The sequence below is a fragment of the Geobacter sp. SVR genome, assembly GCF_016865365.1.
Lineage (GTDB): Bacteria > Desulfobacterota > Desulfuromonadia > Geobacterales > Pseudopelobacteraceae > Pelotalea.
Genome location: NZ_AP024469.1, coordinates 1,194,038 through 1,251,708 on the forward strand (window position 1 = coordinate 1,194,038; position 57,671 = coordinate 1,251,708).

Genomic DNA, 57,671 nt, shown 5'->3' on the forward strand with positions numbered 1-57,671 from the left:
GATACGGAGCAGCACCTTCACTGAAAAAGATGGCGGAACCTGGATATACACCTACGACACAACCACCGGCACCCTGACCAGTAAAACCGACCCGCTCGGAAACAGTGCCAGCTTCACCTACGACAGCAACGGAAACATGCTCACCAGGATCGAGCCAGGTGTGGGCACCACAAGTTACAACTACGACAGTCAGGGTAATGCGACTTCAGTGACCAATCCACTCAATCAGACAGTCACCTATACCTATAACGCCCTCGGCCAGGTACTGACCGAGACCGGAGCGCAGGGGACGACCACCAACACCTACGACGCCAAGGGCAACCTTCTGACCTCCACCGATCCTGCAGGGGCGACCACCACATACGAATACGACACCAAAGGGAATCGGACCAAAATCACCAATGCCAAAAATCAAGTTACAATTATGACTTACAATACAGCCGGGCTCCTTGCCTCGACAACTGACCAGACCGGCGCCGTTACCAGCTATGCATATAACGCAATGGGAAACATGCTGACCAACACCGATGCAGCAGGCAGGACAACTACCTTCACCTATGACGGCATGAACCGACTGGGCAGCGTCACCGACCCGCTCGGCAACGTCACGACATACGCCTATGACAAGCTAGGCAGACGAGTTTCCCAGACCGACGCCAACGGTAACACAACAACATACAAATACAACTATAAGGGCCAGATGATCGAGGCCAAGGATGCACTGGGCAACACGACCACTTACACCTACGGCGCCACCGGTTGCCCTTCCTGCGGCGGCGGAGTTGACAAGTTGACGAGCCTGACCGACGCCAAGGGACAGGCGACCAGTTATCAATACGACCTGCTGGGCCGCATGACAAAAGATACCGACCCCCTGAATAAAACTATCAATTTCGCCTATGATGCGGCCGGAAACCCGCAAACTAAAACCGATGCCGACGGTTCAACAATCTCCTACAGCTATGATGCTTTGAAACGGCTCACCGGCAAGACCTACCCCGACTCGACCACGGAGAGTTATACCTACAACGCCGCCGGAAGGTTGCAGAGCGTCTCAAACCCGAACATAACCTACACCTACACCTACGACGCGGCAGGCAGGATAACAAGTGCGATCGACAGCCGGGGCTATTCGCTTGCCTATGAATACGACGTATTAGGCAACCGCACGAAAACCACCCTTCAACCTGGGGGGCCGGACCAGCGCGTTACCAGCTATGGCTACGACAATGCCAACAGAATGACCACCATCACCACTCCAGCCGGGACGTTTACCTACGGCTACGACACCCTCGGCCGCAGAACCGGCCTTGCCTATCCCAATCAGATTGCTACCAACTACACCTACGACAACGGCGACCGCCTCACTGGAATCAGTCACACCGCAGGTGCGACAACCATCGCAGTCACCACCTACCCAAGCTTCGACAACACAAGTAACCGGAAGAGCAAAACCACCGACAACGGCACCGAACAGTATAGCTACGACGCCATCTACCGCTTGACCCAGGCGATTACGTCCAAAGGGACGGAGAGATTCACCTACGACGTCGTGGGCAACCGGCTTACCGGACCTGGTGCCAAGGACACCGGTTACCTATACAACGCGGGAAACCAGATGACCAAAGGCAGGCAGTTCAGCTACGCCTACGACAACAACGGAAGCCAGGTAGAACGGTCGATACCCGCCGCCACGGACAAAAGCTGGAACCTCTCGTGGGATTTTGAGAATCGGTTGACGAAGATGGAGAAGACAAAAGGAACTACGGAAAAGCACACCGTCACCTTCAAATACGACCCTTTGGGCAGAAGGATCGAGAAGAAGCTGACGACAGCCTTGGACGGCGTAATGAAGACCAGTACATGGATATACGTCTACGACAATGATAACGTTGCCCAGGAGATCTACACCGACCCGTCAGGAACAGCCACAAAGACTTGGTATACTCACGGCGCGGGGACGGACGAACATCTAGCACTCGAAAGAAACGGCAGTTATTACTACTATCATTCCGACGGATTGGGGAGTATAACCGCCATTACCGATGCCAGCTGGAATGTGTTGCAAAGTTACACGTATGATTCGTTCGGGATGGTGAAGCCGTCAACAAGCTTCCGCAACAGCTACACGTACACCAGCAGAGAGTGGGATAAGGAGACCGGGCTGTATTATTACCGGGCCAGGTACTACGATCCCATGGAGGGACGGTTCCTGTCAGTTGACCCCGTTCCTTTCAAAAATCGTACTCGAGATCAGTTGAACTCATATGCCTATACTGCAAACAATCCGATTAATTTCACAGATCCGAGTGGTGAAAACATTTACGGTAATTGGTGCGGTCCCGGTGGTAGTGGCCCAGTAAAAGACGGCGTGGATGCTATTTGCAAAAACCACGATGATTGCTTTGATAAAGGTGGTGTTACTTGGAAAAACAATGTTTTTGGTACAGGAGACAAAGATAAGAAGCAATGTATAAGTGATTGCAACAAAGAGTTATGTAGTGATCTAATGAAGTATAATTTCAAGACATTTGGCGAATATATGGGTGTTTTAGCCATTATGTCATACTTTAATTGCAAATAATTAGGATTAAGTTTATGTATATAATAAAATATATCTACTATGTGTCAGGTTTAATTATTGGTTTGTGGCATTTTTACTTAGGAACTTTATCAATATTTATGTTTCGTCAAAATGAGCCATTAACGTCTTGGTTAATAATCATATTAGGTCCGCTTTTTACACTGCCGATGGTTTTTGTCGGGATCAAGAGGCCCCGTATATCCTCTTGGTGTTTATTTTGTGGCGCTAGTCTATCGTTATTTTTAATTTCAATAAGCAAAGACTTAAGTGGTGACCGTGTGCCAGTGCTTAATTTTGCCTCAATGGTAAGCGTCCCAATGTATTTACTGGCTATCATGTGCTTTCTTCGGGAAAATTTTAGAAAACGACCTTGCTAAAACCGCCATGAATTCGGATTTAATCCGGCCTCACGGCGTTTTTTTTAACTGCCTTTTGTCTTTGAGGGCTTGGCGGTTGTACGAAATCAGGCAGCATTATGGCAAATTCCGAAAAGCAAAAGCCGTGACGGGGTGGAGTTTCCCGGCACGGCTTTTTGCTTTGGATGATGACATAGTGCGGATTATGGGATGATCCGCCAAGGCCGGCGGACAAGGTTCTATGGGGGTTCGGCTTTCATCAACTTCCGTGCCTGATGCCGCAGAACCAGGCCATCAGGCACCACTCTTTGTATTCCGGGGACAGTATATTTAACCTTTGACATCCTTTCTCCCTTTACTACCTTTCACACATGGCCAGAATTGCCCGTGTTATAGCTCCGGAGTCTCCTCAAAGGGGGCATCGTCGCCAGAGTCGGTGAAGAAGTAAATCGGAACTGCACGGCCTCCGGACCGGCTGCATGCACCTCGAACCGCGGCATCGTACGACTGACAGGACGACGAAAAATTATGCTTGATTTTTTTGGCCGCGATAGAGTAGGTTTGATCCCACGTAAAGGGGAGTAGCTACCGGCCGCATACAAGGCCGGCCCCGTGCCCGTCAAGACGGTACACCACCCGGGCCGGGGGCGAATCACTCGTCAGCAAGACCTTTACCCAAGGCATTCAATGCCGGGGGTAAAGGTCTTTTTTATTTCCTCCGGCGATAATTTCCATCGTTCGGAGGTATCGATGAACCGCATCAAGACATTCTTCCTGCTTTCTCTGCTTACCGTCCTCATGGTTCTCATGGGGAACGCCATCGGCGGCAAATCCGGCATGATGCTGGCCTTTCTCATGGCCTCGGCCATGAACTTCTTCTCCTACTGGTTTTCCGACAAGATCGTGCTGAAAATGTACGGTGCCCGTGAGGTTTCGGCCGACGACGCCCCCCTGTTTCATGGAATGATTGCACGCCTGGCAGAGCGGGCCGGCCTGCCCATGCCCCGGGTTTATATCATCCCCGACCCGTCCCCCAATGCCTTTGCCACCGGGCGCAACCCGCACCACGCCGCCGTGGCCGCCACCGAAGGCATCCTGCGCATTCTCTCTCCGGAAGAGCTGGAAGGGGTCATGGCCCACGAACTGGCTCACGTACGGAACCGGGACATCCTGGTGGGAACCATTGCCGCCACCTTTGCCGGCGCCATATCCATGCTCGGCAACATGCTGCAGTGGGGCGCCATGCTCGGAGCGGGACGCAACGATGACGAGGACAAAGGAGTCGGCAGCATGGTCGGTTCCCTGGCCATGGCCATCATCGCCCCCCTTGCCGCCATGCTGATCCAGATGGCGGTCTCCCGCTCCCGCGAGTACCTGGCCGACGCTTCCGGCGCCGCCATCTGCGGCAATCCCCGGGCCCTTGCCAATGCCCTGCGCAAATTGCACAGTACTTCCCTCCTGCTGCCCATGGCCGATGCCCGTCCGGCAACTGCCCATCTGTTCATCGTCAATCCCCTGACCGGTGGCAGCCTGCTGTCGCTTTTCTCCACCCATCCCCCCATGGAAGACCGCATTGCCCGCCTGGAGGCGATGGGGCTCTGACCTGCAGATATACAAGGCCGTGACTATCAATCCCAAAAAGGAGGAACACCATGCGCTACATCGGGAAACAACTGAAGCAGGAGACCAGAAAGCGGCGTCTGCCGGAAAAGACCCTCGACAACGTGATTTCATTGCGCATCAGCGATCAGGAGAAGCGGAAGCTGGAGCGGGTCGTAAAGAAAACCTCGAAAAACATGTCCGACATCATGCGGGAGGCCATAAACCTCTGGATCAACAAGAGGGACAGACTCTGCCTGGATTGATCCGTCACTGACGACGTGAAAAGGGACGGCCATTCGATGGTGTGCGGGAGGCGAATCATGCAGGGATATGTCGCTATAAGTTATCTGTTGGCCATAGCCGCCGTTGTACTCGTTCTCAAGTTCCACCTGTTGCCGGCGGTGATTGCGGGGCTTGCCGTGTATGTGCTGACATTGAAGCTCGCCCGTTACCTTCCGCGGAACATGAACCGTTTCGCTCACAAGGTCGCCCTGGCGGTCGTGGCGCTCGCCGTCATAACCGGCCTGACCGGAGCCGGCACCGCCATCTGGTCTCTGATCGGCAGCAGCCACGGTATTGCCGCACTGTTGACCAAGGTGGTAGACACCCTCGGCAGCCTGCGCCCAACCCTGCCGGAGTCGGTTGCCGAAGTACTACCGACCTCCATCGAGGGGCTCCGGCAGCAACTGATGGAGATGATCGGCATGCATGCCCGCAAAATATCGGCAGTGGGCATGGAGAGCTTCAAGGTCGTGGCTCATGTGCTCCTGGGCATGGTAGTGGGGGGGATGACCGCCGTGCACCATTTCAGGGAGCATACCTCGGCTCCCCCCTTTCTCGGAGCCTTGCGCGCCCGGCTCAGGAGGCTGACCACCGCCTTTGACAAGGTGGTCTTCGCCCAGGTGAAGATATCGGGGTTCAACACCGCCCTGACCGCCCTTTACCTGCTGGTTGTGCTGCCGCTATTCGACATCCATCTTCCCATGGCCATGCTGCTGGTGTTGCTTACCTTTGCCGTGGGGCTGCTTCCCGTGCTGGGCAATCTCGTGTCCAATACCGTCATCTTCATCATCAGCCTGGGCGTGTCCCCCATGGTGGCGGTGTCCTCACTGCTGTTTCTGATAATGATCCACAAGGCGGAATATTTCATGAACGCCCGGATTGTCGGACATGAGGTGCAGGCAACCGCGTGGGAACTCCTGATCGCCATGCTGCTCATGGAGGCGATGTTCGGCATCGGCGGTCTGATCGCGGCGCCGGTGATATATGCCTGGACAAAGGCGGAGGTCAAGGAGCAAGGGCTCATATGAGCAGCGCCGGATTCCGGCAGTGAACGCTGCGAAGAGTTGAATCCATCAAATACTAAACACACAGGAGAGTACAATCATGAAATGTCCCGTCTGTAGCACTGCCAATCTCGTCATGTCGGAGCGCCAGGGGATCGAGATCGACTACTGCCCCGAATGCCGGGGAGTATGGCTCGACCGCGGAGAACTGGACAAGATCATCGAGCGTTCCATCAATCCGCAGGAAGCGCCTGCACACCGGACAGCGCCGGTACAACAACCTTATTATCAGCAACCGGAACACCTTCATGGCCACTATCACGGAAACAAGCCTTACCGGAAGAAGTCATTTCTGGAAGAGCTGTTCGACTGAGCTCATACCCAAGAGATTGTTGACTGCCGGGGAAAAATTCTTTTTCGGCGGAGAACAGGGAAATGCTCAGATCGACGTGGCTGTTTCCCGTGTGGCGGACGAAAGCAGACGCTCAACCCGAATGAGCTGCACTTACACACACGCTGGGGGAATAATTATTCCCCCAGCGAAGAAGTAATGAGAAACGCGGAAACAGACGGCAGCCGGCCTCTTGTGGGGGCTTGGGTGGGTGACGCCTGGCACGCCAGCATGGTATGCCGGATGTCACGCCTTGTGCAGAACAGCAGGGGGTACGTGAAGGATCAGGCGTGCCGGTGCCGTGGCCTCGGCCGGGACGAGCGTAAAGGATGCCTCTTCCAGTGCTTCCAGAACGACCGACTCCGCAGGGGCAATGGAAAAACGGTTGGCCCGCCTCAGAATGTAGTCCCGAGAATCCCCTGACCTGGTGAGCCAGATCTCCCCTGCAACCACCTGAATGGTCTGATTGCCGGCAGATGCAGCCACGCTGATGACTTCCCCTTTTCCGAGCACATATTCCATATCAAAACCTTTCCCGGTATTCAGCGGGTCCGATACCGAAATTTCGATGAAAGGCGCGGCGCAACTGCTCCGTCGAAGCGAAGCCGCATTCCGCAGCGATGACCGCCAACGGCTGAGTCGTGTCTTCCAGCAGGCGAACAGCATGTTCCAGCCGGAGCTGTTCGATATATCGTGCCGGCGTCGTATGGGTTTCACGGAGAAACGTACGGGCAAAATTCCGAGGACTCATGCATGCCCGTTCCGCGAGATCCACGACGCTGATTTTGCGCCGGAAATTGCTCTCCAGCCAGGTGAGGGCGGCGGATAAGGAACCACCGTTGACCATCTGATTGCGGAGATGGGTGCTGAACTGGGTTTGACCACCCGGCCGTTTGAGATACATGACCAGCCGGCGGGCAACGGCAAGGGCGAGTCGTTTGCCGAAATCCTCTTCGACCAGGGCAAGTGCAAGATCGAGTCCGGCGGTCACGCCCGCCGAGGTGGCAATGGAGCCGTCCCGCACGAATATGGCGTCCGGCTCCACCCGAATCGACGGATATTCTTGTGCCAGGCGTTCCGCATCCATCCAGTGGGTGGTGGCGCGGCGGCCGTCGAGCATGCCCGCTTCGGCAAGAATGAATGCCCCGGCGCACACGGATACCAGCCGGCGCACCCGCGGGCCGAAGTCCCTGAGGTAGCCGACCAGGGTTTCGTTTGCCACGGCACGATACAGGGGCTCATCCGGACTTCCGGCAACGATCAGGGTGTCGATTCCGTCTGCGGAGCCGAAGCGGTGGTCAGCCACCAGGCGCACCCCCGAAGAGGTGGCAACGTGGCCGGCCTGTTCCGCAACCAGCACCATCCGGTACCCCGCTGGTGCGCCCTGATCGGACAGGATACGGTTGGCCATTTCGAACACTTCCACCGGTGCGGTTGCATCGAGGATCTCGCAGCCGTCATAGATGACGATCGCGATGGTCCGTGCCGTATCGTCAACGGCTCTGTCGGTATTGTGTGCTTTCATGATGATAATATTTCCATGAACGGTGGAATTACACAATGACAACCAACAAGCAATTTCTGCCAAATTGAATGTGGTGTCGGGAATGGGCGGAAGCGCCTTTGCCGGCGAGAACTGATGGCAGGTTCCGGAGTGGCCGCATGGTCAGCCCTTTTTGGCATTCGGAGGAGTGAATTCTCATAATAGGCTTTATATGTAACGGCTCATGTGGTACAGGTTTCGTGGTTTCAGCAGCGTTCTGAGGCTTCCTCAGCCGTGCGCTCACGATTCGGGAGGAAAACGATGACGATTGTCCGGACCGTACTGGGTGAGGCAGCGCGTCGATAAATATCCCGGGCAAAGAGATCCCTACAGGATTGCGGCCCCTGAAACTTACAGTATTGAAACTTGCAAGGAGAATGTATGAAGCGATTTGAAACTCTGATTCTTGTCATGTGCCTTTCGTTATGTGCTTTTTCAGCGTATGCAGCCGAGCAGACGCCACTTCAATTGTCCCTTGTAAATCCGGTTCAGCTGTTTCAGGAGGAAACAACGGTCAAGGGCCTGCGGGTAAACCTGATATATGGCGTCAATAAAGAGGTGCAAGGCGTGGACTACGGTCTGATCAACAGGACAACGGGCACGACCCAGGGTGCACAGCTGGGAGTTTTCCCCTTCGGTGGGGTCAACCTGACAGAAAACCTCTACGGTGTGCAGTTCGGCGGTGTGTTCGGCGGCGTCAACATTGCCGGTGAAGAAGTGAAGGGAGTGCAGTTTTCAGGCATATTCGGGGGTGTCAATACGGCGGGAAATGTCAGCGGAGCACAGCTTGCCGGTATCATCGGCGGAATAAACAGAGCCAAGGATGTGACCGGCGTGCAGATTGCCGGGACGTATCTGGGCATCAATCTGGCGAACAACGTGACCGGCGTTCAGGTGGGGACGGTATATAACCAGGCGGCAACAGTTGAGGGGCTTCAGCTGGGGCTGGTGAACGTGTGTGATAAGATGCGCGGCATTCAGATCGGGCTGGTTAACGTCATAAAGGATGGTCCGCTGCCGTTTTTCCCGGTGGTCAATGGAAGTTTTTAGCCGATAATGATGTGCATTTGGCGGCGGGAGATAGGTACGACATGCCGGTTCCGCCGGTGAAGAAGTGAAATCTGAAAGTGTATTGAATTCTCAAGGGGGTGGCTGATAGCCAGCCCCTTTTTTTGTCCATTTTACCTTCTTTCTCTTCTCGGAATTGGTTTCCTTCAGCTTTCGGAGAGCGCGCATTAAAATGATCTTTATAGGGAAAGACTAATGTGGTACAGGTTTCCGTGGCTTTAAGAAACATGTGGTCTTTAATGTGCACAGTCCCGCCTGTCCATCTTCTCATCTCGATCCATCACTTTTGGAATGAAGAAAGGACAACCAGATCATGCAGATAGTGAGTGACTACTTCAAGCGTCATGAGGAACAGGCCTTTATAGCCAAGGCGTTCCTGATGATCCTGCTGATTATCCTGGTGCGCGAATACTTGAGCGGCCTGCTGTCCCTGCTCTTCATCCTCTTTCCGGTCGTATTCCTCGTCTACATCCGTTTCCAGGCAGCCGCTGAAGGGATCAGCCCCTATGACCTGCTCAAGGAGCACATCACTTTCATCCCGATTATGCGTGCCGAAGGAGACCGCAAGACAGAGGTCGTACCCTGGGTCACCTACGGCATCATCCTGGTCAATGTCCTGATCTTCTATCTGTACGAGGCCGCACCGTGGGGCGATATCGAGTTCATCGTCAACAACCTGATCTTTCTCCCCCGCGAACCGAACCTCTGGAACTGCGTGGTCAGCGCCTTCTCTTCCATGTTCCTGCACGCCCGCAGCGGCCATCTCTGGGGCAACATGATTTTTCTCTGGATGCTGGGGACTGCGGTGGAGCGACGCATCGGGTACAGCCATTTCGCCCTGCTCTACCTGATCACCGGGCTGTTCGGCGGTGTGGCCTTTGTGCTGTCCGCCTTCATCGCCACGGGCGAAGCCGGGCACGCCATGGGCGCCTCCGGCGCCATAGCGGGCATCATGGGGATATTCGCGGTGCGCTGCTACTTCAAGAGCATGATCTTCCCCATCCCGATCCTGGGGATATTCTCTTTGATCCTTCCCATCAGCCTCAAGGTCCGACTCAATTCGCTGGTGATCATCGGCCTGTTCTTCCTGGCCGACCTGTCGGGCGGCATTGGCCAGCTGAGCGGAGAGAGCGCCTCGATGGTCGGACACTGGGCCCATCTGGGGGGCATGATCTCGGGCATGATTCTGGCGGGATTTCTCAAGCTGGGGGAGGGCGCCGTGGAGGAACGGCACCTGGAGATCGGCATCAAGGCCGCCAGCTCGAAGATCGGGTTTGGCAGTGGAGAACAATCGCTCCGCCAGGTGCTGGAACATAACCCGGATAACGTCGAGGCGCTGCTTGCTCTGGCACGCATCAAATCGAAGTTCGGCACCAGCAATGAGGGGGGCGAATTGTACGCCAAGGCCATCGGTCTGATGGCAGCCGTCAATCCGGACGAGGCGGCAACCATCTACAGCGAATACCGGAAGGTTTACCAGAAGGCACTGCCCCCGGACATCCTGATGTCCTTGGCCGGCGTTTTTCAGCGCCGTATGGAACTGGATAACGCCAGCCGGTGCCTGGAGTCGGTCATCGCCACCCAGCCGATAGCACCGGAATTACGCCTGAAGGCCTTGGCCCAGCATGCAATTCTGCTCGACAAGCAGGGTTTTGAGGATGGTGCCCGCAGACAATACGAAACCCTGATCAGAGAGTTTCCCCATTCAGAACTTGCACTGAGGGCATATGCCCGCCTGGGGTTGAAGCCTCCCGCCCACACTGCGGAGCCTCGCCCGGAAGCACAGTCCGTTCCGACGGTACGAGCGGGAGATGGTAAACTATCTTCCAGTGCTGCCGTGACCTGTCCGGCATGCAGTTCGACCATGCAGAAACGGCGCGCAAACAGCGGTGCCCACTCCGGAAAGCTTTTCTGGGTGTGCGTGGGGTACCCGCAATGCCGAGGGGTCGTGCCGGTGAATGAGACGGCATCGCCAATTTTTTAAAATGGACTAAAATAAATCTATCCCGGATCCCTCTGCAAATCCCTTAAAAGGATTACCATGCACTCCATTCACCATTCGGTAATCACATGCATATTTTTAATTGCTGCGTGCGTTACCGCCCAGGCGGCTCAGTTTGCCGGAGTAAGCGACAAAAAGGCAGTCAATCTGGCGGATGTCGTGAGCAACGTAGCATCGGCCGACGTCATCTTTATCGGAGAGGTGCATAACAATACCCAGCATCACCAGGCACAGCTCGATGTTCTTCGCAGCCTGCAGGCGAAGAAATTGCCCCTGGCAATAGGGCTGGAAATGTTCACCCCGGAGGACCAGCAAAAACTTGATGACTGGACCGGGGGCACACTGGACGAGGAAAGTTTTATGGCAGTCTTCTCCAGGAACTGGTCCTACGGATGGCCACTGTACCGGGATCTGTTTGTTTTCGCCCGCGACAACCGTATTCCACTGATCGCACTCAATACGCCCAAGCCTGTAATTTCAAGACTTATTGCACAGGGGAGGGCGACGCTGCAGGAAAGCGAGATCCCGCCGAAAATCTCCTGGACGCTGAACAAATCTCAGTCGGATTACATGAGCACCATTGCCAGGCAGGTTTTTGGCGACAAAGCCCCGGATACATTCGCAGCCCGCCTGTGTGAGTCCCAGGCCTTACGGAACAGTGGGATGGCATGGAATATTGCCAGGTACAAGCGAAAGCATGCAGCGGATAAAGTCGTGGTGCTTGCGGGGACGTGGCATGCGGTGAAGAACGGGGTTCCCGAACAGCTCTCCGCCTACGGCAAGCTCACCTATAAGGTGATCCTGCCGGAGTTGAATGAGTTCAATCGGGAAAATGCCAGTGACAGAGAAGCGGATTATTTGATCCTGAAATAGACGGTATGCCGCAGGTGGCGCGGTATCGGCACACCCCTTTGAAGCGTTAATGTTCCTTTCCCCGTGCAGTATCGTGCGGAGGTTTGAATGAAAAAGACATTTTCAATTATGTGCACCTTCATTGTCATCTCTGTGTGCCTGTACGCCACCCCAACCCTGGCCTGGCACGATGCCACCCACATGGCGGTGGTCAGGGCGGCCGGGCTGGAGAATCTGGCCTATCTGGCGGTGGGGGCGGATATGGCCAAGGAGAAGGCGGCCGGGGAGTCGGCCAACCATTACTGCAACATGCCCAAGGGAGTGGAGGTCACCCCGGAGATGGTGCTGGCGCAGGTGGGGGATTACAACGAAAACGGAGATGCGGACGGACATCTGTACGGTGCCATCATCGCCGCCATCGACGATTACCTGCTCCGGTCGTCCGGCGGCAAGTACGGCCTGTACCCGCTCGGCTACGCTGCCCATTATATCGGCGATCTGTCCATGCCGCTCCATAACGTGGCCTACGACGCCTTCAACAAGGCCAATCACAGCGCTAATGACGGTATCGTCGAACGCACCGGCCCGCCGGGGGAGACCACCGATGCCAAGGTCGCCCGGCTGGCGGAGGAAATCCGGAAACGGATGGCGAAACTGCCCCCCATCTGGATCAACAATGATGTCCGGCAGTTCCACCGGGACCTGGCCACCCGGATCGCCGCCATTGCCAATCGGGCTGCCGCACTCGGCTACACACTGCAGGAGACGCAGCGGACGCGGATGACCGAGGAGGAAGCGTATATGCAACTGGCGCAGAGCGCCCAACTGCTGCAGGCAGTGTATGCAGCAGTAACGCCGTGAACGGGCGGGAGACTATCGAGCCACTCTCAGGAAAAAGCATGAGGAGGTTGTCAATGTATATAGCCCGGGACAAGAATAACGATCTGTATCTGTTTGCCGATCTCCCCACGCGCGGCCGCGATTGCTGGTGGTCACAGTCGGGTGTGGACGGCACTTACCTGCGCCTGGACAAGTCTCTGTACCCAGCACTGACGTGGGACTCTGAACCGATGCGGGTTTCCCTCGTTGTCGCCTCGGGCGATGAATCATGATCCTCCCGGTGCGGGACCAATACGGCACATTGCAACGCCTCCCACACTGACCGTTTTACGCACCTTCGGCCATACTCCGCAACTTGGCGGTGTTCTGCTCGCGGACCCGGTTCTGAACCGTCTCGCCCCGATGCTGTTGCCGTGCGTAGGCTCCCAAAGCCCAGACCGGGAAAAACAGGCTATACCCGTGGTACCGCAGATAGAACACCCGCGGGAATCCGGTTCCGGTGAAATGCTGCTCATCCCAGCCATTGTCATAGGTCTGAACTAGGTATCCGATCCCTGATTGCACCGCGGAGTGACCGGCTTCGCCGGCCGCCATGAGCGCCAACAAGGCCCAGGCGGTCTGCGAGGCGGTGCTGGCGCCGCTTCCCGCAAGCGAGGGATTGTCGTAACTGGCGCAGGTCTCGCCCCATCCGCCGTCGCTGTTTTGGCATGAGAGCAGCCAGTCCACGGCTTTCCTGACATAGGGGCTGCCCATGTCCTCCCCGGCCTGATGCAGCCCGGACAGCACCGACCAGGTACCGTAGATATAGTTCACTCCCCAGCGCCCGAACCAGCCGCCAAACTCCTCCTGCTCCTTCTTCAGGTAAGCGATGCCCCGGGCTATCGGCGGATAATCGGGGCCATGCCCCAGCATTCCCAACATCTCGATGCACCTGCCGGTCAGGTCGGCCGTGCTCGGATCGAGCAGCGCGCCGTGATCGGCAAACGGTATGTCGTTGAGATAGAGATGGTTGTTATCCACATCAAAGGCGCCCCATCCGCCGTCCGCACTCTGCATGCCCAGCACCCATCGCACCGCCCTGGCAATCTTCTCCCCGTATTCCGGCCGTTCCAGCGCTCCGGCCCGGAACAGGCTCATCAGCACCTTGGAGGTGTCGTCCACATCGGGATACAGGGCGTTCTCATACTGGAAGGCCCAACCTCCGCACTCCAATCCGGGACATTTGCGGGACCAGTCGCCCGGCGTGGTGATTTGCTGGCTGAACAGCCACTCAATGGCTGCTTCCGCTGAACAGGCATCGCCGGCATGGCCCGCTTCGGCCAGTGCCGAAAGGCTCAGACACGTATCCCAGACCGGAGAATTGCATGGTTGGCAGAAGCTGAACTCCAGATTCCCCGCTGTCTGCAGGTGCGCGGCGGGATACAGCTCGGGCGCTGCGGACGATGCATCGAAGCCGGCAAAGGGAGCGTCGGCATCATTTGCGGGCAGACTGACAACAGCGGGGTTTCTGTGGATCATCAGGTTGTCGATGGCTTCAATACCGCGCAGATAATCCGGGTCCGTATCGCTGCACCCCAGGGTTTTCAGCGCCATGACGGCATTGGCCATGGCGGGATAAATGGCACCGATGCCGCCATCCCCCTTCATCCTGGCCCGGGTCCAGTGCTCCGCTTCACCCAGGGCGCGCCTTCGGACAGGTGCGGGCATCAGATGCATGGTGCGTTTGAGAAACCTGTCCAGCACGATGAAGGCGTTCTTGCGCCAGATCCGGTGCTTGAATCTGTCCAGATGGCCGAGCATATCCGGCGGCGTAGTGAACAGTTCCGCGATACCCTCGCTGTGGTTCAGCCGGCAGACCGGCTTCTTGGTGTACAGGATCAGTAACGGCACGATCACCGTCCGGGACCAGTAGGCGATTTTGCTCAAATGGAAGAAGAACCATTTCGGCAGCAATACGATCTCGATCGGCATGGCGGGCGGCGTGTGCCAGGGAACCTGGCCGAAGAGCGCCAGGGTGATCCTGGTGAAGACATTGCAGGTTGCAGCCCCTCCCAAGGCCAGGATCATCTGGCGTGCCTTCACCATGTGGGGGGCATGCTTGTCGTGTCCGAGCAGTTTGAGGGCGAAATATGCCTTTACGCTGGCGCTGATGTTGGCATCGCCGTCAACGGCATACAGCGGCCAGCCGCCGTCCGGCAACTGCCGTTCCAGCAGGTAGGCGGACAGCCGTGAAGCAGTTTCGGAATCCAGGTCCCGGCCGATGAAGCGCTGCAGCATCACATATTCCGCCGGTATGGTCGCATCCGCTTCCAGATCGAACACCCAGTGCCCATCCTCCTTTTGCCGTGAGGCAAGCAGCAGTGCCGCGCTCTTTGTGACGCTTTCCCGGCGGGCATCGTCGGGGCCGCCGCCCGAGGTGTCGCTTGTATGGTTTTTGCCGCCACGTATGACGCTGAACATGGCTTTGGACGTTTTTTCATTTCATGCCCTCGTAACGATCTTCATTGATGTTAACAGTGTTAATAAAATGAGCTGCAATCGAGCGGCCGAGGAGCGGCTTACCTCTTACCTCCCCGTCCGTATCAGCGCCGGTAGCCCCTGAACAATCCGTCAAGCAGCATGTCCGTCAGCATCTCCGGGTCCGGCATGGGGAAATCCTTGGTAAAGATCAGGCCGGAGATCAGGCCGTGTATGGCGCTCCAGAACACAATGGCAAGGGTATGGCTGTCCATCTTCCGGAACACGCCGCTCGCCATGCAGTCATCCAGGATCTCGCAGATGTTCCGCCAATTGCGGAGCGACATGGTATCGCGGGACAGGAAATGCTCCGGCGGGCCGTAGAGTTGGGGGTTGGAAAAGAAAACCACCTTGTACAGCTCGGGGTGGGACAGGCCGTAATGGATATAATTCCGCAACACAACCTTCAGTATCTGTTCCGGCGCCCCCCCCTTGCTCCGGATTTCCAGCATGTCCTGCAGCAGTATCGAATAGAAATTCTCGCAGATGTGGAACAGCAGATCGTCCTTGTCGCGGAAATACAGGTAAATGGTCGTGGGAGAGTACTCGATCCTGGCCGCCAGCCTGCGCATGGAAAAGTTGGCATAGCCCTCCTGGGAAAACAGGTCCAGTGCCGCTTCCAGTATCTCCATCTTGAACTGTTCCTTATGCTGTTGCCGCCGCTCCCTGAATCCCATGCTTATCACCGTTAAGTTAAAATATCGGAGTTAATACCATGGCAGCACGGTTACGGCAAGATGGAAAATAGGTCACGCCCCCGCGCTGCGATCGACAGGCATCACTACACGGGGGGCGCGTCAATTGACTCCTTTTGCTAGGTATGATAGATATATAGTTCAAATTTCGTCACATTCAGGATTCCCCGCATGGCATCGAACATTCTTGTCACCTATGAGCAAACCGTCTACCTGATGGCAATTAATCCTGCCCATAAGCTTGCACAGGTTATTTCCGTGCCGGAGGGATTTGCTTAGTTGCGGGCCACATCCACAACCAAGCCCCCGCCGGCACCAGTCGGCGGGGGCTTTTTTTATACGTACAGGCGGATCGGAGCAGCATTGCAGATACCATTTCTGCAGTAAATATCACAAAGAGAGGTAGCATTGATGAAAGCACGGAACAACAGCAGCAGGCAGATCTTCATTACGGATTTCGATCTGGAACGACTGGAGGAACTTATCGAAACCACGAGCCGCAATTCCTCCCGTGACGGAAGATATCTGCATGAACTGGAACAGGAGCTGACAAAGGCGGAAGTGGTGACACCCGCCGGCATCCCTCCCGACGTGATCACCATGAACTCCCGGGTCTGCCTGCGGGACATGGAATCGGGAGAAGATCTGATCTATACGCTCGTCTTCCCGGGGGATGCCGATCTGGAGAACAACAGGATTTCAGTGCTCGCCCCGATCGGGACAGCCATGATCGGTTACCGTACCGGTGACACGATAACCTGGCAGGTTCCCGGGGGCACGAGGAGGTTCAAGGTAAGGAAGGTTCTTTATCAGCCGGAAGCCGCCGGGGACTATCATTTGTAGTTGAAGACCGGTTCCGGAGTCGTGCGGATGGGCCGATAACGACCGCATGCGCTCCGGAGCCGGGATGGACTGCAGCCGGAATGATGCACCCGGCCACGCAGGCCACCCGGCACTGGTCGGCTGCACAGCATAATCCATCACAAAATGCGGATGAATGCCGCGGCGGCAAGAAGAATCAGCAGGCGATGCCCGAACAGCACCGCGCGGCCGAGATGGTGCCGATCTCGCAGTTTGCCGAGCACGACCCACGAAAATATCCCCCCTGCCACTAATACCGGATAGATCAACAGTCGCAGCGTACCCAGTTCGGGAGTCAACGGCGCCGCATCGAGCCATCGATCAAGCCCGGTCGCGTTCAGCATCAGCGGCACCAGCCGGGCGCCCCCCTCCACCAGAGCACGGAAATAGATCATGAACATCCCTGCCATGGTCAGTGGCAGATAGGCCAGGCCGCAGATCGTAAATACCCGCCTCCAGCCCGCTCCGCGGGACAGTGTCGAAACGAGCATGGCCAGCCCGCCGTATCCCCCAGCCACGCAGAGCGCCAGCAGAAATTCCCGCGGACTCCACAGCGTGTGGGGAAAGACCTCCAGGGGGCGGCCCGCCAGCAGCGGAGCACCTTTGGCGGCGATGATGACACCTGCCAGAGTGACGCTGAACAGTGCCTCATAGAACCCGCGGCGGCTATGGTTGAACAGGCCCCAGGATGGATTGCGCAGATCCAGCTCCATGGAATGGTGCGGGCAGTTGCGGACGCAGTTCAGACAGAGGATGCAATGGTCGGAATTTTCGATGCCCGTGGGGTGCAGCCCCATGGGACATCCCTTCTCCTTCACGCAATCGTCGACCCGGCAGCGGCTGACGCACACCGTGCGATTGCTGTGCATTTCCATCAGGGAGATGCGCGAAATGAGGCTGACGATCCGCCCCAGGGGACAGAGGTACTTGCACCAGCCGCGCCGGCCGATGACCATGTCGGCCAGCACCGTGGCTGCCAACAGTCCGGCCAGCAGCAGCCCGGTGGCAAAGGCGTTGGAGAACATGCCGGTGGCCTGCTCCGTCAGGAGGATAAAAGCCAGCCCGGCCAGGCTGATGACCGGTCCCTGACGCCGCAGCCATTTCGCCGGTTCATGGGTGACCCGGTTCTTGGCGCCGACAAACTCGCCGATGGCTTCGAGCGGGCAGTAGCTGCACCAGCCGCGGGCAATCAGAAAGGCGGTCAGCAAAAGCGCCGGCCACCAGAGCGTCCATACCGCCAGGTTGGCGGCATTGTCGAAGGTCGGCCCCAGAAGGGTGTACAGTATGACCAGCAGGAACAGGGGGACCGTTGTCCAGCGTAACCGGCGAGGAAACTCGGGATGCCGGGCAACCCGTTCCACCGGAGGCAGGGTCAGCAGGTTGAATCGCCCGTCCCCGAACAGCTGCCCCTGGAGAAAGATATGTTCCGGTTGAATTTCATCGTCATTGCAGACCACCACCGCGCGGCTCATGACCTGATACAGTTCGCTGCCGTTCAGTGGCCAGTCGTGATCCACCAGCCGGTTGAGCGCATCCTGGGAGATGCGGCACACCTGCTTGTGGTGCTTGGCATTGAGGGTCTTCAGCAGGCTGCGGGCCATGACGGGGATATCCTTTTTCCGCTCCCTCAACGGCGCCATTTCCAGCGTTTCACCGTCCAACAAGGTATGGAGTTCAGCGCTGAGGCAGCCCTGTTCGACCAGAACGGCCGGAGATTCAGTGCTGGTGGCGATAATCCGGACCCGCGAGCTGCGCTGCCTGGTTTCCCCTCGCCTGGTGAACGCCCCGCTTTCCAGAAAAAAAGCCAGGCGTTCCTGAACCGTCGGCATCAGGCGGTCGATATTGCGCAGGATCATGTCGCCGCCGTCGGCCAGTTCCAGCATGCCACGCCTGACCCGCCGGGAGTGAGCGGCCCCATCGGCGGTATGCCCGAACAGGACCGCCTCCTGGGCAATCTCCAGCAGCAGGTCGTGGGGAGGTGAGGAGCCGGTGCGGTTTTCTCCGCCGATCACCGGGGGCGGTGCGGCACCGTCCAGGAACAGGACGGGACAGGAGTCGGGATTGTGGAAGTGAATCAACCGGGCAGCCAAGTCCTTCCAGGTCCCCGCTTCCCCGAAGATCATGACATGCCGCCGGGTGCCTCCGAGCTGCTCCAGCCGCTGGTTGAGCGAACGGACCCAGGCAGAGGTGCCCGGGAACTGTCCGAACTCGGGCAAAAGCTGCCAGCCGATGACATCGGTCATGACCTCCCGGTGTTCCCGTTCCTCCTTCTGGTGGCGGTGAGCCCAACTCCCCAGCTGGCGAGCCAGGGTGCGGCAGAGATTTGCATACAGAAGAGGGGTTTCTCGCAGCAGTTCCTCGAAATCACGGCGGGAGAGCCTGGCCGCGCGTACTTCGCTGATCGCCCGGACATCGGCGGTGCGCGGTTCGTCGGTCAGGATGGCGCGTTCCCCGATCACCTCGCCCTCGCCCAGCTCGGTGAGGTTGAGGATCTGTCCCACGCCGCCACGCAGTTCAACCCTGACCCGTCCGGCCAGGATGAAATACATCGCATCGACCGGGGTATCCTTGGACAAAATGACCATGTCGGACAAAAATACACAAAGTTCCAGGCGTTGGGCAATGTGCTGCAGCTCGTTCGGAGCCAGCCCCCTGAAGAGGCCTACGCCGGTAATATCTTCACAACTTATTGACATCGAAGGGTATTCTTTAATCCCGGTAAAGTAGATGTGCCGATCGAAACCGGCCTGACCATCCCTGAAAGTCCTTGGATAAAAGCAATAAAAAGGCCATGAGGGGTGGGAGGGGACGTGGATACCGTCAACTGGTTGTCGGAAATACCCTACCGGGGTCCCGAGCGGAGCAAGCGGCCGTTCCCGGTGGGGCGGTGCTTCCTTTTTTGGGCCTCTCCGCAGCTCACTGCCCGTGCCTTTAGCATTAAATCTCTCCACTCGACTTCGTCTGATCTTCTTTAAACCCGTTGATATCGACTACCGCACTACCGTCTTATCGGACATTTTGTCCGCAGCTTTGCCGCATAGGGAAAAATTATTCTAATTCACGCTGACAGGCACATGTCAGAGGCATGTGCTATTAATTGACGGCTATTCAGGCAGCGTGAACGGGAATGGGGCGGCATGGCCTATAAATATCGCAACAAAATCGGCGCACTGACGGCAATATTGCGAAAACTGAATTATAACGAGCGAGTGACGGCGGCAACGCTTGCACGTGAACTGAACGTTGCCGAACGGTCAGTGTACCGTTATCTGGAGAACCTTCAGGCAGCCGGATATCCGATCTATTTCGATCATGATGCCAAGAGTTATCGGTTTGCCGAGAACTTCAAACTGTCCAAATCGCCGGTCGACAACGACCTGGCCCAGATGCTCGACCTGAACCGGCAGGTTGTCAACTCCGCAACGGTGGCCATTGCCGTATACCGCAGCAGCGGCGAATGCATCCTCATCAATGAGGCCATGGGACGGCTGATGGGCACCTCGGACAGGACAGTCCACGGTCACAACTTCCGGAAACTGGATCACTGGCGCGAATACGGCTTGCTGGATATGGCGGAAGAGGTACTGCAATCCAGCGAAGAACGCTCCGGGGATTTCAAGATGATCGGTCCTACCGGTAGGGATGTCTGGTTCCAGTGCACCATGATGTCAGTCATCCACGGCGGAGACCGCTATCTGGTCATGTTGGCCCAGGACATTGCTCCCCGGATGAAAAAGGAGCTGCAGGTTGCCAGGTTTTTTGCCGCCATAAACCGGAGTCCCCACCTGATCATGATCACGGACCCCCAGGGCATTATCCGCTACGTCAGCGAGAAGATCGCCGAACTGACCGGTTACAACGTGGAAGAGGTCATCGGGCGAAACCCGCGCATGTTCAAAACGGAGAAGACCAAACCGGAGGTGCATGTCAACCTCTGGAACACGATCAGCGGCGGCTGCGAGTGGAACGGCGAGTTGTGCAATCGCCGCAAGGACGGCAGCACCTACTGGGAACACATCCGGATCTCTCCCATTTTCGACTCGGACTCGACCATCACCCATTATGTGGCGGTTAAGCAGGACATCACCCGCCAGAAGGAATTGGACGAGGAACTGTACCAGTATGCGATTCTGGATCATCTGACCGAGGCCTACAACCACCGCATGCTTATCAGCCTGGGAAACCGGGAGGTCAGCATGGCCCAACGTTACGGGCGCTCCATGACCCTGCTGCTTCTGGATGTCGATCACCTCAGCTGGGTAAACCACTTCCACGGCCATCCGGCCGGTGACGAGGTGCTGCGGCAGGTGGTCCGGGTCTGTCGCTCGCAGATGCGGACAACCGATATCCTGGCACGGGTCGAGACCGACTCCTTTGCGCTGCTGTTGCCCGAGACCGATCGGGCCGGGGCCTGCCGGGTGGCTGAGCGGATCGGTCGGCAGGTGGCATCTCTGTCCTTCAGAGGGCCTGAGGAGATTTTTTCCTGCACGGTCAGCATTGCGGGCACATCGCTTTCCGCGGAGTACAGGGACTTGGAGCAGATGCTTCAGGCGGGCCGGCGCCTGCTGCATCGGCAGCCTGCCACAGCCGGGCGGCTGGTCGGATTTGAGGGGATTGCAGCGTCACTTTAGCAATAGGGAGCGGATGTGGAACACTTCAAGGACTTGTCGGTACTGTACGTGGAGGATGACGCAAACTTCAGGAACTGGTTTACCGAGGTGATGAGAGACAGGTTCGGGGAGCTGCGCACGGCGGAAAGCGGTGAACAGGCCCTGGCAGCCTACCGGGAGCGCCCCTGTGACCTGTTGATAACCGATCTCGTCATGCCGGGCATGGACGGCCTGGCATTGTGCCGTGCTGTTCGTGGTTATTCGATGGACATGCCGATTGTGATCACTTCCGCCTCGCTCAGTCGCACAATGCTGGTGGAGAGCATGAATCTGGGTGTTGACGGATACATCCTGAAGCCGGTCGAGATGGAAATGGTGGAGTCCGTGCTGATGCAGGCCGTCAGCCGCCTGCGCCTGCGTCAGCAGAACACCGAAGCCGCCCGCTTCTGGCAGCAGACCTTTGATGCCGTACCTTACATGATTGCAGTCCTGGACAATAATCTCAGGGTATTGCGCCTCAATCGGGCCGCCCGGCGGCAACTCGGGCTTCGGGACAGGGACCCGGTCGGACAGGACTACGATATCCTGATTTGCAGCGGAGAGGATCGATTCTGCCGCGATGTCTACCGGCGGGCGCTTGATACCGGCAACGGGTATACCAGCCAGGCACCGGTAAAGATGCTGGACGGTTATTATCATGTGACCTTCTCCCCCTTGAGGGATATGCACGGAAACGTCTTCGGCGGAGTTCACGTGGCTCACAATGTGACGGAGCTGAAGCGCACGGAGGATGCCCTGCGTTATACAAGTACGCACGATCCGCTTACCGGATTGTACAACCGGGCCTGGTTCGAAACGGAATTCGACCGCCTGTCGCGGAGTCGTACAGCTCCCATCTCGGTGCTGATTGCCGATGTCGACGGTCTCAAGCAGGTGAATGACCAGGCCGGTCACAAGGCCGGGGACGAACTGCTGCGCCGGGCCGCCACACTGCTGGCCCGCTGTTGCCGCTCCGGTGACGGCATCGCCAGGGTGGGTGGTGACGAATTCACGGTTTTGCTGCCGGGAGTGGGTGAGTCGGATGTGGAGGAAATGGCGGCCCGGATACGGCAGACAATGTCGGAGGGCCGACAGGAATGCGGACTGGAAGCGGTATCCCTCTCACTGGGGGTGGCAACGGCGGTGGATTCTGCCGGCCTGAGCGCAGCCATTGCCCTTGCCGATACGCGGATGTATCAGGACAAGGGGGTCCGCCGCCCCGCTCCCGCAGAATAGACGGTCCTGCAGGACGGCCGGCTCTCCAGCCGCTGCCGGCCTTTTGCCCGTCCGATTTCCCCCCTGCAGGCTCTTCGCTTCAATTCCTGACCATTTTCCCCCCGGTCTGTGCTATCCTCGCTCTCTACTTTACGCAGAGGAAGCGAAACTCATGGAAATACAGTGGTATCCCGGACACATGGGCAAGGCCCACGAGCAGATGACGGAGCTGATCCGCAGGACCGATGTGGTGATCGAGATCCTGGATGCCCGCCTGCCGCTGTCCAGCTCCAATCATCAGTTGGAAGAGTTGCGTCGCAGCAAGCCTTGCATCAAGGTGCTGAACAAGCAGGACCTGGCCGATCCGGCCGTTACCCGGGAGTGGGTGCGCCATTTCGAGCGGGAAAAGGGTGTGCGCGCCCTGCCGCTGTCAGCCCGACAGCAGGGGGATGCCAAGCAGTTGATCAAGCTGTGCCGGGCGCTGGTGCCCAAGCGCGGCAATCCGGGTTTCCCGGTGCGTGCCATGGTGGCGGGCATTCCCAACGTGGGCAAATCGACCCTGATCAATACCCTGGCCGGTAGATCGCTGGCCAAGGTGGGGGACAAGCCGGCCATCACCACCTGCAACCAGCAGATCGAGCTGAAGAACGGCATCGTGCTGTTCGATACGCCGGGGCTGTTGTGGCCCGACCTGGCCGACCAGGCCGGCGCCTACCGGCTGGCCACCAGCGGTGCCATCGGCGCCAATGCCTTCGACTGCACCGTGGTCGCCTTTTTTGCCGTGGAGTACCTGTGCCGGCGTTACCCGGACCTGCTGAGGGGGCGCTACAAGCTGGCCGAGCTGCCCGAGAACAGCACCATTGCCATCGAGGAGATCGGCCGCTGTCTGGGGTGTCTGGCCGCCGGCGGCAGGGTCGACATGAACAGGGCAGCAGAGGCCTTTCTGCGGGAGCTGCGGAGCGGGAAGATCGGGCGGATCAGTCTGGAGGAACCGGCACGCGCGGACGAAGCGGCCGGTGATGTGGAAGAGGGGAGCGAAGAGCAGGAAGCCTGAAAAAGCTGTCGATCATAGGAAACGTAAAAAGCCGTCCCAGGAATGGGGACGGCTTTTTTTATTGAAAAATCTTTTGCCACAGAGGACACAGAGGTCAGGCTTTTATCCTGTGCATCCTGTTCATCCGTGTAAATTGGTTTTCTCTGTGCCCTCTGTGGCTCATGATTCCCGGGGTTACTGGTACTGCACGTACAGCGGCTTCGGGTTCAGCTTGAGCAGGTCCTGCGGCGTCATGAGCGGGTCACCCTTTTTGGTGTCGTTGTGGTAGAAGAGCTTGAACCCGGTGTACTGGACCGGCTCCGAGACGATGTAGTCCTTGTACGAATCGCGTTTCAGCCACGGAGCGCCCCAGCCGTCCATGTGCATGACCATCTGCACTTCCGGGTGCAGGGTTATGTTCCTGGCGTTGGTGACGCCGTTGCGGGTGAAGCGGTGCACGGTGAAAACCTTGGGGGGCAGGTTGTACTTCTTTACCAGGTCGCGCAGGAATCCGGAAGCATAGTTGATGTCGGCCGCGTCATAGGTGCCGATCTTGGTGCCCGGCCGCTTGCCGCTCTTGATCAGGTTGAACTCGGGATCGATCCCCAGGTGCACGTCCGGGTTCTTAAGCAGCCACTCGAAGCGCGGCAGAATGGTGCGGATGTCGTCGTGTCCGGTCTGGATGTCGATGAACAGGATCGCACCCGCCTCCTTGGCCCAGCCGTACACGTCATTGACGATCTTGTCGGGGATGATCATGCGGTACTTGCCCGCCTTGCCTGGTTCTCCCTGGGCCACCACCGCGATCAGGTGCAGGGCCGGCTGTACCGGATGCTCCGGATCGATCTTCTGCCACTTGGCCGCCTCCCCCTTCAGGCGGCGCAGCATGTCGTCCTTGGAGTACTCGCCCAGAGCACCCATTTTCTTGGAGAGCGGATTGCCATAGTAGGCCACGATGCGCTTGTTGGGCAGGATCGAGCCCGGTAGCGGTGTGGGGCATTTAACCGGCCAGCCGTGCTTTTGGGCGAATTCGGGATCTTCCCCGGCGTTGTATTTCACTTTCGGTGCCGCTGCTTCCGGCTTGCGGGTGCTCGCCGCGGTGGATTGCACCGCAAAGGGGGCTGGGCGGGCGGCGGAGGATTGCTGCTTGAATTCCGCTGCTGCCGGGGGGGGCGTTGCTTTAACGCCGGTTGAAGCGGTGGCTGCCGAGAGATCTCCGGTCTTTTCACCCATACAGCCTGCAAGGCACGGCATCAGCAGGGAACCGATCACCAGGCAGGGGACAACAGGAGGGAACATCTTGCCTTCAAAGTGCACTTCTACAAACTCCTTTACGAGGAAAGGGCATCCGCCATTTCCGGACAAATAAAAACCACAGGAGGAGCCTCCTGTGGTGTACGAACAGGCTCACTTATAGCATCTTCAGGCATGCGGGGCAATGGGGAAAACAGCCGGCACGCGAAAGTTTCACGCTTTGAACCGGCTGGAGTTTTTTGCCTTTTTCCATGCGCGCGTGCCTCCCGACTTGGCGTAGCGGGTTTCGCGTCTGGTGCTGCCGGCCTTTGTAATTTTCGTTACCGAACGACCGCCGGGCCGGCGGACCTGGTGAGCCGCCACACGCACCTTTGCGGGCTGAGGGGCCGAGCTGACGTTCAGTGCCACCGGCTGGGTTGCCGGCAGGTATTCGGCCAGGGAGGCGGCAGTCACGAGATTTGCCCCGGCCAGGGTGGATATGTCCCGCCGCAGTTGGTTGAAGTGCCGTACGTCCTGGTAGTCCAGGCGGATTGTCAGCAGGATGACGAACAGGTTGCGCTGCGGGTCGATCCAGATCGACTGGCCGCTATAGCCGGTGTGTCCGAACGAACTGCTCGAAAAGCCGATCCCTTTCGGGGCTGAAAAAGGGGAGTCCATATCCCATCCCAGGCCGCGGGTCACTGCGCTGGTATTGCAGTAGCGCGGACTGGTCATCATCGCGATGGTCTGTTCGGAAAGAATGCGTGTTCCATCGAGCGTGCCGCCGTTCAGGAGCATGCGGGCGAAGCGGGCCAGGTCTGCTGCTGAACTGAAAAGCCCCGCATGTCCCGCGACCCCTCCAAGGCGCCGGGCGTTCAGGTCCTGTACCAGCCCCCCCACCATGTCGGTCGGCGCAATTCTGTCCGTGAGACTCGGCGGCGGCAGGAACATGGTCTCGTGCAGGCCGAGCGGAGTATAGATCCGCTCCCGGCAAAAGACATCCAAGGGACTCCCGGAGGCGCGCCTGACCAGTTCTCCCAGCAGGATGAAATTGATGTCGGCATAGCTGAAGCGGCTTCCCGGGGCAGGACGGTATTTCTGGAAGGCAGCCCTCTGAATGGCGGTCCGCAGCGCCATAGTGTCGGGAAGCTGGCTGTCGTCCAGACCGGAGGTGTGGGTCAGCAGGTTGAGGATGGTGATATCTTCGCGGCCGGACCCAGTGAACTCCGGGAACCACTTTACCAGCGGGTCGGACAGTCCGATGCGGCCATCCTCGACCAGTTTCATCACGGCCGAAGTCGTGGCAATGACCTTGGTCAGCGAGGCGACATCGAAGATGGTGTGCTCGTCGATCGGCGGGGCCTGGGGATTGGCATTGACCCTGCCCCGGGATGTGGTGAAGATGATGCCGTCGCGGTTGCCGACGAGCACGACGCATCCCGCGATCCGGCGATGCGCCATGGCCCGTTCCAGCAGCAGTTCCATGGTGGTTGTGCTGCCCAGATCGAGTTGTTCGATGGAGGCGTATGCAGGCATATGGCTGGCGAAGAGGCAGATGATCAACAGGATGCAGATACGACGCACGGCTACCCCTGGTACTTCAGTGATAAAAGCGGAGATATGAAACGGATGGACATACGTGGACCCCGGCAGGAAGGAAACGGTCATCCTGCCTTGCATTCAAGGCGGAGAATACGCATGTACCTTACAAAAACAGGCACGGAAAAAATGTGATCCGGATCACGTTTTGTTCGAGGGAGGGAGAGGCAGGGGCGTTTCATGCGGGGAGAACAACGGCGTGATTGTCATACATAGATGTTGACTATGGCGCCCGCCCGGCGTCTCTCGGTATTCCGTTCCCTCATCCGGTCCCGGCCGATGACTGCCCAGCCCTCCGATCGGCGGAACGCGGTGATCCGGTCCGAAGCGATCAGCGCCTGGAGCTTTCCATCGTCGACGGTGCCGACGGTGTTGTCACTGTATCTGACCTTGATCAGCATGGATTGTATTCTCCCGTGCTGATTATACCAGCGTCCCGGACAAGCGCCAGCGGGACCGGCCGAAAAGCGTGAGTCGCAGAAACATCGGGGGTGACGAACTCGGAGAGCGGCACCCCTTCACGACACGAACACCATCAGTTTTTACACGGGAGAAAGCGGGAACCAGTGACGGGCCGTTACCAGATATAGTCCTTGGCGATGGGGCGTTTATCCCTGCCGGCCAGGATGTGCATGACCCTGATCTGCTTCAGTTTGAGCGGCGACAGGGAACCGAGCGGGATGTAGACGATTCTGCGGTCGAGCCGCGCCGCCATCTGCCGGAAAATGCTGCGGGGAGGGCGGGCGGCGACATAGACCACATATTTTTCACGCGAATAATCCAGCGCCGCCAGCAACAGCACCTCGGCCCTGGTTGCGGCGCCGCGGTAGTCCTCGTCGTTCCAGACGTCCAGCATGCGCCGGGGAGGATAAGAGAGCAGAAAACCGCCGTATTCGCAGCGGCAGATGCCGGGACCGACCACGTTTTCGGCCGGATCGGTGGCGTAGAAGGCCATGTCCGACTCCTGATCGTGCTCCCCCAGCCAGGTCATGGTGTAGGGGTAGTGCTTGCGGCTGCGGTCTTCGTCGAAGATCACCACCACGCATCCGACACCCCCTTTGGCCCGCTGCTGTTCCCGGACGTAGATGGAACCTTCGTGGATATTGCGCAGGGTTTCGCGCATGTCGATACCGTCCAGCATCGACGTGGTGAAACGTTCGCTGCGGGTCAGCTCTTCGGAGAGTTGCAGGCTCCCTTTGTGCTTGAGGAAGTGGCCGTAGGCCTCGACAGCCAGATCTTCGGGGGGATAGGAGCAGATCGAGGGATCGTCGAAGCCTTCCAGCCACTCACCGGAGCGGCGCTCGCGCTTGCGTCTGAGGAAGCCCAGACGCGACAGCTCCTTATGCCGTTTCTGGCGGGGGCGGAAGCGGATCTTGACGCTACCCCCCCAGATATCCTCCGGCGCGATGCGGATCGTGGCCAGATCGCTCTCCTCCTGTTGCCAGGGGTAGCAGGTGGCCAGGCGGAAGAAGGCGTAGGCGAAGTTGTCGTCGATGCAGCCGCGGGCGGTGGCCAGAAGCTGAAACAGGTCGGGCTGCAGCATGCCGCTGGTCAGCGCATAATTGCGCGCAAACCGGAAAAAGGCACGTTTTTGCCAGATATGGACCGGTTCGCCGGTTTCCTGGCGGTAATGACGGGCAGTCTCGCTGAAGAGGCGGTAGATGATGCGCTGCCGATCAGGAAATGCCCCCTCCGGCCCACTATGGCGGGCGCTGCGGCGGATGGCGTTGTCCAGCAGCACCTCTTCCGGGAGTTCCTGTCTGCCGCCGCTGATCAGTTCCAGAGCGTGGTAGCGTTTGCGTAGCTGGCCGTTTTCTTCGTGTGGTTCAGGTGGCAGCGGACTGCGGCGGTATTCGTAGACTGCCGAAAGGAAGGGAAATTCGGCCATGATTTCGCGGCACGACTCGGGATGCAGGTTCATGACCGCGACCCCCTCCCGCCGGAGGCGCTCCAGCGGTGCTGCCTGGGGTTGTGCGAACTGATGCCTGACCCGCTCCAGATGTGCCATGCCGCAGACGAATAGCACATGCCGGTGGTTCCTGGCCAGCTGCTGCAGGCGGAAGGCCATGCCCTGCTCCCGGCGGCGGTCCTCCAGCCCCGGCTGGCCAGTGCCGCAGGCTTGCTGCCAAGCATGATAATAGGGGGCCAGTCCGATGCGGCAGATGCTGTAGGAGTCGGGCAGGCGTTCGCGGTGTTGGGGATAGCGGTCGGTGTCGACGTCGACGAAATGCAGCGGCAAGCCCTGCTCCAGCGCCAGGCGGGCCGCTTCCACCAGCGGATCGGCCGGTTCTACCAGCAGGTAGGCGGAGCTTCCCTTGTCCCGTCCGGTTTCGATGCGGTAGTTGATCACGGAAACCTGGGGCAGCCTGGCTATGGCCCGTCTGAATGCGGTCTCCAGGGTTGGCGGCAGCTCGATGGCGACCGCCTCGGGGCGCACCTGATGAAAGGCCAGGCGTACCAGGTGGGCGAATTCCATCCGGTAGTGCAGCACGGGCAGGGCATGAATCGGGCCGAAGCGCTCCAGGTTCAGGCGGTGGGGCATGGTCACTCCAGGTAGTGCAGGGCCTCATCCCCCAGAATGCGCTCCACTGCCAGGGGGAGCAGATCGCCGGGGGAGCTGCCGGTGGCAGCCGCCATCTTGATGGCATAGCGGGCAATGTTGATGCCGTCCCTGACCGAATAGAGCTCGTCCGCCGCATGGGCGGCCTGCAGGAAATCCACCACATACTTCAGGATGTCCGTGTCGGCAAAGGGCAGGTTTTCGATCAGGATCAGCAACTCCTCGTCGGCTTCGGGAAAGTCGATGAAGATCTGGGGCTGCAGACGGGAATGGATGTACTCGGGCAGCTCGAAGGTGGAAGCATCCTCGTTCATGGTGACCACGATCCGGAAGTCGCGGTGGGCCGGGATGCGCAGTCCGGTGACGATCGATTCGACGTAGCGGCGGTCGTCCAGCAGCGGTGCCAGGGAGGCCCAAGCCTTTTCACTCATGCGGTTACCCTCGTCCAGGATCAGGACCCCACCCGAAACCATCGCTGAAACCAGCGAGGAGGCGGCATACTGGATCCCGCCATCCGGTCCGATGACCGGCGTGACGATCAGGTCCTCGGGCCGGGTATCCATGGTGGCCTGGAAGAGGTACACCGGCTGCCCCAGCCTCCGGGCGGCCGCATAGGCCAGAGTAGTCTTGCCGACTCCCGGCTTGCCCACCAGGCGCGGATTGAAGGGGATGTCGCGTTGATCGATGACCATCCAGGCCGCCAGAAGCTGCCGCAGCAGTTCCTCCTGGCCGACCCATTTCAGCGGCAGCTCCACCTGGCCGGACAGCGAGAGGTTGATTCCGTCGATGGTGACAGTTTTCATGACAATACTCCAGGCGCCGGCGAGTCGCACCCGGCCTCGCTGCCGTGTGGCCGGCGCCCCTGAATTACCCGCTCTCGGTCGGGTTGAAACGGTAGTTCCCTGACAGTTGCAGCCAAAGGGTGCGAATGTAAATCCAAGTTCTTTAATTTGCAAGAGCCATTGCTGAATCCATGACCTCTCCCCGGCCCGGCTTCGCGTTCCGGACATACGCAAAAAACCGTACCGCCCCTTGTCATACGGGCGCCAGGGGGGGATAATTATAGCGGAAGGAGGTCCCTATGATTTCACAACGAGAAGGCGAAAGAAATCCCAGCTTTGAACGATGCGTAGTGCATCATAAAGGTAAAAGCCTGGAATGCAGTGTGGAGAACATATCGACCTCGGGCGTGCTGGTGAAATTGAACGACGTTCTGTCAGTCAGGGATTTTAAACCGGGTGATATCTGTACGCTCAATTTATCGGACGATCCGGCCATTTCTCACCGGGAGATCAGATGCTGCGTTTCCCGTCACACCTCGACCCATGTCGGACTCCAGTTTACATTCTAGGGCCTGGCCCTGCTTTTAATCGTACCACATGAGATTGAAGCCCGCTGGTAAAGCGGGTTTTTTTCATTGGGCCGGTTCCGGTTTCCAGCACCCCTGCACTTGACATCCGTCCGAACGGTGAAATACTGGAAGTACCGGAGGGTTCGTTTTCTCCGGGTGCCGCACCCGGTTGATGCATATGCCGGCACGCGGAGCGTTGGAAGACTCCCTGGTAGCTAGTTCTGCCCGAGCCGACGCATCCGGCTCCCCAGAGGTACTGCCAGGGGGTCTTTTACTGCCGGTTCCGGCCACTGAAGCGCGGGAAAACCATGACCCTTACGGACGAAGATCTCATAGCCATTCGCCATATCATCAGGGACGAGCTGACCACAGCCCTCGGCGCCGTCATCAGGGCCAATGCCGAGCTGCTGTCCTCCCTGCCGATCGAGGAGCGCAAGCGCCGGCTGGTCGAATGGGGGACCTGCTCCAGGCCCCAGCCCGATATCGACCATATCGTCACCGCGGTCGGCGGAGTCAGGTCATGAGCGGCAAAGGGGCGGCCGAAAGCCCGGGGGTGCCGGCCCTCGACCGATCGACGTAAAACCATCTGAATCCCGTTCAGGTGGTTTTTTGCGTTTCCGGCCCGGCAGCAAATGATCCGATCTCTGGGTCTTTGATGGTCGAGGGGGGCGGTCACTGCCGGCGCCCGCCTGATGCGTCGCAGGGACCGGCCCATTCCCTTCGGGCCGGCCGAGGCCGGAAGAACCGTCAATCGGCCCGGCAGGCAGAGATGGGCTGAAAGCGTGCCGGGAAAGGAGCTGCATTCTATTACATCCTCCAGGTCACATAACGCCCATGCGATCCTGATCGTGGAGGATGACCCGGCCACCGGTGAAATCCTGCAGCGTATGATCGCACTGAAATTCCGCGACCTCGAAGTCCTGATTGCCGCCACCGGTGAAAAGGGGTTGGAGCTGTTCCGCGAGCACCGGCCGGATATCGTCATCACCGACATCAACCTGCCGACGATGGACGGCCTCCGGATGATCTCCGAAATGAAGACGACCAAACCGGAGCTGTGTGCGATCGTGCTGACCGGCTACGACATGGCCAGCCAGGCCGACCGGATCAAGGAGGTCGGCATCTGCGGCTATATTCTCAAGCCGATCGAATTCCACGCATTGTTTGCAGCCATTGGGACCTGTCTGTCAGCCGCCGGCAGCGATGCGGAGCCCGGAGTTTCCGGTTCACTCCCCTGAACCGGGGACACCGCGAAGCCGGAGTGCCGTGGGCGGCATGAGCTGTCGCGGGTCGGGAACGGGGACAGCCGGTGCTATCCGGCTGTTTTGTGTCTGGTGAAGGTTCCCTGCTCGAACTCCTCGAATGCTGTCCGCAATTCCTCCTGGGTGTTCATCACGATCGGTCCGTACCAGGCCACCGGTTCCCCGATCGGCTTGCCCGATACCAGCAGAAACCGCACCGGAATCTCCCTGGTACTGATTTCGACCTGATCGCCATCGCCGTACAGGACGAGACTCTCCGCACCGCACAGGCATCTGCGCTGGAAATCGAAGTAGTTGTTGCCTATCACTTCATGGGCGTAAGCATCCCGTTCCGGATCGAAATATCCCTCGCCCTGCACCACATAGGCAAAGGTGGTATATCCCCGCCTGGCAGGGTGACTGAAGGTGCTGTTGGCAGGCAGGGCCACGTCCAGGTATTCGGGATCGACAATCACGTCCCGCACCGGCCCCTTGACCCCCTCCAAGTGGCCGCAGATGATCTTGACCCGCGCCCCCCCCCGCAGCAATACCTCCGGGATTTCCGTTGCCACCAGCCCCTGGTAGCGCGGGTCCATCATCTTGTGGGAGGCGGGCAGATTGGCCCACAGCTGAAAGCCCCACATCAGGCCGTTATCGTCTCCCCGCGGCATTTCCTGGTGGATGATGCCGCTGCCGGCGGTCATCCACTGGATATCACCCGGTCCTATCACCCCCTTGTTGCCCATGCTGTCGCCGTGTTCCACCCGCCCCTCGATCACATAGGTGATCGTTTCGATGCCGCGGTGCGGGTGCCAGGGGAAGCCCTTGAGGTAGTGGGGGGGATAGTCGGAATGAAAGTCGTCCAGCAGGAGAAACGGGTCGAAACGGGGCACCTGGTAGTTGCCGAAGGCCCGCTTGAGATGAACGCCGGCCCCTTCTACGGTCGGTTTGCTCTTCCATACCTGGCTGATCTTGCGTACCGTGCTCATGGCACCTCCTCATGGCGGATCAGGGGGGGACTGCCCATAATCCTGCCCCGGCCGGCAGGTACCGGATCGGGGCAGGGACTGTGATCAGAGCTCATCTTTCGGCAGGTCCAATTCAGGCCTGCTTTTTCAGCAGCTTGTAAGGATCGGCCCGCGTCATCCAGGTGCTGTCGGGATACTGACCCGCCAGGCGGTCATAGATGCCGATCAGGTTGCTGACATCGTGGCTTTCGATGTACCGCGAAACGCCGCTCAGGTAGGCCGCTTCCGGGGCCTGCGGGCTGCCGGGATAATCGTTGAGGATCCGCTCGAAGCAGGCAACCGCGGCCGGACGGTCAGGACGGTCGAACAGGGTCTTGCCCATTCCCAGAAGCAGAGACGGAATCAGTTCCTGAGGGGGATAGAAGCCGAGGGTACGGTAGTGTTCGCTTCCGTCGTGATCCAGCACCAGCAGGGTGGGAGTCCACTTTATCCGGAAGCGTGGGCCGAGTTCCGGATCGCTGGCCTGAAGGCGGACCGGCACCAAGTTGTCGTTGATAAAGGCGATGACTGCCGGATCGATGTACGCGACCGCGTCCATCTGCTTGCAGCCGATTCAGTTGGGGTTGAAGAAATCGACCAACACCTGCTTCCGGTTCGCACGGGCCCGCGACAGGCCCTCCTGCAAAGATTCGGTCCAGGCTATCGGTGCCATGTCGTTATCTCCTTTCCGGTTGTAAGGCAGACAAGAACGGAACAGTGATTGGTGTCAGTGGTCGTGAAAGCCGAGCTGAACCAACAGACAACTGCCGTCGGCAATCACGTTGATACCCTTTTCGCGGCAGAGTGCCACTGCCGTTGCGCTCTCGGCGCCCGGCTGCATCCAGATGTTTTCGATCCCGTGTGCGATCGCCTCGGGCACCAGTTTTTCGGTCACTGCCGGCGGAGTGATCATCGAGATGCTCTTGACCTCTGCCGGAAGCGAGGGAATCGAACTTACGCAGGGGATGCCCTCGATCTCCGCCTCACCGGGATTGACCGGAATTGCCTTGTAGCCGCTCTGGACATAGCAGCGCAACACGCGGTTGCCGTATTTCTGCCGGTTTGACGAGGCCCCTACCACGCCGAACTGCGATGATGCGAGAAAACGTTCGATCTGCTCCTGTTTCGACATTGAATAGTCCTCCGTAGTAAAATTACCGGGTGCCGATTATTGCTCCGGGGTAATCCGCATCAGCCCTTCCTGGGCTGCCGAGGCAACCAGGGCGCCTTCCCTGGTGAAAAAATTTCCGTGGCTCAGGCCGCGCGCTCCGGCCGCGCTGGGGCTTTCCATGGCGAACAGCAGCCACTGGTCGGCGCGGAAAGGGCGGTGAAACCACATGGCGTGATCGATGCTGGCGGCATGGACAGTGCCCTGGCGCAGGGAGATCCCGTGCGGCAGGCTGGCCGTGCGCAGCAGGCTGAAATCCGAGGCGTATGCCAGTGCCGCCTGATGTAGGTCCGGATCGTCGGGCAGGGTGGCTGTGACGCGCACCCAGACCTGTTGAACCGCGGGCTGCACCATTTCCAGATAGGGATTGGCGGGACGCACCGGTCGTATCTCGACCGGCAGCTCCCGCAGAACCTTGCCCTGGAAACGTTCAGGATCGGTTTCCGCCATACCTCTCTTCAGATCCAGCAGGGAAGGCAGATCGTCCGGAGGAGGCACATCCGGCATGGCCGTCTGATGTTCGACCCCATGCTCCGCCGTCTGGAAGGAGGCGGTCATGATGAAAATGGGGCGACCGTGCTGGATGGCAACGATCCTCCTGGTGGCGAAACTTCTCCCATCGCGGATGCGTTCCACGCTGTAGACTATCGGTGTCTTCATGTCGCCGGGGAGCAGGAAGTATGCATGCAGGGAATGCGCCTGCCTGCCAGTGACAGTGCGGCAGGCCGCCATCAGGGCCTGGCCGAGCACCTGGCCGCCAAACACGCTTCTTCCCCCGATGTCCAGGCATTCCCCCCGGAACAGGTTGTCCTCGATCGTTTCGAGATCGAGATGATTCACCAGATCATAAGCCGGGATGATTGTCATAAACGGGCCGTTCGGAGCAGGTTTGATAGATGAGCGAATTTCATTATGCTTAATTATTATCAATCGGAACGGCACCGTCAATAGTCCGATTGAATCAAGCCCGCCTTCTGAAAAAGTATACGGCGAATCCTCCGGAATGGAACCTCATCGCCCCCGGAGGGGCACTCTTGAAACCGGCCCGGCACCCTTGATTTTAATGTTTGCCGGCGCTTTTTTCCTTGACACATGCACCGCCATTATTTTCATCAAAGTAAGATTTTGTTTGCATATTCAGTGGGTTATGCAGGGTGTTTGCATGGGTTATCAACGCTTCCTGTGGAAAACGCCCATCGGTTTTTTCCGTGTCGGTAACCGTTTCAAGCCGGATTGGTCCAAAAGCTCTCTGGCCGTTACAGGAAGCGGGTCTGCGGATGTATCGTGAAACGGACTCAATACTATTTTAATCTGGCAAATCCAACAAAATTAGAAGTTTGGATGCTTCTTACCCGGCTTTTAATTGATGTTTTTTCCCGAGCTATGTATACTGCCGGACATGAAAGATCTTGTTGCTCTCCATGCGGCTCTGGCTTCATATCCGATCATCACCCTGCTGGGACCCGTTTTTCTGGTGGTTGCGATCGTGCTGGCTGTCTACTACCTGCGCATCTCGCGCCGCCTGCGTTTCCAGATCTCCCTGCAGGAGCGGATGGACCAGACGTTGCGCAAGCTGTCGTCGGCGGTCGAGAACTGCCCCGCCTCCATAGTTATCACCGATAAACAAGGGGACATAGAGTACATTAATCCCGCCTTCAGCCGGATGACGGGCTACGAGCCACAGGAAGTGCTCGGCCGGAATACCCGTATCCTGAAGGGGGGGGATCAGCCTGATGAGTTTTACCGCTCCATGTGGGAAACCCTGATGCGCAAAGAGGTATGGCACGGAGAATTTCACAATAAGAGCAAGGATGGCAGCCTGTTCTGGGAAGCTGCCTCCATTTCTCCCATAATCGATCCGCATGGCGAGATAACGCATTTCGTTGCGGTCAAGGAGAACATTACCGACAAGAAACTGATGCTGGAGAGGCTGGAGCATATGGCCAACTTCGACATGCTGACCGGCTTGTCGAACCGGCGCATGTTTTTGGACCGTCTGGCTCAGGGGGTGGAGATAGCCCGTCGCAACGAGCAGCGTCTGGCCCTGATGTTCATAGACCTGGATGGATTCAAGGATATAAATGACAGCTTCGGCCACGAAGCCGGCGATCTGGTGCTGAAGAAGACCGCTTTCCGGTTGATGAACTGTGTACGGCTGTCCGACATGGTTGGCCGTATCGGGGGGGACGAATTCACCATTGCTCTGGGCACCATCAGTCATTATGGAGATGCCGGGCAGGTGGCGGAAAAGATCCTGGAAGCGCTGCGGCGGCCGATAATCCTGCCTGACGGCAGAGTAGAGCAGATCGATGCCTGCATCGGCATCAGCGTTTTCCCGAAGGACGCCGAGGACTGCGATCAATTGCTGGCAGCCGCCGATGACGCCATGTACGAGGTCAAGCGCAACGGTAAGGGGGGCTGGAGGTTCGCTTCCCGCAGCACCGGCGTGCGGGAGGCGGACACCGATTGGCAGGGCTTTCCCACGCCGGATTGACGTACCGCCAGTACTATAACGACCCTATCAGCGCTTCGCCCCGGAACGCTTGATCAGGCACCGGAGGTGTTGTGCCTGCCCCGACTTTTTAATAATCCTGCCTGCCATAGCTTGTTCCGTTTGCAATCGGACGGCAAGTACTGTATATCCGAAGTATCCCCACAATGAAAGACGGTAAAACAGTCCGATTTTCAGGGAGATTCAGCCACTTTAATCAGCCGGAGCTCTGACGGGATGTGAACACCCGGATTTGAGCGCAGCCGGCTGTTCCCGAAATGTGGCGTCCGGTGGGACGGTTGTGCTGGATATGATGACTGTACGTGGTGATGCACTGGGGGAGTAGCCGGAACAACATTCAAAAGGAGATCACGATGGGTTTTTTCGGGAGCAGCACCAAAGCTGAATTGGCCGAAAAAGAAGCTGAAATCAAGAAGCTGACGCAGGTCATCGATAACGTGGAAAACATAGTCATGCTCTGTGATGCGACACCTGATAACAAGGTGTTCTATATGAACAACAGCGCCAAGGAGCTGATGCGACGGCACCGCTCCGAGCTGAATGCCGGTCTGAACGGGGCCGATGTCGGCAACGTTTTCAATAATTCGATTCACCAGTACCACAAGGACCCGGGCCGGGTAAGACGGCTCTTTTCAAACCCCCGCACCGATCTGCCGCACTCCGCCGAAATTCCCATCGGTGGCATTACCCTTAAAACTACCGCCTATCCGATCTGGGACAGCAAGGACAGCAGCAAGGTGCTGTGTTTCATGGCCTGCTGGAGCGACATTACCGCCGAAAAACAAGTAAAGGAGCAGCAGTACAAACAGATCGAGCGCAAGAATTATCTGGAAGAACGGGTTCATCAGATTGCGACCGCCATGGAAGAGATGAGCATGACCGTGAACGAAGTGGCCGGGAACACCAGCAATGCGGCCGAGTCGGCGCTGCAGGTGTCGCAGAACGCCCATGAAGGCCAGCAGGTGGTCAACCAGGCGGTACAGGAGATGCAGAAAGTGGCGGAGGTGGTTCGATCTTCGGCCGCCATTGTCGGCAATCTGGGGGCAACCTCCGAGAAGATCGGCGAGTTCGTCAATGTGATCAACGAGATCGCCGATCAGACCAACCTGCTGGCTCTGAATGCCGCCATCGAAGCGGCCCGGGCAGGCGAAATGGGGCGCGGTTTCGCAGTGGTTGCCGATGAAGTCCGCCGACTTGCGGAGCGCACCATGAACTCCACCAAGCAGATCAATACCATGGTGGCCGAGATACAGAACGGCACCAAGCTGGCGGTTGATTCGATCGAGCGCGGCAAGGCGGAGGCGGAGAAAGGGGAGGAGCTTTCCCACAAGGCCGAAGAGTCGCTGCATTCGATTGTCGAATCCATAGAAGGCATCAAAAACATGATCGCCCAGATCGCCACCGCTTCGGAGGAACAGGCGGCAACAGCCACCGTGATTGCCAGCAACCTGGAGGAGATCTCCCGCGAATAGTAGCTCTCCCTGGAGCCGCCTGATATCAGGAGAGACTGTTTCCGGAAAGCCGGAGAAACGAAAAAAGGCCCGCATTACGCGGGCCTTTTTTCGTTGGTGCTCATTCTCGTACGACGGAATTTCCTATTCCACCCAGTCGTCGTCCTCCTCGACCGGTGCAAAGCCGCGACGCATGGTGTTTTCCGTCACCACCCGCGGATCCATGAAGTGCAGCAGGTAATCGGGCCCCCCCGCCTTGGTGCCGACCCCTGACATGGCCGCCCCGCCGAACGGCTGGCGCTCGACCAGGGCACCGGTGTTGTTGCGGTTGATGTAGAGGTTGCCCACCCGGAAATCGCGCCGCGCCCGGTTGAGGTGTTCCGGCGAGCGGCTGAAGATGCCGCCGGTCAGGGCAAATTTGGTCGAATTGGCCCATTCGATGGCCTGGTCGAAGTCCTTGGCGCGCATCACCGCCAGTACCGGCCCGAAGACCTCTTCCTGGGCCAGGCGATGCTCGGGGCGGATACCGCCGATGATGGTCAGCGGCACCCAGTAGCCTTCGACCTGCGGGATCGGGCTTTCATAGAGCAGCTTGCCTTCCTGCTTGCCGAGGGCCGCATATCCCAGGATGTTTTTGCGGGCGGCTTCGTCCGAAACGGCCCCCATGGTATAGGTGGGGTCCTCGGAGGGGCCGACCTGGTAAGCCTGGGCTGCCTTGACCAGCCGGTCGGTGAACTTGTCGTAGACCGCATCCAGTACGATGACGCGGGAACAGGCCGAACATTTCTGACCCTGGAAGCCGAAGGCCGAGTAGAGTACGTGCGGCACCGCTTCGTCCAGGTCGGCATCGTCGTCGATGATGATGGCGTTCTTGCCCCCCATTTCGGAGATGATCTTCTTGACGTTCGTCTGGCTGGGATGCACCTTGGCGGCGCGTTCCACGATGCGCAGGCCGACCTCCATGGAGCCGGTAAAGGCGATCAGGCTGATGTCGGGGTGATCCACCAGGAAATCCCCCATCACGCTGCCGCGGCCCGGCACGAAGTTGAAGACCCCCTCCGGCAGGCCCGCCTCACGGAAGATCTCCACCAGGTGATGGCCAATGATGCCGGTGATGTTGGAGGGCTTGAAGATGACCGGGTTGCCGGTCACGATGGCGGCCGAGGCCATGCCCATGCTGATGGCCAGCGGGAAGTTCCAGGGGGCGATGATCGCCGCCAGCCCCTTGGGCTCGTAGAAGTAGTGGTTCAGTTCGCCTGGTGCATGCCCCAGCCTCTGCGGCGTTCCCAGACGGATCATCTCGCGGGCATAGTATTCCAGGAAGTCGATGGCCTCACCCACATCGGCGAAAGCTTGGTCCCACTGTTTGCCGATTTCCAGCACCTGCCAGGCGGAGAGCTCGAAGATCCGGCGGCGGGCAGCGGCGGCCGCCTTGAGCAGATACTCGGCCCGTTCCCGCGGCGGAGTGTCGCGCCAGGCCGGGAAAGCGGCCTTGGCCGAGGCAATGGCTTTGGTTACCTCGGGGATGCCGGCCTGGCAGATGTGACCCAGCACCTCGGAGGGGCGGTTCGGATTGACGGTCGGGATCCTGTCGGAGGTTTCGACGGTCTTGCCGCCGATGAAGAGCGGGTAGGTCTTGCCCAACTGGCCGCGCACCTGGGCAATGGCGGCCGGGAAGGCGGCCCGGTGGTCGGCGCGGGTGAAGTCGACCATGGGGTCGTTTTCGAAACGTGACAGTCCCCCGGGACCGGCGACCTGCTTCTTCGGTTTTTTGGCCCGCACTGCCCGCTCGCGCTCGGCCGTGGCATTCGGGTCTTCCAGCAGCCGCTCCAATTGGGCGTCCTCGGCAAAGCTCTGGCGCAGGAACGACTCGTTGGCGGTGTTCTCCAGCAGGCGGCGTACCAGGTAGCCCATGCCCGGCACCATGTCGCCGTAGGGACAGTAGAGGCGGATGCGTCCGGCCACCTTGAGGATACCTTTGCGCACCGGCTCGGCCATGCCGTAGAGCACCTGGAACTCGTAGCGCGATTCCGGCACCTTCAGTTCGGCAGCCATCTCCATCACCGCCGAAATGGTACGGATGTTGTGGGAGGCGCAGGCAAAGTGGCAGATCTCGTGGTTCTCCAGGATCATGCGCGCCTGGCGCTCGTAGGCAGCATCGCTTTCGGCCTTGATGGTCCAGACCGGGATCTGCCATCCCATCTGCTTGGCCTTGACGGTCTCATAATCCCAGTAGGCCCCCTTGACCAGGCGGACCGAGATCTGCGTGTTGTTCTGCCGTGCCCAGGCCAGCAGGTCGGCCAGATCCTTGTCGGTATCCTTCAGGTAGGCCTGGAGCACGATGCCGATGTGGGGATAATCCCGGTATTCAAGCTTGAGACGGCGGAAAACCTCCAGCGTGATATCCTTGAAACGGTAGGATTCCATGTCGATGCAGAGGAAGCCTTCCAGTTCGACCACTTTGGCGCAGATGCGCCGCATCTGCCTGAGGATGGCCTGGACCGAGCCTTCGAAGTCCTGGGGATTGGCCAGACAGAACAGGGCCGTGGGCTTGACTGCCACATTGATCTTGGGGGCATGGCCCCAGTCCCGGTTCGGGTCGCCGGCCTGGCCGGAGAGCCCTTTCCAGCCCTTCTGCTCACCCTTGAGTGCCTCCAACAGTTCCAGATAGGTGCCGACATACAGCTCGGCCTCCTCTTCGGACAGGGTGGCCTCGCCCAGTACGTCCACAACGGCGGCAAAGCCGTCCTTGCGCAGCTTTTCGATGTTTTTGACCGCTTCTTTGGTGTTCTCGCCGACGATGAACTGACGGGCCATTTCCTGGATATTGGCGGAGATGACCTTGTTGAGCACCGCTCCCCCCAGGGAACCAAGCATGCCTGCCATCTTCGCGCCGGTTGAAAGCACCGGCGGCATGTCCTTCTCTTCGCCGAAATACTCGCGGATATGGTCGGTCAGCAGCTTGGAGGTGGTCAGCGAGGGGAAGGCATCCACGAAACGGAACATCTGGATCTTGAACTGTTCGTTCTGCATGCTCCAGTCCATGACCTTGCCCATCCAGGCCCCCTTGTTGAAAAGGGATGGTTTTTCGCCCGAGATGGTGGTGAAAAAGGCTTTGCCGCGGCTTACGATCTTGTTGTTCAAGTCGGCGTTCTGCATACGTTCTCCTTGTTGAATTCATGTGGCAAGATGATGATGTTATGTGAATGGTTAAACCATTTGTAAAGAATTATACGGCAGGTGTCAAGAATTGAAATGCGGCTGGCGCTTGTTTCCGGCAATGGGAAGTGCTATGGTGCTCCGATCATTAGAAAGGATACCAGCATGTTCAAAGCGGTCAAACAGAATCGGGCCTACCAGGATGTGGTGGAGCAGATACAGGATGCGATTATCTCGGGAACCCTCAAGCCGGGCAGCCAGCTGCCGGCCGAGCGGGAATTGAAGGAGTCGTTCGGCATCAGCCGGGGAACGCTGCGCGAGGCCTTGCGGGTGCTGGAGCAGAAGGGGCTGATAGAGATCCGTACCGGAGTATCCGGCGGTTCCATTGTCAGGGAGGTCAACAGCGAGCAGCTCAGCGAGAATCTCGGGCTTCTGATTCGCAACCGCACCGTTTCGCTGCGTGACCTGGCCGAATTTCGCAAGGGAATCGAGGGTGGGGTGGCCGTACTGGCGGCTCAACGGGCCAATGAGCAGGATAAGGCCGCGCTGAGGGCGCTGTTGGCTGAAGCGGAGGGATATCTCAAGCAGGGGCGCAGAGGGTGGGACGCTTTTATCCGGACCGATGAGAAGCTCCATATGGCCCTGGCCAGCATAAGCGCCAACCAGCTCTTCATCAGCGTGCTGGAGAGTGTTTACCTCAATATCCACACCTACTACGAAAATTTTCTGCCGCGCGAGAAACGGGTGTTGCAGGAAAACTTCGATGATTTGAGCGGCATCGTGGCCGCGGTGGAAGCAGGCGACGGCGAACGGGCCCGGGAACTGGCCCAGGGGCACGTGGACCGCTTCAATGCCTATATGGAGGAAAAGGGTCCACGATAGCAGTTTCCCCCTGGTTGGCCGGACCGCACCGGGTCGCCGCGGCAGTTTTGGGCGGCGCTGCAGCCGGAAGAATGACAAAATTAATTATTGCAAATGTTTTGATGAGTTGTTAGGATCCCCCTCCATGAGATTTGCCTTCAGACGCATAATCGCCCTGGTGCTCTTGTGTGCAACCGTCAGCAGCCTGATGGTGACACTGGGCGGGGAGGCGCTGTGCGCCGGCGAAGCGGCCGGCGTTCGTACGATCTCAGTTCCGTCTTTTACCGCTGAAAGCGACAGCAATTGCCCCTGCGTTCCAGCACCATCCAATTCCCAGAGCGATCAATTCTGTACCGGTGATTGCGACTGCCCCTGCCATGCTCCCGTTTCTCCCGTGGCGGTAATTACCGGCTATTCCCCCTCGTTCGACAGCCTTCCCCATTTCGAAATTTCCCCGTATATTCCCGAAGTCTATCTCGATCCCTTCATTCCCCCCCAGAACCTGGCCTGATCCCCACAAACGATGACGGGCAGCGTTTTCTCCGCTCCGGAGGCCTGTCCTTCGTCACGCTCCCTTGCGGCGCATCCGACATAATTTCAATCATCGACATCACCACCTGAATAAAAGGAGGTTTTTCCTGTGGGAACAACTCTGTCCGCGCGAGGAGCTTTGCTCCTTGTGCCGGGAATCATTTGTATTGTATCGCCGCCTGTCCGGGCCGAAGCGCCCCATCTGGGGTTGCCGCAGGCGGTAGAGTATTCGCTGCGGAACAATGGTGAACTCAAGGCCTTTCGCGAAGAGAAGGGTATCCACGATGCAGCCGTTATCAGGGCAGGACTCTTGCCCAACCCCACCCTCGAACTGGAAGGGGGAACGGGTGCCCTGACCGGCAGCAGCGCCGAAAACAGCGTGTCGCTGTGGGTGTTGCAGGAGTTTCCGCTTGCCGGGAAGCGGGAGAAGCGGCGCTCCGTCGCCGACCGGGAGGTGGAAATGTATCGCTGGCAGCTTTCCGACCGGGAAAGACTGCTTCGCGCGGAAGTGAAGACTGGCTACTACGATGTGCTCCTGGCGGCAAAACGGGCCGATCTGGCTGAACGAGCCATCGAGCTTGAAAGACAGCTCCTCGAAATAGCAGGAGAGCGCCTGGCGGCAGGGGATATCCCGGAACTTGAAATGAACCTGGTAAAGGTAGAGCTGGCACGAAGTGAAGGGGTAAGGATCGAATGCGCCAGAGTGCTGAGCCAGGCCCGGGCAAAGCTTTGGACCCTGATGGGACTGCCGCGCGGAGATGCGCCTGCCATGGCAGGCACTATCGATTCCGGAACCGGAACAGCCATGACGAAAACAGCGGCAGACCTGAAACGTCTTGCAACGGGTAACCGGCCGGATCTCAAGGCACTTGAGGCCGAAAAGGGCAGGGGCGACGCGGACATTATCCTTGCCCAGGCGGAGAGGGTGCCGAACCTCACGGCAGGCCTGGCGTTGAAACGGGACACGACCTCCATGGAGATCGGCGGCATAGAGGGAAAGGAAACCGCCGTTACTATCGGGATGAGGCTCTCGATGCCCATACCCCTGTTCGACAGGAATCAAGCTGCGGTCCAGGAGGCTCGGGCGCGGCGCAACAGCACCGACAGCCGCCGTGTCGCAGCTGTGGAAGCTGCCGAACGTGAGGTGGAAACAGCCTATGCCGGCTACCTTGACAGTGAAAAGCTCCTCTCACTCTACAAAAATGCCATCATTCCCCAGTTCGAGGAAAACCTGAAACTCTCCCGGGAAGCGTATCGCCTGGGAGAGATCGGCATTCAGTCCGTAATCCAGGAGCACAAGAAGTTTTTCGAGGTCAATGATGGCTATCTGACAGCGCTGCATGGCCGGCAGGCGGCACTGGTGAATCTCGAATCGGCTACGGCAACCGAACTTACCGGAGGTATTCAGTGAACAGAAAAGGAATCATCATCGGACTTATCGTGGCCGTGGCCCTGGGCGGCGGTTTTCTCTATCGCTTCACCCATCTCAAAAGCGGTGGCGGCAGTCATGCCGAACACAACGAGGCCGGCGGGAAAGACGAAAAAAACGGCAACCACGAAGAACACAAGGAAAAGAAGGAAGGCCATGAAGGGCAGGACGAACATGGTGAAGCGGGCAGTGTGAGCATGACGGCCGAGATGCAGAAGCAAAACGGTGTGGTGGTGGAGCTGGCGAAAAAGCTCCGGATGAGCGGTGCGATCAGTGCCACCGGCAAGCTGGAGGCGAATGCGGACCGGATCGCCCATGTATCGCCGCGTATTTCCGGAAAGATCGTTGCGGTGAAAGCCTCTCTGGGGGACAGCGTCTCAACCGGCCAACCCCTGATGGTCATCGACAGCGTTGAACTGGGCGAGGCGCTGAACCGCTACCGCCAGTCCAGGACAAAGCTCGCCCTGGCCCAGTCCAATATGGAGCGGGTCAGGAACCTGGTGGAGAAGAAGATCGCGGCCAGAAAGGACATTCTTCAAGCAGAAACCGAATTCAAGACCGCTCAAGCGGAACTGCATACCGATGAGGAACGGTTGTCCCTGTACGGTTTCCCGCTTCCAAGCCTCACGGGGGAGGAGCATAAAAGGCCGCTGCTGCCGGTCCGTTCCCCGATTAGCGGCATCATCACCGAAAAGCACGCCATCGTGGGCGAACTGGCCGATCCTTCCAAGAGCCTCTACACCGTGGCCGACCTCTCTTCCGTCTGGGTCCTGGTGGATATCAACGAAAAGGACCTGGCCAAGGTCCGCAAGGGCCAGGCGGCAGTCGTTACCGTGGGCGCCTTCCCGGACCTGAAGCTGAAGGGGCGCATCACCTACATTGCCGACCTGGTCAATGAAGCAACCCGCACGGTCAAGGCGCGCATCGAGGTGGCCAATCCGGGGCGGAAGCTGAAACCGGAGATGTTTGCAACCGTGGAGCTGGCGCTGCCGGCTGATGCACCGCCGGTACTGGCTGTCCCTGAAGAGGCTTTTCAGGAGGTGGGGGGAAAGAAGGTGCTTTTCGTGGCGGAAAACAGCACGAAATTCGAGTCACGCACGGTGGAAACCGGCCGCACGGCAGGTGGCCTGATCGAGGTGCTGTCCGGATTGAAGGAAGGCGAGCGGTATGTTCTCAAGGGATCGTTCCTGCTGAAATCGGAGCTGCAGAAAGGGGAACTGGGCGAACATGGACACTGATACGGCCGAACGGCAAGGGAACGCGGAACAGGCAGGATTTGAACGGATTTGCGAGGATACAGCATGTGTATGTGGAAAAAACTGTGTAAATCCGGGGCATCGCAAGAATCCCCGTTCTGTTGTCATGATGTGCATTTTAAATACTGACCAGTGAGGCAACGAAAATGCTCGATAAAATATTGCAATTCTCGCTTCGGCAGCGCCTGCTGGTGCTCCTGGCCACGACCATCCTGATCGGGCTGGGGCTGTGGGCCATGAAAAAACTGCCGGTGGACGCCTTTCCGGACGTGACCAACGTCCAGGTGCAGATACTCACCCAGGCTGGTGGCATGGCCCCCACGGAGGTGGAGAAACTGGTCACCTTTCCCATAGAGACGTCGATGGGAGGGCTCCCCCGACTGCAGGAGGTCCGTTCACTTTCCAAGGTCGGCCTGTCGGTAATCACCGTCGTCTTCGAGGATGGGGTGGACATCTACTTTGCCCGCCAGCAGGTCTTCGAACGGCTCCAGCAGGCCCGCGACCGCTTGCCCAAGGGTATCGAACCCCAGATGGGGCCGGTCACCACCGGACTGGGGGAGATCTACCAGTACATCCTGACCTCCGATACCTACGATGCCCGCGAGCTGCGCACCATCCAGGACTGGCTGGTGCGTCCGATCCTGCGCACCGTTCCGGGAGTGACCGACGTCAACTCATTCGGCGGCCAGGTGAAGCAGTATCAGGTGCTGCTGGACCCTGGCAAATTGAAGAGTCTCAACCTGACCATCCATGATGTCATGGGAGCGGTGGAACGGAACAACGCCACCGTGGGCGCCGGCTACATCGAGCACCGTGAGGAACAGTACATGGTGCGCGGCATCGGTCTGGCCCGCGGCATCGAAGATTTACGGAACATCGTGGTGAAGAATTCCGGCGGCACGCCGATCCATCTCAGCGAGGTGGGAGAGGTGGCTGTCGGCAACGAGCCGCGCCAGGGGGTCACGACCTATGACGGCAAGGGGGAGGCAGTGGCCGGCATCGTCATGATGCTGAAAGGCGCTTCCAGCCGCGAGGTGGTGGAGGGGGTCACCGGCAAGATCAAAACGATTCAAAAGGCCCTGCCCGAAGGGGTCAAGCTGACCCCCTACTACGACCGGACCGACCTGGTCTGGAAGACCATCCGCACTGTTGCAACCAACCTGATCGAGGGGGGGCTGCTGGTGGTTGCCGTCCTATTCTACTTCCTGGGAAATGTTCGCGGCGCCATCATCGTTGCCCTGACCATTCCTCTCTCGATGCTGTTTTCATTTCTGGGGATGCACTGGCTAGGGCTTTCCGCCAACCTGATGACACTGGGAGCGATCGACTTCGGCATGATCGTGGACGGCAGCGTGGTCATGGTGGAAAACACCGTCCGGCATCTGGCCGAGCGAAAAGAGGGGGTAAGCACCCGTCACACCATCTACACCTCGGCCATGGAGGTGGCCCGTCCGATCCTTTTCGGGGTCATGATCATCATCATCGTGTATCTTCCCATCGTCACCCTGACCGATATGGAAGGCAAGATGTTCTCCCCCATGGCCTTTACGGTCGGCTTTGCCCTGCTGGGAGCCCTGATCCTGACCATGACCCTGGTGCCCACGCTCTGCTCGTTCCTGCTCACGGGGAAGGTTGTGGAAAAAGATCCGCGCCTGCTGGTCAAGATCCGTGAAGGATATCTGCCGTTGTTGCAGCGGAGCCTGGCCAATCCGAAGCAGACACTGGTCGTTACCGGTGCGGCTCTGGTCGCCTCCCTGCTTTTGATCCCCTTCCTGGGAAGCGAGTTCCTTCCCACCCTGGACGAGGGGAGCATCACCGTCCAATCCTTCCGCCTGCCCTCGGTCTCGGTGACCGATACGGTCAGGACTTCCGCTGCAGTGGAAAAGACCCTCAAGTCCTTCCCCGAAGTGGAAAGTGTCGTTGCCAGGGCCGGCCGGGCCGAGATCGCCTCGGACCCGATGGGGATCGACATTTCCGACATATTTGTGAGTCTCAAGCCGCGCAAGGAATGGACCAGCGCAGCAACCAAGGATGAACTGGTCGATAAGATGCGGGAGCGGCTCGAGAATATCCCCGGCATGACCTTTTCCTTCAGTCAGCCCATCGCCCTGCGGGTGGATGAGTTGATCTCCGGGGTCAAGTCCCAGGTGGCCATCAAGCTGTTCGGCGAAGACATGGAGCAGCTCAAGGCCAGGGCGAACGAGATCGCCGAGGTGGTCAAGAAGGTGGAAGGGGCTGCCGATGTGCAGGTGGAAAAGGTCTCCGGGCTGGCCTACCTGCAGGTGGAGATCGATCGGGCCGCCATAGCCCGCTACGGGATCAGCGTAACCGACATCAACGACATGCTGGAATTGGCTTCAGGTGGCAAGACAGTGTCTGAACTGTTCGAAGGGCAGAGGCGCTTTGCCGTGGCCCTGCGCTTCCCGGCCTCCCTTTCGGACAATCCCGGGAAATTCGGCGAACTGCTCATCTCCGCCCCGGACGGGGCACGCATCCCGCTCAAGCAACTGGCGAAAGTAAAGACCGAGGAGGGGCCGGCCCAGATATCACGTGAAAACGGCTCGCGCCGGATCGTGGTGGAGTGCAACGTTTCCGGCCGCGATATCGGAAGCTTTGTGGCCGCTGCCCAGAAGGCACTGGATGCCGGGGTCAAGCTGCCGGCCGGTTACTATCTGGAGTGGGGGGGACAGTTCGAAAACCAGCAGCGCGCCATGGCGCGGCTGGCGGTGATTTTGCCCATCTGCCTGGCACTGATCTTCATTCTGCTCTTTTCGACCTTCAACAGTATCAGGCAGGCCCTCCTGATCATCCTCAATGTCCCCTTTGCCCTGATCGGCGGCATCGTGGCCCTCTTTCTGCGGGGGCTGCCGTTGTCGGTCTCCGGCGCCATCGGCTTCATTGCCCTGTTCGGTGTGGCGGTGCTGAACGGTATCGTGATGGTCTCCTATTTCAACAAACTCCGCGACGAAGGCCAGCCATTGGATGAGGCCATCACCAACGGGGCTGCCATCCGCCTGCGTCCCGTACTGATGACCGCGCTGGTGGCATCCCTGGGCTTCATCCCCATGGCGCTCTCCCATGGCACCGGCGCAGAGGTGCAGCGGCCGCTGGCTACCGTGGTGATTGGCGGACTGATAACGTCCACGTTTCTCACGCTGATCGTGTTGCCCACCCTGTATCGGTGGTGGGAAAGAAGAGCGGAACTGAAACTCGATCAAAAGGAGAGCACTCAATGAAACAAGTAATTGCTTACATAAAACCTGCCATTTTTGAGCGGGTAACGGAAGCGCTCAGGCATATTGACGGGCTTACCGGGATGAGCGCAGTGGAAAACAACGGATTCGGCCGCGGCAAGGGGGCGAACCGGAGAAAGGTCGATAGCCAGATCAACTATTTCAGCAGAAATATTCGCATTGAGATCATGGTTTCCGATGCCCTGGTGTGGGAGGTGGTTGATAGTATCCGCCAGCAGGCCTGGACCGGTGAACAGGGCGAAGGGAAGATTTACGTCCTGGATGTGGTGGAAGCCGTGCGGATTCGCACCAACGAACGGGGCGAAGCGGCGGTCTGAGCAAAAAGAAGAGGAGCCCGGGCCAGAACCTGATGTTCTGGCCCGGGGATGCACTGTATGCGGAATTTCCTGTTTCGAACAATCTGTGTGATGGCGTTGCTCTCCTTCGTTACGATGGTTGCGGAGGGTACTCTCATCACTGCTGCCGGGTCTCCCGTAAGGCTTGAAACGGTACGCAACAATCATTGCACTCCGGACAGTGCCCGGAGTTGTCCTCTTCCCTGTGCCATTCCGGTTTGTCCTTTATGTGTATGTGCTGTTGCCGATACCGTGCAACAGGTCGAAATGCAGACCAGCTTCCGGGTAACCGCGTTGGAGTTTCCGGATGTTGTGGAGTCGATTCCAGACCCCTGTGGACGCGATATCTTTCATCCTCCGAGAAAAATGGCTGAACAAGGTCACGATGTCCAGACACCTACGGAATTAAGCGAACAGCTTAAAGTCAAAACGCTGATTACGGTAAGACCGCAATCAGGTCCCCAGCAAAAATTAGTCCAGTGCAGAATTACTTAAAGGAGATTGACCTATGATACGTATATCCCACCTTTTCCTAGTAACCGCTATCGTATCGATCACAGCCGGCTGTGCGGGCAACCATGAACTCGTCAAGGCAGCGGGCAGCAGTATCCGCCAGGACGTGTTTCAGGATGCTGACCAAAGGGCAGAAACCAAAGGATATGCCGACCTGCGTATCCATTCCTCCCTGAAGACTCACACGCCGGACGGGTATTCGGCAAAGGATATTCACGGTACTGAGGCTTACAAGATCATCGTAAATATCGATGGGCAGTCTGCCGAACTGCGCGGCGACCTGCGGAGAGAAAAAAGCGGAGCTGAGGCGCTCCACGATCCGGAAGCGGGCGAGGGGATCAGATATCATTTTTCGAAAAATGTTCGCCTTAAGCCGGGAAACCATAAGGTGATAATCGCCATCCCCGCCGATGGCATTGCCCGTGAGCAGGAGATCACGTTGGCAGATGGCAGTATCAATAATCTTACGTTGGCACCGGTTTATGGCGCCGTCTCCGGTAAACAGCGATCGGCAGTTGGCTGGGTGACCAGTTATAAGGAAGGGATGAGAAATCTCAAGATGATCTTGAACGGACGAGAGCTTTGACGAGTCGTCGATGGTCTATAAGAGGCGATCTTGGAATAACTACTCACTAGTAGAAGGGTGAATGAGCGAATCCGGGACAGCGAATGTCCCGGATTCCTCTCCTATCAGACTCTACAGCGTATCGCTGTCCTTGATCCGTCTCAAATCCGCCAGTGCCCGGTATGCATCCCACGAGTAGGCAGCCAGACCGGCCCAGATCAGCAGAAAGCTTGCCAGATGGGTCGATGTGAACTGCTCCTTGTAGACCAGGACAGCCAGAAGGAAGTGCAGGGTCGGCGTGATATACTGCAGGAAACCGACCGTGGCGAGCCGCAGTCGGCGGGCCGCTGCGGCGAAGAGCAGGAGCGGCACGGCGGTCACCACACCCGCCGACATCAGCAGCAGGCTGGTTTGCATCCCAGCTGCGACAAAGGCTGCATCACCCCGCCAGGCAACGAACGCCAGATAGCCGCACGCCAGCGGCGCCAGGAGAAAGGTCTCCACGGTCAGGCCGCTGAGCGGGTCCGCCTTGACCACCTTGCGCAGAAGTCCATAGGAACCGAAGGTCAGGGCCAGGATCAGGGCTGTCCAGGGGAAGCTGCCGAGGCGGACCGTCAGGATGAGCACCCCGGCAGCGGCCAGGAGCAGTGCCGCCAGTTGCAGCCGGCGCAGCCGCTCCTTGAGAAACAGGAGGCCGAGCAGGACGCTCACGAACGGGGTAATGAAATAGCCGAGACTGGACTGAAGCACCTGTCCGTGCTCAACGGCGATGATGAAGACCAGCCAGTTGGTGGCGATCAGGAGGGCGGAGCCAATCAGGATGAGCAGTGAGCTGCGCTGCGTCATGGCGTCGCGGATATCACTCCAGCGGCTGCGCCAACTGATGAGCAGCGACAGGAAGAGCACCGACCAGGCGATACGGTGGGAAACCACCTGAAGCGGTGGCACAGCCGCAATGGCCTTGAAGTAGATTGGAAAGAAGCCCCAGATCAGATAGGAGATTATGCCGTACAGAAGCCCCTTGCCGGCCTCGGGATGGTGTAACTGTTGCGCGGCCATGTCATTTCCCTTCGGCAACGACGGCCACGGTTCCGCCGGTGATCCGTACCAGGTCCTCCGGAGTCAGGTGAAACAGGGCATTGGGAGAGCCGGCAGCGGCCCAGATTACGGCATGAGCCATCAGGTCCTGATCGATAAGGGCCTGGAGTGGCGCCAGGTGTCCCAGAGGAGGGACACCGCCGATGGCGAAGCCGGTTCGTTCCCGTACCGAGCCCGCATCAGCCATGGCCACCTCTTCACCCGCCAGATTCTTTATCCGTTCCAGGCAGACCCGGTTGCCGCCGCTGGTCAGCACCAGAAACAGCTCTCCACTGGTTGCTCCTTTCAGCACCAGCGATTTTACAATCTGAGCCACGTCGCAGCCGACGGCATCGGCCGCTTCAACCGCGCTGCGGGTACTGGCGGCAAGTTCCTGCACCTCGTTGTCCAGCCCTGCTGCTGTCAGGGCTTCCCGCACCCGCTGTACGCTGGCACTTGATTTTTTCGACATCAGCATCTCCCAAAAATGGATCCAAGATAATGGCCCGCGATGAGCGGATTTTCGCGGATATAAAACAGAGTCGAACCAAATCCGGCTCAATCCGCGTTATCCGTTCCATTGCATTGCTGTCTATCCCCGCCGTACCGCGGCACGGGTAAACAGGAACAGCCCCGCAAAGATGATGGCAGCGCCGCTCATCTGCCGCGCCGTAGGGAATTCCCTGAGAAACACGGAAGCCCAGATGATGGCCCCCAGAGGTTCTCCCAACACGCTGACCGATACCACCGAGGCCTGGACATAGCGCAGCACCCAGTTGAAGACAGTGTGTCCCAGGATGGTGCACACCATGGCCAGAGCCAGGAAGAGGAGCCAGTCCTGCACCGGGTACGGTCCGAATGGAGTCCGGCTGGCAAGGCTGGTTGCAATCAGCACCAGAGAGCTGCTGCCGTAGGTGAAGAAGGTGTAGGCCGGCAGACTCACGGATCCACGCAGCTGCCGGCCGATCAGGAAGTAACCGGAGACGAATACTGCCGCCAGAAGCGCCAGCAGATCCCCCAGAAAGGCACCGGTACCCATCTGAAAATCACTGGCACCGATGATGAGGCTGCCGCAGAGCGCCAGGCCACCACCGAACATGGCCAGGCGGCTGATGCGTTCGCGGAAGAACAGCCAGGATCCGATCACGACGAATACCGGCTGGGTGCTGACCAGCACCACTGAACTGGCAACGCTGGTGTAGCGCAGGGAGGTGAACCAGGTTGTGAAGTGGAGGGCCAGGCACATGCCGCTGGCCGCGGCCAGCCAGCGCTTGGAGCGGGGAAGCTGGCGCAGCTCGCCGGCATGCCGCGCCAGCGTGAATGGGGCCAGCAGCAGGAACGTGAACAGGAGCCGGTAGGTGGCGATGATCATCGGCGGCGCCGACGAAAGCCGGACGAACAGCGCCGAGAATGAAACGGCTAAAACCCCTACCAGCACTGCCAGATAGGGGTTCACGATGGGCCTATCGCTCATGGGGGTATTATTCGCCGAGATAGGCCTTGCGGACTTCGGGATCCTCGGCCAGTTGTTTCGCATCGCCCGAAAGGACCACTTCGCCGGTTTCCAGGACATAGGCGCGATGGGCGATGGAGAGAGCCATGTTGGCATTCTGTTCGACCAGCATGATAGTGGTTCCGCTGGCGTTGATCTCCTGGATGATGGAGAAAATCTGTTCCACCAGCATCGGTGCCAGGCCCATGGACGGTTCGTCCAGGAGGAGCAGTTTCGGCTGGGACATGAGGGCTCTCCCCATGGCCAGCATCTGCTGTTCGCCCCCCGAAAGGGTCTTGGCCAGCTGCTTCCTGCGTTCGCCAAGACGGGGAAAACGTTGGAAGACATGGTCGATCTCGGTCTTGATGGCCTTGCTGTCGCTGCGGATGAAGGCGCCCATCTCCAGGTTCTCCAGAACGGTCATGTTGGCAAAGACGCGCCGCCCCTCCGGTACCTGCGATATGCCCTGGCGGACGATCAGATGGGCAGGGGTACCGGTTATGTTCTCTCCCTGAAAGGTGATTGTACCGGACAATGCGGGGACTATTCCCGAAATGGCATTGAGGATTGTGGTTTTACCCGCCCCGTTTGCGCCGATCAGCGCCACGATTTCCCCCTGATCGACCTTGCAGGAGATGTCTTTCAGCGCCTTGATGACATTGTAGTTAACGAACAGATTCTCGACGACAAGCATGGAATACCTCGGTGATTGGGGACCAGGGACCGGGAATCGGGAAAGGCGGTTACCAGTCCCGAACCATCAGGTGCCAGTCCTTCATAAGTGCAGATTTTTCACAATGCAGGTTGGTGGGGGAGGGCTTTTACCGATCCCTGATCCCCGGTCCCCGCCTTAATGCGATTTCCCCAGGTAGGCCTCGATGACCTTGGGATTTTTGCGGACTTCGTGCGGGACTCCCTCGGCGATCTTCTCGCCGTAATCGAGCACTGCAATCCGGTCGGAAAGCCCCATGACGAATTTCATGTCGTGCTCCACGAGGAAAACCGTGACGCCGGTGGCGCGGATTCGCTGGACCATCTCCATCAGGGCGACCTTTTCCTGGGGGTTCATGCCGGCTGCCGGTTCGTCCAGCAGCAGCAGATCGGGTTTCAGCGCCAGCGCCCGGGCAATCTCCAGCCTGCGCTGCTCGCCATAGGGGAGGTTGCCGGCCAGTTCGAAGGCGCGATAGGAGAGGTCGACCATCTGCAGACAGGAGCTCGCCAGCTCCAGCAGTTCGCCTTCCTCCCGTTTCACCCAGGGGGAGAACTTCAGAATCGAGCCGGTCAGATCCCATTTACCGCGGGTATGGGCACCGATCAGAACGTTGTCCAGAACCGGCAGATCGGAGAAAAGCCGGATATTCTGGAAAGTGCGTCCGATTCCGGCCGAAGCGATCCGGAAGGTCGGCTGGCCGTTAATGGGGCGATCCTTGAAGGAGATCGTTCCGGTGGTCGGGCGGTAGATGCCGGTGATCAGATTGAAGAGCGTGCTTTTACCGGCGCCATTGGGGCCGATCAGTGCATGGATGCTCCCCTTTTCAACGGTGAGGTTTACGCTGTTGACCGCTACGAGACCGCCGAAACGGATCGTCACGTTATCTAGCTTTAGTATCGACATGTCAAATTCCCACAGCTTCTGCGTTAGTAGAGTGACTGAATGATGTTAGCTCTTGCGGGTTCCTTGCCCCATGAGCCCCTTCATGTGGGGCTGGCGGCCTATGGCCCGTAAGAATACTTCGGTAAAGTTGATGCCCCCCATCAGCCCGTTGGGCCGGAATATCATCATGAAAACCAGCAATGCGCCGTATACCAGCATGCGGTACGAGGCCATGAAACGCAGGAATTCGGGGGCCGCCGACAGGACCGCGGCGCCGATGACGCTTCCGGGAATGCTTCCCAGCCCCCCCAGCACGATCATGCTGAGGATGTCAATGGACTTGAGAAAACCGAAGTCAGAGGGATTGATGTAGCTGATGAAATGGGCATAGAGCCCCCCACCTACGCCGGCCAGGAAGGTGCCGATGGCAAAGGACTGGACCTTGTAGCGGGCCACGTTGATGCCCATGGCCTCGGCTGCGATCTCGTCCCCGCGAATAGCCTTGAGCGCCCGGCCGAAGCGGGAGTTGTGGATGAAGGAGACCAGTATGATCGCGAGAATCACCACCAGCCAGACCACAATCGGCATGGGGATGGTGGTTTTGGGGGAGGGCACGGAAAGCCCGAGAGCCTTGTTGGTGATCTCCAGGTTGAGGAAGATTACCTTGACGATTTCGGCAAATCCGAGGGTGCAGATGGCCAGGTAGTCGCCGGTCAGTCGCAGGATCGGGTAGCCGATGATGGTGCCGACTGCGGCGGTCACCAGACCGGTGAATAGAATGTTCAGGCCGAACGGCAGGCCGAGCTTGATAGTTATCAGAGCGCTGGTGAAGGCACCGATGCTCATGAAGGCAGCATGGCCCAGCGAAAGCTGACCGGTCAGGCCGGTGATGACATTCAGGCCGAGCGCCAGAACGATTCCGATGCCGATGTTGACGATGATCTGCAGCAGATAGGGATTGATGTGCCCCAAGAGAGATTGCAATGCTTCACCCATACACGTTCCTCAAATTCGGGGACCGGGGACCGGGAACCAGGGACCGGTATGTTGAAGGTTCTACCGATCCCTGGTCCCTGACCCCTGATTCCTGGTATTTATACTTTCTTCTGAATTTTTCTTCCCATCAGGCCGGTAGGTTTGACCATCAGGACAAACACCAGAATGGCAAAGGCAATAGCGTCGCGGTAGGAGGAATATCCGGCAGCAACACCGAAGACTTCGGTAACCCCCAGGAGCAGGCCTCCCAGCATGGCGCCCGGTATGGAGCCGATTCCGCCGAGGACCGCTGCGGCAAAAGCCTTCAGGCCGGCCATGAGTCCCATGTTGAAGGAAACGGCATTGAACAGCAGACCCACCAGCACCCCGCCGGCAGCAGCCAGGGCCGAGCCGAGAGCGAAGGTGAAGGAGATGACCATGTTGACGTTGATGCCCATCAACGCTGCCGTGTTGTAGTCCTCGGAGGTTGCCCGCATGGCTTTGCCGATCTTGGTCTTCTGGACGATGAACTCCAGGGCAATCATGAGGAAGGCCGATACGCCGATGATCAGGAGCTGCAGGGTCGAGATGTCTGCATCACCGATATGTATCTGCTGTACCGGCAGGGCATTGTCGGGAAAGCCCTTGGCATCGGCGCCGAAGATCATCTGGGCCAGGGTCGAGAGGAAAATGGAGACCCCGATGGCCGAAATGAGGGCCGACAGCCTCGATGATTTGCGTAAGGGGCGATACGCAACCCGCTCGATCACGACACCCAGTACCATGCAGAAGACCATGGCCAGAATCATGGCGACGAAGAAGTTCATCTTGAACTTCGCCACCAGCAGCAGGCCGACGAAGGCCCCGGCCATGAAAATCTCGCCATGGGCGAAATTGATCAGGGTGATGATCCCGTAGACCATGGTGTAACCAAGGGCGATCAGGGCATAGGTGCTGCCGAGTGCCACACCGTTTATCAACTGTTGCAGAAACATGGTGATTCCTTATCCTTGCAGATGGTTCGGAGAATATCCGGCAAATGTTTTGTCACAAAGTCATGGAGACACAGAGTGTAACGGATCGAGCGCGTTTCCTATGTGCCTTCGTGGCTCGGCGACGCTGGTGTGGCCGGTTCGGCTTCGGCCTGTCGATTCGCAATGCCGAGGATGGCAAGCCCTGCGAAAATCGAGATCATGCCGATCAAAGAGTATGATGTCAATCGCTCCCGGAGCACGATAAACCCGAGCAAGGAGGCCGTCAAGGGTTCCGCCAGGGAAAGCGTTACCGCATGGGCGGTCGGGATGGTTTTGAGGCCGCGGGCAAAGAGCACATATGCCAGTGCCGTTGCAAACAGACCCAGATGCAGCACCACCAGGATGCCGCGCGGCTGGAATGCCCAGCGGAGGTCGCTGCCGATCAGGGCCGGGGAAAGCAGGAGCCCGCCAAGGGCGAACACGACGGCAATGACTCCATCCGGCCGCGCCGAGCGCAGCAGGGTCTTGATGGCCATGGTATAGCCCACATAGGCGGCACCGGCTCCCATGGCCAGAATCACGCCGCGAGGCTGCACGTGTACCATCTCGCCCTGATTCGGGATGAACAGCAGAATGCATCCGGCAATGGCAAAAATGGTGGCGAAAAACCAGCTGCGGTCCGGAAGCCTGCGACGCAACAGATAGGTTGCCACACCAGCCAGTACCGGCGAGCTGCCAATGGCGACCATGGTGCCCACTGCAACCCCGGTGACCGATACTGCGGCAAAGAAGCAGAGCTGGTAGGCGGCAACCATGGAGGCTGCCACGATCGTTACCCAGGGATGCCGCAGAAGGTTGCGGTCGAGTCCCCCACCAAGCAGCGATACCGTTAGCAGGGCTGTTCCGCCTACAATCAGACGCAACGCTCCGATGGTCATGGAACTGGCGCCGGAAGGGGCCAGAGCCTGGGAGGTGCCGGTGGTTCCCCAGATGACGGCTGCCAGAAGTACCAGCATCATACCGTCCATCGGCTGCCGGTTGCTTCCTTGACGCATATCAGTGTTTACTACAGTTGGCACAGATCAGAATTCTCAATCCAGACTTGCCGCTTGCAGCAGGGCGGCAGGCCGCACGCAAATATAGTTCGTTCAGGTCGGGCGTTCTCTCTAAAAAGCGGCACCGGCCATGGCCGGTGCCGCTCTGAGAAATTGCAGTACCTTCGTTTAGTCCATCTTAACCGGAACTTTGGCTTTCAGGGTGAATTTGCCGTTCTTGACTTCCAGGAGGGCCAGCGGAGATTTGATCGGTTCGCGGTTGGCCTGCATGCTGATGGTGCCGGAAACGCCTTCAAACTTCTTGGTCTGGGCCAGGGCGTCCTTGAAAACCTTCGGGTCGAGGCTGTTGGCGCGCTTCATGGCGTCAGCCAGCAGCACGATTGCATCGTAGCCCTGGGCGTCGAAGAGACCCGGCTCAGCGCCGTTGAACTTCTTCTTGAAGGCCTCTACGAACTTGGCGGTAACGGGAGAAGCCTGCTCGGGGGAGAAGCCGAGAGCCGACATGGTGCCTTCAACAGCACTGCCGCCCAGTTCAACCAGTTTCGGAGAGAAGAGGCCGTCGCCGCCGAACATGTTGGCCTTGAGGCCCTGCTTGCGGGCTTCCTTCATGATCAGGGCGCCTTCGGTGTAGTAGCCGGAGAAGAAGATTACGTCAGGCTTCTTGGATTTGATGTTGGTGATCTGAGCGCTGAAATCCTTGTCGCCGTCTTTGACCTTCTCGTCAGCTACGATGGTGATGCCTTTGCCTTTGGCGGCATCGCGGAATGTCTGGGAAAGACCGACGCTGTAATCGTTGTTGTCGGAGGTGATGACAGCCACCTTCTTGTAGCCGAGATCCTTGGCGAAGAAGTCGATGCAAGCCGGAATGGCTACGCTGTCAAGCAGGGTATCGCGGAAAATGAAGTCGCCGTTTTCAACAACGCCGGGGCCGGTGGCGCCGGCCGACAGAAGGACAACCTGTGCCTTCTGGGCGATGGGAGCGGCA

At 58.6% G+C, this 57,671-nt stretch carries 51 protein-coding genes (2 of these 51 running past the window's edge); 27 read left to right on the forward strand and 24 right to left on the reverse strand.

Annotated features, from left to right (window positions below):
* The 5 genes from GSVR_RS05500 to GSVR_RS05520 all read left to right on the forward strand — a co-directional run.
* Window positions 1-2,584, forward strand: partial view of an RHS repeat-associated core domain-containing protein gene (locus GSVR_RS05500; protein ID WP_173201253.1) — the 3' portion only. The gene continues 1,460 nt to the left of window position 1, outside the view; 2,584 of the gene's 4,044 nt are visible here — the last part of the coding sequence; its start codon lies off the left edge, out of view; it ends in the stop codon at window positions 2,582-2,584.
* 1,106 nt (window positions 2,585-3,690) lie between these two features.
* On the forward strand, window positions 3,691-4,542 hold the full coding sequence (htpX, locus tag GSVR_RS05505) for a zinc metalloprotease HtpX (protein WP_173201255.1): 852 nt from the start codon (window positions 3,691-3,693) through the stop codon (window positions 4,540-4,542).
* Between the two features lie 50 nt (window positions 4,543-4,592).
* Window positions 4,593-4,805, forward strand: a complete 213-nt coding sequence (locus GSVR_RS05510) for a ribbon-helix-helix protein, CopG family (RefSeq protein ID WP_173201257.1) — start codon at window positions 4,593-4,595, stop codon at window positions 4,803-4,805.
* 57 nt (window positions 4,806-4,862) lie between these two features.
* A complete protein-coding gene (locus GSVR_RS05515; RefSeq protein ID WP_173201259.1) occupies window positions 4,863-5,852 on the forward strand; it encodes an AI-2E family transporter in 990 nt (329 codons plus the stop codon).
* 76 nt (window positions 5,853-5,928) lie between these two features.
* On the forward strand, window positions 5,929-6,201 hold the full coding sequence (locus GSVR_RS05520) for a zf-TFIIB domain-containing protein (RefSeq protein ID WP_173201261.1): 273 nt from the start codon (window positions 5,929-5,931) through the stop codon (window positions 6,199-6,201).
* Window positions 6,202-6,465: 264 nt separating this feature from the next.
* On the opposite strand, the gene GSVR_RS05525 is transcribed toward GSVR_RS05520, so the two are convergent.
* Window positions 6,466-6,741 (reverse strand): DUF2917 domain-containing protein, encoded by a 276-nt coding sequence (locus GSVR_RS05525; protein ID WP_173201263.1) that lies wholly within the window; start codon window positions 6,739-6,741, stop codon window positions 6,466-6,468.
* A 1-nt stretch (window position 6,742) separates the two neighbouring features.
* Window positions 6,743-7,744 carry a GlxA family transcriptional regulator gene (locus tag GSVR_RS05530; protein ID WP_173201265.1) on the reverse strand — a complete coding sequence of 334 codons (1,002 nt, stop codon included), beginning with the start codon at window positions 7,742-7,744 and terminating at the stop codon, window positions 6,743-6,745.
* A 399-nt stretch (window positions 7,745-8,143) separates the two neighbouring features.
* On the opposite strand from GSVR_RS05530, the gene GSVR_RS05535 reads away from it, so the two are divergent.
* From GSVR_RS05535 to GSVR_RS05555, 5 genes are all read left to right on the forward strand, one after another.
* A complete protein-coding gene (locus GSVR_RS05535; protein ID WP_173201267.1) occupies window positions 8,144-8,812 on the forward strand; it encodes an LA_2272 family surface repeat-containing protein in 669 nt (222 codons plus the stop codon).
* A gap of 331 nt (window positions 8,813-9,143) precedes the next feature.
* Window positions 9,144-10,814 (forward strand): rhomboid family intramembrane serine protease, encoded by a 1,671-nt coding sequence (locus tag GSVR_RS05540; RefSeq protein ID WP_173201269.1) that lies wholly within the window; start codon window positions 9,144-9,146, stop codon window positions 10,812-10,814.
* A gap of 57 nt (window positions 10,815-10,871) precedes the next feature.
* Window positions 10,872-11,705, forward strand: a complete 834-nt coding sequence (locus GSVR_RS05545) for a ChaN family lipoprotein (RefSeq protein WP_173201271.1) — start codon at window positions 10,872-10,874, stop codon at window positions 11,703-11,705.
* A gap of 87 nt (window positions 11,706-11,792) precedes the next feature.
* A complete protein-coding gene (locus tag GSVR_RS05550; RefSeq protein ID WP_173201273.1) occupies window positions 11,793-12,545 on the forward strand; it encodes a hypothetical protein in 753 nt (250 codons plus the stop codon).
* Between the two features lie 53 nt (window positions 12,546-12,598).
* Entirely contained in the window at window positions 12,599-12,796 is a 198-nt protein-coding gene (locus GSVR_RS05555) for a hypothetical protein (protein WP_173201275.1), read from the forward strand.
* 55 nt (window positions 12,797-12,851) lie between these two features.
* Here GSVR_RS05555 and shc read toward each other — a convergent pair whose 3' ends face one another.
* Complete coding sequence (shc, locus tag GSVR_RS05560) at window positions 12,852-14,984, reverse strand: squalene--hopene cyclase (RefSeq protein ID WP_173201277.1); 2,133 nt, start codon at window positions 14,982-14,984, stop codon at window positions 12,852-12,854.
* A 122-nt stretch (window positions 14,985-15,106) separates the two neighbouring features.
* Complete coding sequence (locus tag GSVR_RS05565; protein ID WP_173201279.1) at window positions 15,107-15,718, reverse strand: TetR/AcrR family transcriptional regulator; 612 nt, start codon at window positions 15,716-15,718, stop codon at window positions 15,107-15,109.
* A 429-nt stretch (window positions 15,719-16,147) separates the two neighbouring features.
* Here GSVR_RS05565 and rnk point away from each other — a divergent pair, with 429 nt between their 5' ends.
* Window positions 16,148-16,579: a nucleoside diphosphate kinase regulator gene (gene rnk, locus GSVR_RS05570; protein ID WP_173201281.1), complete on the forward strand. Its 432-nt coding sequence runs from the start codon at window positions 16,148-16,150 to the stop codon at window positions 16,577-16,579.
* A gap of 137 nt (window positions 16,580-16,716) precedes the next feature.
* Here the strand turns inward: rnk and GSVR_RS05575 are convergent, their stop codons facing one another.
* Window positions 16,717-19,293 carry a sigma 54-interacting transcriptional regulator gene (locus GSVR_RS05575; protein ID WP_173201283.1) on the reverse strand — a complete coding sequence of 859 codons (2,577 nt, stop codon included), beginning with the start codon at window positions 19,291-19,293 and terminating at the stop codon, window positions 16,717-16,719.
* 441 nt (window positions 19,294-19,734) lie between these two features.
* Between GSVR_RS05575 and GSVR_RS05580 the strand changes: the two genes are divergently transcribed.
* From GSVR_RS05580 to ylqF, 3 genes are all read left to right on the forward strand, one after another.
* Window positions 19,735-21,228 carry a PAS domain S-box protein gene (locus GSVR_RS05580; RefSeq protein ID WP_173201285.1) on the forward strand — a complete coding sequence of 498 codons (1,494 nt, stop codon included), beginning with the start codon at window positions 19,735-19,737 and terminating at the stop codon, window positions 21,226-21,228.
* A gap of 15 nt (window positions 21,229-21,243) precedes the next feature.
* Entirely contained in the window at window positions 21,244-22,482 is a 1,239-nt protein-coding gene (locus GSVR_RS05585; RefSeq protein WP_173201287.1) for a diguanylate cyclase domain-containing protein, read from the forward strand.
* Between the two features lie 151 nt (window positions 22,483-22,633).
* Window positions 22,634-23,515, forward strand: coding sequence for a ribosome biogenesis GTPase YlqF (gene ylqF, locus GSVR_RS05590; protein WP_173201289.1), 882 nt, complete (start codon window positions 22,634-22,636; stop codon window positions 23,513-23,515).
* 174 nt (window positions 23,516-23,689) lie between these two features.
* Here ylqF and GSVR_RS05595 read toward each other — a convergent pair whose 3' ends face one another.
* The 5 genes from GSVR_RS05595 to GSVR_RS05615 all read right to left on the reverse strand — a co-directional run bounded on the left by GSVR_RS05595 (window position 23,690) and on the right by GSVR_RS05615 (window position 29,689).
* Complete coding sequence (locus tag GSVR_RS05595) at window positions 23,690-24,793, reverse strand: hypothetical protein (RefSeq protein ID WP_173201394.1); 1,104 nt, start codon at window positions 24,791-24,793, stop codon at window positions 23,690-23,692.
* Window positions 24,794-24,961: 168 nt separating this feature from the next.
* On the reverse strand, window positions 24,962-26,311 hold the full coding sequence (locus GSVR_RS05600; RefSeq protein ID WP_239077464.1) for a serine hydrolase: 1,350 nt from the start codon (window positions 26,309-26,311) through the stop codon (window positions 24,962-24,964).
* Between the two features lie 221 nt (window positions 26,312-26,532).
* Window positions 26,533-26,727, reverse strand: a complete 195-nt coding sequence (locus GSVR_RS05605; protein WP_173201291.1) for a GSU3473 family protein — start codon at window positions 26,725-26,727, stop codon at window positions 26,533-26,535.
* A gap of 176 nt (window positions 26,728-26,903) precedes the next feature.
* Entirely contained in the window at window positions 26,904-28,868 is a 1,965-nt protein-coding gene (locus GSVR_RS05610; protein WP_173201292.1) for a hypothetical protein, read from the reverse strand.
* 2 nt (window positions 28,869-28,870) lie between these two features.
* Window positions 28,871-29,689, reverse strand: coding sequence for a MoxR family ATPase (locus GSVR_RS05615; RefSeq protein ID WP_173201294.1), 819 nt, complete (start codon window positions 29,687-29,689; stop codon window positions 28,871-28,873).
* 278 nt (window positions 29,690-29,967) lie between these two features.
* Between GSVR_RS05615 and GSVR_RS22350 the strand changes: the two genes are divergently transcribed.
* The 3 genes from GSVR_RS22350 to GSVR_RS05630 all read left to right on the forward strand — a co-directional run bounded on the left by GSVR_RS22350 (window position 29,968) and on the right by GSVR_RS05630 (window position 31,475).
* The gene (locus tag GSVR_RS22350; protein ID WP_173201296.1) at window positions 29,968-30,237 is read left to right on the forward strand and encodes a PilZ domain-containing protein; all 270 of its coding nucleotides are present in this window, start codon (window positions 29,968-29,970) and stop codon (window positions 30,235-30,237) included.
* Between the two features lie 308 nt (window positions 30,238-30,545).
* Complete coding sequence (locus GSVR_RS05625; RefSeq protein ID WP_173201298.1) at window positions 30,546-30,761, forward strand: hypothetical protein; 216 nt, start codon at window positions 30,546-30,548, stop codon at window positions 30,759-30,761.
* A gap of 168 nt (window positions 30,762-30,929) precedes the next feature.
* Window positions 30,930-31,475 (forward strand): response regulator, encoded by a 546-nt coding sequence (locus GSVR_RS05630; protein ID WP_173201300.1) that lies wholly within the window; start codon window positions 30,930-30,932, stop codon window positions 31,473-31,475.
* A gap of 74 nt (window positions 31,476-31,549) precedes the next feature.
* Here GSVR_RS05630 and GSVR_RS05635 read toward each other — a convergent pair whose 3' ends face one another.
* The 4 genes from GSVR_RS05635 to tesB form a co-directional block, all read right to left on the reverse strand.
* Complete coding sequence (locus GSVR_RS05635; RefSeq protein WP_173201302.1) at window positions 31,550-32,467, reverse strand: pirin family protein; 918 nt, start codon at window positions 32,465-32,467, stop codon at window positions 31,550-31,552.
* A 112-nt stretch (window positions 32,468-32,579) separates the two neighbouring features.
* On the reverse strand, window positions 32,580-33,044 hold the full coding sequence (locus GSVR_RS05640; protein WP_173201304.1) for a hypothetical protein: 465 nt from the start codon (window positions 33,042-33,044) through the stop codon (window positions 32,580-32,582).
* Window positions 33,045-33,212: 168 nt separating this feature from the next.
* Window positions 33,213-33,617 carry a CoA-binding protein gene (locus GSVR_RS05645; protein WP_173201306.1) on the reverse strand — a complete coding sequence of 135 codons (405 nt, stop codon included), beginning with the start codon at window positions 33,615-33,617 and terminating at the stop codon, window positions 33,213-33,215.
* Window positions 33,618-33,653: 36 nt separating this feature from the next.
* Complete coding sequence (tesB, locus tag GSVR_RS05650; protein ID WP_173201308.1) at window positions 33,654-34,520, reverse strand: acyl-CoA thioesterase II; 867 nt, start codon at window positions 34,518-34,520, stop codon at window positions 33,654-33,656.
* 22 nt (window positions 34,521-34,542) lie between these two features.
* Between tesB and GSVR_RS05655 the strand changes: the two genes are divergently transcribed.
* The 3 genes from GSVR_RS05655 to GSVR_RS05665 all read left to right on the forward strand — a co-directional run bounded on the left by GSVR_RS05655 (window position 34,543) and on the right by GSVR_RS05665 (window position 37,637).
* Window positions 34,543-34,941, forward strand: coding sequence for a hypothetical protein (locus GSVR_RS05655; RefSeq protein ID WP_203978805.1), 399 nt, complete (start codon window positions 34,543-34,545; stop codon window positions 34,939-34,941).
* Between the two features lie 111 nt (window positions 34,942-35,052).
* Window positions 35,053-36,147, forward strand: coding sequence for a diguanylate cyclase domain-containing protein (locus tag GSVR_RS05660; RefSeq protein ID WP_173201312.1), 1,095 nt, complete (start codon window positions 35,053-35,055; stop codon window positions 36,145-36,147).
* Between the two features lie 371 nt (window positions 36,148-36,518).
* Entirely contained in the window at window positions 36,519-37,637 is a 1,119-nt protein-coding gene (locus GSVR_RS05665; RefSeq protein WP_173201314.1) for a methyl-accepting chemotaxis protein, read from the forward strand.
* A 123-nt stretch (window positions 37,638-37,760) separates the two neighbouring features.
* Here GSVR_RS05665 and pruA read toward each other — a convergent pair whose 3' ends face one another.
* Window positions 37,761-40,775, reverse strand: a complete 3,015-nt coding sequence (pruA, locus tag GSVR_RS05670; RefSeq protein WP_173201316.1) for an L-glutamate gamma-semialdehyde dehydrogenase — start codon at window positions 40,773-40,775, stop codon at window positions 37,761-37,763.
* A 165-nt stretch (window positions 40,776-40,940) separates the two neighbouring features.
* On the opposite strand from pruA, the gene GSVR_RS05675 reads away from it, so the two are divergent.
* The 7 genes from GSVR_RS05675 (at window position 40,941) to GSVR_RS05705 (ending at window position 49,540) form a co-directional block, all read left to right on the forward strand.
* On the forward strand, window positions 40,941-41,657 hold the full coding sequence (locus GSVR_RS05675; RefSeq protein ID WP_173201318.1) for a FadR/GntR family transcriptional regulator: 717 nt from the start codon (window positions 40,941-40,943) through the stop codon (window positions 41,655-41,657).
* 124 nt (window positions 41,658-41,781) lie between these two features.
* The gene (locus GSVR_RS05680) at window positions 41,782-42,147 is read left to right on the forward strand and encodes a hypothetical protein (protein ID WP_173201320.1); all 366 of its coding nucleotides are present in this window, start codon (window positions 41,782-41,784) and stop codon (window positions 42,145-42,147) included.
* A 168-nt stretch (window positions 42,148-42,315) separates the two neighbouring features.
* Window positions 42,316-43,578, forward strand: coding sequence for a TolC family protein (locus GSVR_RS05685; protein WP_239077465.1), 1,263 nt, complete (start codon window positions 42,316-42,318; stop codon window positions 43,576-43,578).
* Window positions 43,575-44,834 carry an efflux RND transporter periplasmic adaptor subunit gene (locus GSVR_RS05690; RefSeq protein ID WP_173201324.1) on the forward strand — a complete coding sequence of 420 codons (1,260 nt, stop codon included), beginning with the start codon at window positions 43,575-43,577 and terminating at the stop codon, window positions 44,832-44,834. The genes GSVR_RS05685 and GSVR_RS05690 overlap by 4 nt, the downstream gene beginning before the upstream one ends.
* 164 nt (window positions 44,835-44,998) lie before the next feature.
* Window positions 44,999-48,088, forward strand: a complete 3,090-nt coding sequence (locus tag GSVR_RS05695) for an efflux RND transporter permease subunit (protein WP_173201326.1) — start codon at window positions 44,999-45,001, stop codon at window positions 48,086-48,088.
* Window positions 48,085-48,423: a P-II family nitrogen regulator gene (locus tag GSVR_RS05700; RefSeq protein WP_173201328.1), complete on the forward strand. Its 339-nt coding sequence runs from the start codon at window positions 48,085-48,087 to the stop codon at window positions 48,421-48,423. The genes GSVR_RS05695 and GSVR_RS05700 overlap by 4 nt, the downstream gene beginning before the upstream one ends.
* 526 nt (window positions 48,424-48,949) lie before the next feature.
* Window positions 48,950-49,540: a hypothetical protein gene (locus tag GSVR_RS05705; RefSeq protein WP_173201330.1), complete on the forward strand. Its 591-nt coding sequence runs from the start codon at window positions 48,950-48,952 to the stop codon at window positions 49,538-49,540.
* Window positions 49,541-49,651: 111 nt separating this feature from the next.
* On the opposite strand, the gene rarD is transcribed toward GSVR_RS05705, so the two are convergent.
* From rarD to GSVR_RS05750, 9 genes are all read right to left on the reverse strand, one after another.
* Window positions 49,652-50,578, reverse strand: coding sequence for an EamA family transporter RarD (rarD, locus tag GSVR_RS05710; protein ID WP_173201332.1), 927 nt, complete (start codon window positions 50,576-50,578; stop codon window positions 49,652-49,654).
* 1 nt (window position 50,579) lies between these two features.
* Window positions 50,580-51,068 (reverse strand): YbaK/EbsC family protein, encoded by a 489-nt coding sequence (locus GSVR_RS05715; RefSeq protein ID WP_173201334.1) that lies wholly within the window; start codon window positions 51,066-51,068, stop codon window positions 50,580-50,582.
* Between the two features lie 120 nt (window positions 51,069-51,188).
* Window positions 51,189-52,070, reverse strand: a complete 882-nt coding sequence (locus tag GSVR_RS05720; RefSeq protein WP_173201336.1) for a DMT family transporter — start codon at window positions 52,068-52,070, stop codon at window positions 51,189-51,191.
* Between the two features lie 7 nt (window positions 52,071-52,077).
* A complete protein-coding gene (locus GSVR_RS05725; RefSeq protein WP_173201338.1) occupies window positions 52,078-52,782 on the reverse strand; it encodes an ABC transporter ATP-binding protein in 705 nt (234 codons plus the stop codon).
* A 156-nt stretch (window positions 52,783-52,938) separates the two neighbouring features.
* The gene (locus tag GSVR_RS05730) at window positions 52,939-53,703 is read right to left on the reverse strand and encodes an ABC transporter ATP-binding protein (protein WP_173201340.1); all 765 of its coding nucleotides are present in this window, start codon (window positions 53,701-53,703) and stop codon (window positions 52,939-52,941) included.
* 45 nt (window positions 53,704-53,748) lie between these two features.
* Window positions 53,749-54,678: a branched-chain amino acid ABC transporter permease gene (locus GSVR_RS05735; RefSeq protein WP_173201342.1), complete on the reverse strand. Its 930-nt coding sequence runs from the start codon at window positions 54,676-54,678 to the stop codon at window positions 53,749-53,751.
* 98 nt (window positions 54,679-54,776) lie between these two features.
* Window positions 54,777-55,652: a branched-chain amino acid ABC transporter permease gene (locus tag GSVR_RS05740; protein WP_173201344.1), complete on the reverse strand. Its 876-nt coding sequence runs from the start codon at window positions 55,650-55,652 to the stop codon at window positions 54,777-54,779.
* A gap of 98 nt (window positions 55,653-55,750) precedes the next feature.
* A complete protein-coding gene (locus GSVR_RS05745) occupies window positions 55,751-56,686 on the reverse strand; it encodes a DMT family transporter (protein ID WP_239077466.1) in 936 nt (311 codons plus the stop codon).
* Window positions 56,687-56,854: 168 nt separating this feature from the next.
* A protein-coding gene (locus tag GSVR_RS05750) for an ABC transporter substrate-binding protein (RefSeq protein WP_173201346.1) crosses the window boundary here: on the reverse strand, window positions 56,855-57,671 show its 3' portion. The gene runs 374 nt beyond the window's last position; 817 of the gene's 1,191 nt are visible here — the last part of the coding sequence; its start codon lies off the right edge, out of view; its stop codon occupies window positions 56,855-56,857.

Coding starts and splice junctions, on each gene's coding strand:
- ylqF (WP_173201289.1), top strand. CDS start 22,634: ATGGAAATACAGTGGTATCCCGGACACATGGGCAAGGCCCACGAGCAG.
- shc (WP_173201277.1), bottom strand. CDS start 14,984: ATGTTCAGCGTCATACGTGGCGGCAAAAACCATACAAGCGACACCTCG.
- GSVR_RS05730 (WP_173201340.1), bottom strand. CDS start 53,703: ATGTCGATACTAAAGCTAGATAACGTGACGATCCGTTTCGGCGGTCTC.
- GSVR_RS05510 (WP_173201257.1), top strand. CDS start 4,593: ATGCGCTACATCGGGAAACAACTGAAGCAGGAGACCAGAAAGCGGCGT.
- pruA (WP_173201316.1), bottom strand. CDS start 40,775: ATGCAGAACGCCGACTTGAACAACAAGATCGTAAGCCGCGGCAAAGCC.
- GSVR_RS05535 (WP_173201267.1), top strand. CDS start 8,144: ATGAAGCGATTTGAAACTCTGATTCTTGTCATGTGCCTTTCGTTATGT.
- GSVR_RS05745 (WP_239077466.1), bottom strand. CDS start 56,686: ATGCGTCAAGGAAGCAACCGGCAGCCGATGGACGGTATGATGCTGGTA.
- GSVR_RS05725 (WP_173201338.1), bottom strand. CDS start 52,782: ATGCTTGTCGTCGAGAATCTGTTCGTTAACTACAATGTCATCAAGGCG.
- GSVR_RS05610 (WP_173201292.1), bottom strand. CDS start 28,868: ATGCCCCACCGCCTGAACCTGGAGCGCTTCGGCCCGATTCATGCCCTG.
- GSVR_RS05545 (WP_173201271.1), top strand. CDS start 10,872: ATGCACTCCATTCACCATTCGGTAATCACATGCATATTTTTAATTGCT.
- GSVR_RS05540 (WP_173201269.1), top strand. CDS start 9,144: ATGCAGATAGTGAGTGACTACTTCAAGCGTCATGAGGAACAGGCCTTT.
- GSVR_RS05530 (WP_173201265.1), bottom strand. CDS start 7,744: ATGAAAGCACACAATACCGACAGAGCCGTTGACGATACGGCACGGACC.
- GSVR_RS05555 (WP_173201275.1), top strand. CDS start 12,599: ATGTATATAGCCCGGGACAAGAATAACGATCTGTATCTGTTTGCCGAT.
- GSVR_RS22350 (WP_173201296.1), top strand. CDS start 29,968: ATGATTTCACAACGAGAAGGCGAAAGAAATCCCAGCTTTGAACGATGC.
- GSVR_RS05665 (WP_173201314.1), top strand. CDS start 36,519: ATGGGTTTTTTCGGGAGCAGCACCAAAGCTGAATTGGCCGAAAAAGAA.
- rarD (WP_173201332.1), bottom strand. CDS start 50,578: ATGGCCGCGCAACAGTTACACCATCCCGAGGCCGGCAAGGGGCTTCTG.
- rnk (WP_173201281.1), top strand. CDS start 16,148: ATGAAAGCACGGAACAACAGCAGCAGGCAGATCTTCATTACGGATTTC.
- GSVR_RS05640 (WP_173201304.1), bottom strand. CDS start 33,044: ATGGACGCGGTCGCGTACATCGATCCGGCAGTCATCGCCTTTATCAAC.
- GSVR_RS05675 (WP_173201318.1), top strand. CDS start 40,941: ATGTTCAAAGCGGTCAAACAGAATCGGGCCTACCAGGATGTGGTGGAG.
- GSVR_RS05700 (WP_173201328.1), top strand. CDS start 48,085: ATGAAACAAGTAATTGCTTACATAAAACCTGCCATTTTTGAGCGGGTA.
- GSVR_RS05645 (WP_173201306.1), bottom strand. CDS start 33,617: ATGTCGAAACAGGAGCAGATCGAACGTTTTCTCGCATCATCGCAGTTC.
- GSVR_RS05695 (WP_173201326.1), top strand. CDS start 44,999: ATGCTCGATAAAATATTGCAATTCTCGCTTCGGCAGCGCCTGCTGGTG.
- GSVR_RS05660 (WP_173201312.1), top strand. CDS start 35,053: ATGAAAGATCTTGTTGCTCTCCATGCGGCTCTGGCTTCATATCCGATC.
- GSVR_RS05630 (WP_173201300.1), top strand. CDS start 30,930: ATGCGTCGCAGGGACCGGCCCATTCCCTTCGGGCCGGCCGAGGCCGGA.
- GSVR_RS05605 (WP_173201291.1), bottom strand. CDS start 26,727: ATGCTGATCAAGGTCAGATACAGTGACAACACCGTCGGCACCGTCGAC.
- GSVR_RS05615 (WP_173201294.1), bottom strand. CDS start 29,689: ATGAAAACTGTCACCATCGACGGAATCAACCTCTCGCTGTCCGGCCAG.
- GSVR_RS05740 (WP_173201344.1), bottom strand. CDS start 55,652: ATGTTTCTGCAACAGTTGATAAACGGTGTGGCACTCGGCAGCACCTAT.
- GSVR_RS05550 (WP_173201273.1), top strand. CDS start 11,793: ATGAAAAAGACATTTTCAATTATGTGCACCTTCATTGTCATCTCTGTG.
- GSVR_RS05525 (WP_173201263.1), bottom strand. CDS start 6,741: ATGGAATATGTGCTCGGAAAAGGGGAAGTCATCAGCGTGGCTGCATCT.
- htpX (WP_173201255.1), top strand. CDS start 3,691: ATGAACCGCATCAAGACATTCTTCCTGCTTTCTCTGCTTACCGTCCTC.
- GSVR_RS05580 (WP_173201285.1), top strand. CDS start 19,735: ATGGCCTATAAATATCGCAACAAAATCGGCGCACTGACGGCAATATTG.
- GSVR_RS05595 (WP_173201394.1), bottom strand. CDS start 24,793: ATGTTCCCTCCTGTTGTCCCCTGCCTGGTGATCGGTTCCCTGCTGATG.
- GSVR_RS05635 (WP_173201302.1), bottom strand. CDS start 32,467: ATGAGCACGGTACGCAAGATCAGCCAGGTATGGAAGAGCAAACCGACC.
- GSVR_RS05520 (WP_173201261.1), top strand. CDS start 5,929: ATGAAATGTCCCGTCTGTAGCACTGCCAATCTCGTCATGTCGGAGCGC.
- GSVR_RS05720 (WP_173201336.1), bottom strand. CDS start 52,070: ATGAGCGATAGGCCCATCGTGAACCCCTATCTGGCAGTGCTGGTAGGG.
- GSVR_RS05735 (WP_173201342.1), bottom strand. CDS start 54,678: ATGGGTGAAGCATTGCAATCTCTCTTGGGGCACATCAATCCCTATCTG.
- GSVR_RS05680 (WP_173201320.1), top strand. CDS start 41,782: ATGAGATTTGCCTTCAGACGCATAATCGCCCTGGTGCTCTTGTGTGCA.
- GSVR_RS05575 (WP_173201283.1), bottom strand. CDS start 19,293: ATGTCAATAAGTTGTGAAGATATTACCGGCGTAGGCCTCTTCAGGGGG.
- GSVR_RS05705 (WP_173201330.1), top strand. CDS start 48,950: ATGATACGTATATCCCACCTTTTCCTAGTAACCGCTATCGTATCGATC.
- GSVR_RS05515 (WP_173201259.1), top strand. CDS start 4,863: ATGCAGGGATATGTCGCTATAAGTTATCTGTTGGCCATAGCCGCCGTT.
- tesB (WP_173201308.1), bottom strand. CDS start 34,520: ATGACAATCATCCCGGCTTATGATCTGGTGAATCATCTCGATCTCGAA.
- GSVR_RS05565 (WP_173201279.1), bottom strand. CDS start 15,718: ATGGGATTCAGGGAGCGGCGGCAACAGCATAAGGAACAGTTCAAGATG.
- GSVR_RS05625 (WP_173201298.1), top strand. CDS start 30,546: ATGACCCTTACGGACGAAGATCTCATAGCCATTCGCCATATCATCAGG.
- GSVR_RS05715 (WP_173201334.1), bottom strand. CDS start 51,068: ATGTCGAAAAAATCAAGTGCCAGCGTACAGCGGGTGCGGGAAGCCCTG.